This is a genomic window from Mesorhizobium sp. BR1-1-15, from assembly GCF_020165475.1.
In the GTDB taxonomy this organism is placed as follows: Bacteria; Pseudomonadota; Alphaproteobacteria; order Rhizobiales; family Rhizobiaceae; genus Mesorhizobium.
The window spans coordinates 1-57,127 of sequence record NZ_JAIUIF010000003.1 but is presented as its reverse complement, the minus strand read 5'-3'; the positions used below and the strand labels follow the sequence as shown (position 1 = coordinate 57,127).

General features: G+C 64.3%; 49 protein-coding genes, 1 pseudogene and 1 riboswitch (1 of these 51 cut by a window edge). Of the genes and pseudogenes, 29 read left to right on the top strand and 21 right to left on the bottom strand.

The genetic code is table 11. The annotated features are described in order from the left end of the window. From ybgF to ftsH, 3 genes are all read left to right on the top strand, one after another. Positions 1 to 749: the 3' portion of a tol-pal system protein YbgF gene (gene ybgF, locus LB541_RS06395; RefSeq protein ID WP_140525051.1), read on the top strand. 373 nt of this gene lie to the left of the window's left edge; only the last 749 of its 1,122 coding nucleotides appear in the window; its start codon lies off the left edge, out of view; its stop codon occupies positions 747 to 749. Positions 750 to 807: 58 nt separating this feature from the next. After that, positions 808 to 2,166 (top strand): tRNA lysidine(34) synthetase TilS, encoded by a 1,359-nt coding sequence (tilS, locus tag LB541_RS06390; RefSeq protein ID WP_140560821.1) that lies wholly within the window; start codon positions 808 to 810, stop codon positions 2,164 to 2,166. 133 nt (positions 2,167 to 2,299) lie between these two features. Then, positions 2,300 to 4,225: an ATP-dependent zinc metalloprotease FtsH gene (ftsH, locus tag LB541_RS06385; RefSeq protein WP_140493260.1), complete on the top strand. Its 1,926-nt coding sequence runs from the start codon at positions 2,300 to 2,302 to the stop codon at positions 4,223 to 4,225. A 484-nt stretch (positions 4,226 to 4,709) separates the two neighbouring features. On the opposite strand, the gene LB541_RS06380 is transcribed toward ftsH, so the two are convergent. After that, positions 4,710 to 5,576, bottom strand: a complete 867-nt coding sequence (locus tag LB541_RS06380; protein ID WP_140493263.1) for a hypothetical protein — start codon at positions 5,574 to 5,576, stop codon at positions 4,710 to 4,712. 368 nt (positions 5,577 to 5,944) lie between these two features. Between LB541_RS06380 and glmM the strand changes: the two genes are divergently transcribed. From glmM to LB541_RS06350, 6 genes are all read left to right on the top strand, one after another. Then, positions 5,945 to 7,297 carry a phosphoglucosamine mutase gene (gene glmM / locus LB541_RS06375; RefSeq protein WP_140493266.1) on the top strand — a complete coding sequence of 451 codons (1,353 nt, stop codon included), beginning with the start codon at positions 5,945 to 5,947 and terminating at the stop codon, positions 7,295 to 7,297. Positions 7,298 to 7,544: 247 nt separating this feature from the next. Then, complete coding sequence (locus LB541_RS06370) at positions 7,545 to 8,378, top strand: outer membrane protein (RefSeq protein WP_140493269.1); 834 nt, start codon at positions 7,545 to 7,547, stop codon at positions 8,376 to 8,378. A 183-nt stretch (positions 8,379 to 8,561) separates the two neighbouring features. Further along, the gene (locus LB541_RS06365; RefSeq protein WP_140493272.1) at positions 8,562 to 9,326 is read left to right on the top strand and encodes an outer membrane protein; all 765 of its coding nucleotides are present in this window, start codon (positions 8,562 to 8,564) and stop codon (positions 9,324 to 9,326) included. 202 nt (positions 9,327 to 9,528) lie between these two features. Then, entirely contained in the window at positions 9,529 to 10,704 is a 1,176-nt protein-coding gene (locus LB541_RS06360; protein WP_140493276.1) for a phosphoserine transaminase, read from the top strand. Between the two features lie 156 nt (positions 10,705 to 10,860). After that, on the top strand, positions 10,861 to 12,459 hold the full coding sequence (serA, locus tag LB541_RS06355; RefSeq protein ID WP_140560797.1) for a phosphoglycerate dehydrogenase: 1,599 nt from the start codon (positions 10,861 to 10,863) through the stop codon (positions 12,457 to 12,459). Between the two features lie 182 nt (positions 12,460 to 12,641). Further along, on the top strand, positions 12,642 to 13,007 hold the full coding sequence (locus LB541_RS06350) for a c-type cytochrome (RefSeq protein WP_224618070.1): 366 nt from the start codon (positions 12,642 to 12,644) through the stop codon (positions 13,005 to 13,007). A 64-nt stretch (positions 13,008 to 13,071) separates the two neighbouring features. On the opposite strand, the gene LB541_RS06345 is transcribed toward LB541_RS06350, so the two are convergent. Continuing rightward, positions 13,072 to 13,974 (bottom strand): DMT family transporter, encoded by a 903-nt coding sequence (locus LB541_RS06345; protein ID WP_140554926.1) that lies wholly within the window; start codon positions 13,972 to 13,974, stop codon positions 13,072 to 13,074. A gap of 214 nt (positions 13,975 to 14,188) precedes the next feature. Here LB541_RS06345 and LB541_RS06340 point away from each other — a divergent pair, with 214 nt between their 5' ends. After that, positions 14,189 to 15,487, top strand: coding sequence for an adenylosuccinate synthase (locus LB541_RS06340; protein ID WP_140493285.1), 1,299 nt, complete (start codon positions 14,189 to 14,191; stop codon positions 15,485 to 15,487). Positions 15,488 to 15,561: 74 nt separating this feature from the next. Further along, positions 15,562 to 17,247: a hypothetical protein gene (locus tag LB541_RS06335; RefSeq protein ID WP_140554927.1), complete on the top strand. Its 1,686-nt coding sequence runs from the start codon at positions 15,562 to 15,564 to the stop codon at positions 17,245 to 17,247. A 106-nt stretch (positions 17,248 to 17,353) separates the two neighbouring features. Here LB541_RS06335 and LB541_RS28610 read toward each other — a convergent pair. The 4 genes and pseudogenes from LB541_RS28610 to LB541_RS06315 form a co-directional block, all read right to left on the bottom strand. Beyond that, positions 17,354 to 17,449: pseudogene (locus LB541_RS28610) on the bottom strand (hypothetical protein); the annotation flags it as partial. A 66-nt stretch (positions 17,450 to 17,515) separates the two neighbouring features. Further along, a complete protein-coding gene (locus LB541_RS06325) occupies positions 17,516 to 17,758 on the bottom strand; it encodes a type II toxin-antitoxin system CcdA family antitoxin (protein ID WP_140560798.1) in 243 nt (80 codons plus the stop codon). 44 nt (positions 17,759 to 17,802) lie between these two features. Next, a complete protein-coding gene (locus tag LB541_RS06320) occupies positions 17,803 to 19,620 on the bottom strand; it encodes an ABC-F family ATP-binding cassette domain-containing protein (protein ID WP_140560799.1) in 1,818 nt (605 codons plus the stop codon). Position 19,621: 1 nt separating this feature from the next. Further along, positions 19,622 to 20,266, bottom strand: coding sequence for a thiamine diphosphokinase (locus LB541_RS06315; protein ID WP_140525059.1), 645 nt, complete (start codon positions 20,264 to 20,266; stop codon positions 19,622 to 19,624). Positions 20,267 to 20,354: 88 nt separating this feature from the next. Beyond that, positions 20,355 to 20,469, top strand: a riboswitch (TPP riboswitch). 42 nt (positions 20,470 to 20,511) lie between these two features. On the opposite strand from LB541_RS06315, the gene thiB reads away from it, so the two are divergent. From thiB to LB541_RS06295, 4 genes are all read left to right on the top strand, one after another. Then, complete coding sequence (thiB, locus tag LB541_RS06310) at positions 20,512 to 21,510, top strand: thiamine ABC transporter substrate binding subunit (protein WP_140525060.1); 999 nt, start codon at positions 20,512 to 20,514, stop codon at positions 21,508 to 21,510. Positions 21,511 to 21,747: 237 nt separating this feature from the next. Beyond that, the gene (gene thiP, locus LB541_RS06305; RefSeq protein ID WP_140525062.1) at positions 21,748 to 23,361 is read left to right on the top strand and encodes a thiamine/thiamine pyrophosphate ABC transporter permease; all 1,614 of its coding nucleotides are present in this window, start codon (positions 21,748 to 21,750) and stop codon (positions 23,359 to 23,361) included. After that, entirely contained in the window at positions 23,361 to 24,143 is a 783-nt protein-coding gene (gene thiQ / locus LB541_RS06300; protein WP_140525063.1) for a thiamine ABC transporter ATP-binding protein, read from the top strand. Before thiP ends, thiQ begins: the two co-directional genes overlap by 1 nt. Positions 24,144 to 24,400: 257 nt before the next feature. Then, complete coding sequence (locus tag LB541_RS06295) at positions 24,401 to 25,864, top strand: M48 family metalloprotease (RefSeq protein WP_140493312.1); 1,464 nt, start codon at positions 24,401 to 24,403, stop codon at positions 25,862 to 25,864. 70 nt (positions 25,865 to 25,934) lie between these two features. Here the strand turns inward: LB541_RS06295 and LB541_RS06290 are convergent, their stop codons facing one another. After that, the gene (locus LB541_RS06290; protein WP_140493315.1) at positions 25,935 to 26,801 is read right to left on the bottom strand and encodes an RNA polymerase factor sigma-32; all 867 of its coding nucleotides are present in this window, start codon (positions 26,799 to 26,801) and stop codon (positions 25,935 to 25,937) included. 322 nt (positions 26,802 to 27,123) lie between these two features. Here LB541_RS06290 and LB541_RS06285 point away from each other — a divergent pair, with 322 nt between their 5' ends. From LB541_RS06285 to LB541_RS06270, 4 genes are all read left to right on the top strand, one after another. After that, positions 27,124 to 27,897, top strand: a complete 774-nt coding sequence (locus LB541_RS06285) for an amino acid ABC transporter substrate-binding protein (protein WP_140493318.1) — start codon at positions 27,124 to 27,126, stop codon at positions 27,895 to 27,897. Positions 27,898 to 28,005: 108 nt separating this feature from the next. Then, positions 28,006 to 28,686 (top strand): ABC transporter permease subunit, encoded by a 681-nt coding sequence (locus LB541_RS06280; protein ID WP_224618069.1) that lies wholly within the window; start codon positions 28,006 to 28,008, stop codon positions 28,684 to 28,686. After that, on the top strand, positions 28,683 to 29,474 hold the full coding sequence (locus LB541_RS06275) for an amino acid ABC transporter ATP-binding protein (RefSeq protein WP_140654769.1): 792 nt from the start codon (positions 28,683 to 28,685) through the stop codon (positions 29,472 to 29,474). Before LB541_RS06280 ends, LB541_RS06275 begins: the two co-directional genes overlap by 4 nt. A gap of 110 nt (positions 29,475 to 29,584) precedes the next feature. Then, positions 29,585 to 30,493: a patatin-like phospholipase family protein gene (locus tag LB541_RS06270; protein ID WP_224618068.1), complete on the top strand. Its 909-nt coding sequence runs from the start codon at positions 29,585 to 29,587 to the stop codon at positions 30,491 to 30,493. Between the two features lie 101 nt (positions 30,494 to 30,594). Here LB541_RS06270 and LB541_RS06265 read toward each other — a convergent pair whose 3' ends face one another. The 6 genes from LB541_RS06265 to LB541_RS06240 form a co-directional block, all read right to left on the bottom strand. Then, on the bottom strand, positions 30,595 to 31,176 hold the full coding sequence (locus LB541_RS06265) for a CarD family transcriptional regulator (RefSeq protein WP_006327799.1): 582 nt from the start codon (positions 31,174 to 31,176) through the stop codon (positions 30,595 to 30,597). Positions 31,177 to 31,543: 367 nt separating this feature from the next. Beyond that, complete coding sequence (gene fdxA / locus LB541_RS06260) at positions 31,544 to 31,882, bottom strand: ferredoxin FdxA (protein ID WP_140493333.1); 339 nt, start codon at positions 31,880 to 31,882, stop codon at positions 31,544 to 31,546. Between the two features lie 207 nt (positions 31,883 to 32,089). After that, positions 32,090 to 32,473 carry an RNA-binding S4 domain-containing protein gene (locus LB541_RS06255; protein WP_140517614.1) on the bottom strand — a complete coding sequence of 128 codons (384 nt, stop codon included), beginning with the start codon at positions 32,471 to 32,473 and terminating at the stop codon, positions 32,090 to 32,092. Between the two features lie 26 nt (positions 32,474 to 32,499). After that, the gene (locus LB541_RS06250) at positions 32,500 to 35,814 is read right to left on the bottom strand and encodes a helicase-related protein (protein WP_224618067.1); all 3,315 of its coding nucleotides are present in this window, start codon (positions 35,812 to 35,814) and stop codon (positions 32,500 to 32,502) included. Between the two features lie 718 nt (positions 35,815 to 36,532). Continuing rightward, the gene (gene phbB / locus LB541_RS06245) at positions 36,533 to 37,258 is read right to left on the bottom strand and encodes an acetoacetyl-CoA reductase (protein WP_140493339.1); all 726 of its coding nucleotides are present in this window, start codon (positions 37,256 to 37,258) and stop codon (positions 36,533 to 36,535) included. Positions 37,259 to 37,377: 119 nt separating this feature from the next. Then, complete coding sequence (locus LB541_RS06240; RefSeq protein WP_140493342.1) at positions 37,378 to 38,562, bottom strand: acetyl-CoA C-acetyltransferase; 1,185 nt, start codon at positions 38,560 to 38,562, stop codon at positions 37,378 to 37,380. On the opposite strand from LB541_RS06240, the gene LB541_RS06235 reads away from it, so the two are divergent. Both LB541_RS06235 and phaR read left to right on the top strand, forming a co-directional pair. Continuing rightward, positions 38,543 to 38,740 (top strand): hypothetical protein, encoded by a 198-nt coding sequence (locus LB541_RS06235; RefSeq protein WP_140493345.1) that lies wholly within the window; start codon positions 38,543 to 38,545, stop codon positions 38,738 to 38,740. The genes LB541_RS06240 and LB541_RS06235 overlap by 20 nt on opposite strands. Before the next feature lie 117 nt (positions 38,741 to 38,857). After that, on the top strand, positions 38,858 to 39,466 hold the full coding sequence (phaR, locus tag LB541_RS06230; RefSeq protein WP_140493348.1) for a polyhydroxyalkanoate synthesis repressor PhaR: 609 nt from the start codon (positions 38,858 to 38,860) through the stop codon (positions 39,464 to 39,466). A gap of 24 nt (positions 39,467 to 39,490) precedes the next feature. Here the strand turns inward: phaR and LB541_RS06225 are convergent, their stop codons facing one another. Further along, positions 39,491 to 40,633: a citrate/2-methylcitrate synthase gene (locus LB541_RS06225; RefSeq protein ID WP_140627978.1), complete on the bottom strand. Its 1,143-nt coding sequence runs from the start codon at positions 40,631 to 40,633 to the stop codon at positions 39,491 to 39,493. 91 nt (positions 40,634 to 40,724) lie between these two features. Between LB541_RS06225 and LB541_RS06220 the strand changes: the two genes are divergently transcribed. The 5 genes from LB541_RS06220 (at position 40,725) to LB541_RS06200 (ending at position 48,611) form a co-directional block, all read left to right on the top strand. Further along, on the top strand, positions 40,725 to 41,813 hold the full coding sequence (locus LB541_RS06220; protein WP_224618066.1) for a citrate synthase/methylcitrate synthase: 1,089 nt from the start codon (positions 40,725 to 40,727) through the stop codon (positions 41,811 to 41,813). Positions 41,814 to 42,027: 214 nt separating this feature from the next. Continuing rightward, a complete protein-coding gene (locus LB541_RS06215; protein ID WP_224618065.1) occupies positions 42,028 to 43,158 on the top strand; it encodes a patatin-like phospholipase family protein in 1,131 nt (376 codons plus the stop codon). Positions 43,159 to 43,931: 773 nt separating this feature from the next. Continuing rightward, positions 43,932 to 45,107 (top strand): efflux RND transporter periplasmic adaptor subunit, encoded by a 1,176-nt coding sequence (locus tag LB541_RS06210; RefSeq protein ID WP_224618064.1) that lies wholly within the window; start codon positions 43,932 to 43,934, stop codon positions 45,105 to 45,107. Between the two features lie 75 nt (positions 45,108 to 45,182). Continuing rightward, the gene (locus LB541_RS06205) at positions 45,183 to 48,356 is read left to right on the top strand and encodes an efflux RND transporter permease subunit (RefSeq protein ID WP_140580075.1); all 3,174 of its coding nucleotides are present in this window, start codon (positions 45,183 to 45,185) and stop codon (positions 48,354 to 48,356) included. Between the two features lie 96 nt (positions 48,357 to 48,452). After that, a complete protein-coding gene (locus LB541_RS06200) occupies positions 48,453 to 48,611 on the top strand; it encodes a DUF3309 family protein (protein ID WP_140493366.1) in 159 nt (52 codons plus the stop codon). A 56-nt stretch (positions 48,612 to 48,667) separates the two neighbouring features. On the opposite strand, the gene LB541_RS06195 is transcribed toward LB541_RS06200, so the two are convergent. Both LB541_RS06195 and LB541_RS06190 read right to left on the bottom strand, forming a co-directional pair. After that, positions 48,668 to 49,627 (bottom strand): SDR family oxidoreductase, encoded by a 960-nt coding sequence (locus LB541_RS06195; protein WP_140580074.1) that lies wholly within the window; start codon positions 49,625 to 49,627, stop codon positions 48,668 to 48,670. Between the two features lie 68 nt (positions 49,628 to 49,695). Further along, the gene (locus tag LB541_RS06190; RefSeq protein WP_140566908.1) at positions 49,696 to 49,905 is read right to left on the bottom strand and encodes a DUF680 domain-containing protein; all 210 of its coding nucleotides are present in this window, start codon (positions 49,903 to 49,905) and stop codon (positions 49,696 to 49,698) included. Between the two features lie 116 nt (positions 49,906 to 50,021). Here LB541_RS06190 and LB541_RS06185 point away from each other — a divergent pair, with 116 nt between their 5' ends. Next, positions 50,022 to 50,936, top strand: a complete 915-nt coding sequence (locus LB541_RS06185; protein WP_140662907.1) for a LysR family transcriptional regulator — start codon at positions 50,022 to 50,024, stop codon at positions 50,934 to 50,936. Here the strand turns inward: LB541_RS06185 and LB541_RS06180 are convergent. The 3 genes from LB541_RS06180 to LB541_RS06170 form a co-directional block, all read right to left on the bottom strand. Then, positions 50,894 to 52,075 carry an MFS transporter gene (locus LB541_RS06180; RefSeq protein ID WP_140625000.1) on the bottom strand — a complete coding sequence of 394 codons (1,182 nt, stop codon included), beginning with the start codon at positions 52,073 to 52,075 and terminating at the stop codon, positions 50,894 to 50,896. The genes LB541_RS06185 and LB541_RS06180 overlap by 43 nt on opposite strands. Before the next feature lie 128 nt (positions 52,076 to 52,203). Next, on the bottom strand, positions 52,204 to 52,512 hold the full coding sequence (locus tag LB541_RS06175) for a DUF1244 domain-containing protein (RefSeq protein ID WP_140493382.1): 309 nt from the start codon (positions 52,510 to 52,512) through the stop codon (positions 52,204 to 52,206). 10 nt (positions 52,513 to 52,522) lie between these two features. Continuing rightward, a complete protein-coding gene (locus LB541_RS06170) occupies positions 52,523 to 53,320 on the bottom strand; it encodes an N-formylglutamate amidohydrolase (protein WP_140493385.1) in 798 nt (265 codons plus the stop codon). Between the two features lie 270 nt (positions 53,321 to 53,590). Between LB541_RS06170 and LB541_RS06165 the strand changes: the two genes are divergently transcribed. Together LB541_RS06165 and pyk are read left to right on the top strand one after the other, a co-directional pair. Beyond that, positions 53,591 to 54,055, top strand: coding sequence for a DUF1036 domain-containing protein (locus LB541_RS06165; RefSeq protein ID WP_404928014.1), 465 nt, complete (start codon positions 53,591 to 53,593; stop codon positions 54,053 to 54,055). Further along, complete coding sequence (gene pyk, locus LB541_RS06160; RefSeq protein WP_140493391.1) at positions 54,052 to 55,485, top strand: pyruvate kinase; 1,434 nt, start codon at positions 54,052 to 54,054, stop codon at positions 55,483 to 55,485. The genes LB541_RS06165 and pyk overlap by 4 nt, the downstream gene beginning before the upstream one ends. A gap of 15 nt (positions 55,486 to 55,500) precedes the next feature. Here the strand turns inward: pyk and LB541_RS06155 are convergent, their stop codons facing one another. Together LB541_RS06155 and LB541_RS06150 are read right to left on the bottom strand one after the other, a co-directional pair. Next, positions 55,501 to 55,965 carry a hypothetical protein gene (locus tag LB541_RS06155; RefSeq protein WP_140554972.1) on the bottom strand — a complete coding sequence of 155 codons (465 nt, stop codon included), beginning with the start codon at positions 55,963 to 55,965 and terminating at the stop codon, positions 55,501 to 55,503. Between the two features lie 52 nt (positions 55,966 to 56,017). Beyond that, positions 56,018 to 57,085, bottom strand: a complete 1,068-nt coding sequence (locus LB541_RS06150) for an alpha/beta fold hydrolase (RefSeq protein WP_224618181.1) — start codon at positions 57,083 to 57,085, stop codon at positions 56,018 to 56,020. Between the last annotated feature and the right edge of the window lie 42 nt (positions 57,086 to 57,127).

Below are 57,127 nucleotides of genomic sequence, written 5' to 3'. Positions count from 1 at the left end.
CCGGGCAGAAGAAGTCACAGGCCGCGCCCGCCGACAGCGATGACAGCGTGGCCGAGGCGCCGGCCACGCAACCGCCCGCGGAGGCCGACAATCGGGCAGCGGCCGGCCAGTCGGCTGGCGGCGGCCAGAGCGTCGAGGACGTCATCGTCGAATCCTCTGACGGTGATCCGGGCAAGGTGATCCCCGGAAGGGGAGCGCCCGAAAAGACCTTCGGCAGCATCACCGTCGACAAGAACGGCAATGTGGTCGATGCCGGCGGCAGCACGCAGGCGACCGCACCGGCGCAGGATGTCGCTCCAGCCACCGGCGCTCCGGCCAAGAGCGGCAAGTCCGACGGCACGGTGGTTGCGGCGCTGCCTTCCACGAACGATCCCGAGGAGCTCTACCGCAACTCCTACCAGTTCATCCTTTCGGGCGACTACGGCACCGCCGAACAGGGTTTTCGTGACCACATCGCGCGTTTTCCCCGTGACGCGAAAACGGCGGATGCGCACTATTGGCTGGGCGAATCGCTGCTTGGCCAGCAGAAATACCGCGATGCCGCGGAGGTCTTCCTCGCCGCCAGCAAGGACTATCCCAAGGCCAAGAAGGCCCCCGACATGCTGCTGAAGCTCGGCGTGTCGCTGGTCGGCCTGAAGCAGCACGACGTGGCCTGCGCCACCTTCAGCGAGGTCGGCAAGCGCTACCCCGACATTTCCAACACGCTCAAGGAGCGCGTGAAGCAGGAAAAGGCCCTGGCGGCGTGCTAGCCCTTCTCCTGCCTGCCGTTGCCTTGCCCTCGGAGCCGTGTTCGGGCGACATGCATTGATGCTCGACACCGAGCCTGATCTTTCGAAAGACCTTTTTTCGCACATCGACTTTACCAGCGGCGCCGTTGCGGCCGTATCCGGCGGCAGCGACTCGACCGCCCTACTTCTCCTTCTCAAACGACATCTCGACCGAACCGCGCCGTCCGCGAAGCTGCTGGCGGTGACGATCGACCACGGTTTGCGGCAGGGCGCGGCGGCCGAAGCGGAAGCGGTGGCCAGGCTTTGCGCCGCGCACGCCATCGCGCACCGCATCGTCGCCTGGTCCGGACGCAAGCCATCGACCGGGCTGCCGGCCGCCGCGCGGGAGGCGCGTTACCGGCTGCTGGCCGAGACGGCGCGGGCGGAAGGCCTCGGCCTGATCGTGACCGGTCATACAGCGGACGACCAGGCCGAGACGGTGCTGATGCGGCTAGTCCGAGGCAAGGGCGCCCGCGAGGAAGGGCGCGGCCTTGCCGGCATGGCGCCGGTCACCTTACACGACTGGCACGAATGGATCGTGCGGCCGCTCCTTGGCATTCGGCGCGCGGCTTTGCGCAACTTCCTGCGGCGCGAGCATGTCGGCTGGGCCGAGGATCCGACCAATGCCGACGCGGCCTTCGAGCGACCGCGCATGCGCGCGGCACTGGCCGGCGCTGACGGTGCGCAGCGCATCGATGACGCATTGACGCTGGCGGCGCGCGAGAGCGAGGCGCGCAGCCGGCTTGGCATCCGCGCCGCGGATTTAATCGCGCGCTTCGCCAGCCAGCCGGCGCCGGGTCTTGTCCGCCTCGATCCGACCCTGCTTTCGGCCGGCGACGATCCGGCGGCCGTCTATGCGCTGCGCATCCTCCTCGCCACAAGCGGGGGCGTTGCGTTTCTGCCGGACCAGGCGCGATGCGAGGCGCTGTTCGGTAGGCTGAAGGCTGGATTTCTTTGCGCCACATTGTCGCGGACGGTGGTCGATTCCAGGCGCGCCGGCATCTTTCTGCGCCGCGAGACGCGAGGCTTGCCGCCTGTGGTCGCGGCCACCGGCGGGCTGCTCTGGGACGGCCGCCGGAACATCACGTTGGACGACGGCGGCAGTGCATTGTTGATCGCGCCGTTCGGGGCAGCGGCGGCGAAGCGTCTGGCAATCGCGGAAGGCGAGACGCCGCGCAGCCTCGTGCGCGCCGCGCTGGCCTGCGAGCCGGCATCGCGGCAAGCCGTTGAAAACCCTGGCCTGCCTCAGGGTGGGCAGGCGTCGCCGGGGTTCACAGCACAGGCCGTCGTCGCCCCCTTTGTCCGTTTCCTGCCGTCCTTCGACCTGGCGCCGGCGCGGGTCGTCGCCGAATTGATCGGCGCACCGTTGCCTCCCGCCCTGCCTTTCAAGCGGCCATAGCGCCGGTCGGTCATGGGCGAAAGCTTAACCCACACGTGCTGTTCTGCTTGGCAAGGGGGGGCGCTCTCCCTATGTTAGGCTCAAGTTTCCTCTCACGACGCGTGTCCGCCCGCGGACACCAACGGGACAATTGATGAATCCGAACTATCGCAACCTCGCGCTCTGGGCGATCATAGCGGTCCTGCTCATCGCCCTCTTCAATCTGTTCCAGACGCCGCAGACGCGTGGGGCTTCGAGCGATGTACCTTATTCGCAGTTCCTGCAGGATGTCGCGGCGGGCCGGGTCAAGACGGTGACCATCGCCGGCGCCCGCATCTCCGGCACCTACACCGACAATTCGAGCGGCTTCCAGACCTATTCGCCCGGCGATCCGTCGCTGGTCTCGCGGCTGCAGGACAAGAACGTCACCATCAATGCGCGGCCGGAGACCGACGGTTCAAACTCGCTGTTCGGGTACCTGATCTCGTGGCTGCCGATGATCCTGATCCTCGGCGTATGGATATTCTTCATGCGCCAGATGCAGTCCGGCTCCGGTCGTGCCATGGGCTTCGGCAAGTCGAAGGCCAAGCTTCTGACCGAGGCGCATGGCCGCGTCACCTTCCAGGACGTCGCCGGCGTCGACGAGGCCAAGGAAGACCTGGAGGAGATCGTCGAGTTCCTGCGCGATCCGCAGAAATTCCAGCGGCTCGGCGGCAAGATCCCGCGCGGCGTGCTCTTGGTCGGCCCTCCGGGAACCGGCAAGACGCTGCTCGCCCGCTCGGTCGCCGGCGAGGCAAACGTGCCGTTCTTCACCATTTCGGGTTCGGACTTCGTCGAGATGTTCGTCGGCGTCGGCGCCAGCCGCGTGCGCGACATGTTCGACCAGGCCAAGAAGAACGCGCCCTGCATCATCTTCATCGACGAAATCGACGCGGTCGGCCGTCACCGCGGCGCGGGTCTCGGCGGCGGTAATGATGAGCGCGAGCAGACGCTGAATCAACTGCTGGTCGAGATGGACGGCTTCGAGTCCAACGAAAGCATCATCCTGATCGCCGCCACCAACCGGCCCGACGTGCTCGACCCGGCGCTGCTGAGGCCCGGCCGTTTCGACCGCCAGGTGGTGGTGCCGAACCCCGACATCGTCGGACGCGAGAAGATCCTGAAAGTGCATGTGCGCAACGTGCCGCTGGCGCCCAATGTCGACCTCAAGGTCGTCTCCCGCGGCACGCCGGGCTTCTCCGGCGCCGATCTGATGAACCTCGTCAACGAGGCCGCCCTGATGGCGGCGCGGCGTAACAAGCGCCTCGTGACCATGGCCGAGTTCGAGGACGCCAAGGACAAGATCATGATGGGCGCCGAGCGCCGCTCCTCGGCCATGACCCAGGCCGAGAAGGAGTTGACCGCCTATCACGAGGCCGGTCACGCCATACTGGCGCTCAATGTGCCGTCGGCCGATCCGCTGCACAAGGCGACAATCATTCCGCGCGGCCGCGCGCTCGGCATGGTCATGCAGTTGCCGGAAGGCGACCGCTATTCGATGAGCTACAAGTACATGATCTCACGGCTTGCCATCATGATGGGCGGCCGCGTCGCCGAGGAGTTCAAGTTCGGCAAGGAGAACATCACGTCGGGCGCTTCCTCCGATATCGAGCAGGCGACCAAGCTGGCGCGCGCCATGGTCACGCGCTGGGGCTTTTCCGACAAGCTCGGCCATGTAGCTTATGGCGACAACCAGGAGGAAGTGTTCCTCGGCCATTCGGTGGCGCGCACGCAGAACATCTCGGAAGAAACCGCGCAGATCATCGACGCCGAGGTGCGCCGCCTGATCGACGAGGCCTATTCGACCGCGAGGTCGGTGCTGACCAAGAAGAAGAAGGAATGGATCGCGCTGGCGCAGGGCCTGCTCGAATACGAGACGCTGTCGGGCGACGAGATCAAGCAGCTGATCGCCGGCGAGAAGCCCGCGCGCGATCTCGGCGACGACACGCCGCCGAGCCGTGGTTCGGCCGTGCCGAAGTCGGGCCGCCGCAAAAAGGGTCCCGAGCCCGAGGGCGGCATGGAACCGCAGCCGTCGAGCTGAACTCGGCCAAGAACAAATTGAGAAACGCCGCGGTTCGACCGCGGCGTTTTTGTTTTGGGGCAGGCTGCTGAGTTTCTCCGTGGCCTGCGCCTGCAAGGTTTGTTAGGCGATTGGCGGAAGCCGGCGTGGCAGCAGCCAATCTTCCCACTTTGTGGAAGATGCCGGGCAGCTCAGCGGGGGCAGCGTCCGCCGACAAATCGAGTTAGGCCTTCCGGGCTGCGGGGAAGGATCTCTCTTGCCGTTCGACGATTCCTCGAGCCACCCTCGCCCAGCTTTTCGTGAATGCGAGGCAACCTGGCCGGGAGCAGGCAACGATCCTTCGTGCCCCCCCTCTGGCCTGCCGGCCATCTCCCCCACGAGGGGAGTTTGCAGCGTCGCCGGCAACGCGCCTCTCGTCAGCGGGGATTCCTGCTGAAGCTGCGGGCAAAAAAGCCCGCGAACCCTGCGGCTCGCGGGCCTTACTTTCCTCAAATAGTGCTGTCGCTCAGCTCTTCAGCTTGGCATTGCACAGGCTGTAGAAGCCGCCGCCCTTCTGGATCCACTTCAAGCCGCCAAGCGTGTTGGCGTCCTTGTTGGCATAGTACTGCTGGAGGCAGGTATGCATGCGGGCCTTGGCCGGGGTTTCGGTGGCGAATTTCGGCGAGATTGCGGTCGGGAAACTCACGCCCTTCGGCGCAGCGACAGTCGGCTTTGCCGGCTCCTTGGTGTAGGTCGCCTCTGTTGGAGCCGGGACGGTGTCATCGTCCGAGGCGCTGGCGCCGCATTCGGCCTTCCGGAAGTCGTTCCACTTCATGCCGTTGAGCGTATTGGCGGTCTTGGCAGCCTGGTACTTGCTGCTGCAGTCGGCCATGCTCAGGCCCTTGCCCGAGCTGTCGGTCGCCGCAGCCGTGGTCGCCGCCTTGGTGGTCGCCGGTTTGGTGGCGGCGGCAGCGGATGCGCCGGCGGCAGCGGACGCGCCGGTGGCGCATTCGCTCTTGCGGAAGTCGTTCCACTTCATGCCGTTGAGCGTGCCGGCGGCCTTGGCCGCCTGGTACTTGGTGCTGCATTCCTTTGCGGTCAGGCCTTTGGCTCCGTCGTCGGCGGCGGCCGCAGCCTTGGTCGCCTTGGCCGGCTTCGTATCGGCCGCCTTGGTGTCCGCTGCCTTGGCGTCGGGCTTGGCTGTCGCGGCGGCATCAGTGCCGCACTGCGCCTTGCGGAACTGGTTCCAGGTCTGGCCGGCAAGTGTCCCCGCGTCCTTGGCCGCGTTATACTTCGTGCTGCACTCGGCCATCGTCAGCGCGTTGGCTGGCGCGGCCAGGAATAACGTCGCGACCGCAAGGCCGGTCAAAGTGGCAAGTCGGTGGATGAGCATAGCGTTTCTCCGTTGCAGCAGCCCATTATACGTCCCAGCAAATCAATAACGCTCAACGGTCGGTTGCGCCAGATGCTAAGTGGCGTATACATCGCCGAAACCCGGCTTCTGCCGGCAAGGTGATGAAATCGTTGCCTGTTGCCGGCTGGAAGACAAGAATTTGTGGGTAAATCCATGTCGAATGGTCCACAGGCATGGTATATTGTGGCGAGGCAGCGCCATCACGCTAGGTTGCGCCAGTCTGTGTGCAATGCACAACAAGGGTTTTCTAAAGGATTGGTAACAGATAATCACGAAATGTGATCGTAGTGCGCCGGCCAATTATGGCATGACGTACCGGGCAAGAACCACCGGGGACACTGACTAGCATGGCAGGAAATTATTTCGGCACGGACGGTATTCGCGGGCGCGCCAACAAGTTTCCAATGACGGCGGAAATCGCGATGAGGGTCGGCATGGCGGCCGGCCTGTCCTTCCAGCGCGGCAGCCATCGTCACCGTGTGGTGCTCGGCAAGGACACCAGACTTTCCGGCTACATGATCGAGAACGCCATGGTGGCGGGCCTCTGCGCCGCCGGCATGGACGTGTTCCTGCTCGGCCCCATCCCGACGCCGGCGGTCGCCATGTTGGTGCGTTCGCTGCGCGCCGATATCGGCGTCATGATCTCGGCCTCGCACAATCCTTATTACGACAATGGCATCAAGCTATTCGGTCCCGACGGCTACAAGCTCTCCGACGAGATCGAAGAGCGCATCGAGAGCATGCTGGACAAGGATATCGAACTGGCACTCGCCGATTCCGACGGACTTGGTCGCGCCAAGCGCGTCGATGGCGTGCATGACCGCTACATCGAGTTTGCAAAGCGCACCTTGCCGCGTTCGATGTCGCTTTCAGGTTTGAGGATCGTCGTCGATTGCGCCAATGGCGCCGCCTACAAGGTTGCCCCCGAGGCGCTTTGGGAGCTGGGCGCCGAAGTGGTGGCCATCAATGTCGAGCCCAACGGCTTCAACATCAACAAGGAATGCGGCTCGACCCATCCGGCAGGCCTGCAGAAGAAAGTGCACGAGGTGCGCGCCGACATCGGCATCGCGCTCGACGGCGATGCCGACCGTGTCGTCATCGTTGACGAGAACGGCGCGATCGTCGACGGCGACCAGATCATGGCAATGATCGCCGAGTCCTGGCACCAGAGCGGGCGGCTTGCCGGCGGTGGCGTCGTTTCGACGGTCATGTCCAATCTCGGCCTCGAACGCTTCCTCGGCGACATGAAGCTGCAATTGCACCGCACCAAGGTCGGCGACCGCTATGTCGTCGAGCATATGCGCGCGCACGGGCTCAATGTCGGCGGCGAGCAGTCGGGCCACATCGTGCTGTCGGACTTCTCGACCACGGGCGACGGCCTGGTTTCGGCGCTGCAGGTGCTGGCCTGCATCAAGCGGCAGGGCCGGCCGGTCAGCGAATTGTCGAAGAAGTTCGAGCCGGTGCCGCAACTCCTCAAGAACGTCCGCATCGCCGGCGGCAAGCCGCTCGAGGAAGCTCCGGTCAAGGCTGCGATCGAGGACGCCCGTCAACGCCTCGGCAAGGCGGGGCGGCTCGTCATCCGGCCGTCCGGCACCGAGCCGCTGATCCGTGTCATGGCCGAGGGCGACGACCCGCAGCTGGTCGAGGCCGTCGTCAACGACATCGTTGAGGTCATCTCGGAAACACGCAGCGCCGCCTGATCTCAGGTGCATTCGGAGGGCCGACGCCGCTCTGATTGCTTAGAAGCCCGCCCGTCCGGCGGGCTTTTGTTTGCCTGCGAAACTGGCTCGAGACACGTGGAACCATCCGAATTCCTCAAATGCTCGAGATTCGTGGTTAATAGACAGGGTTAAATGCCTTTTAACCTTTGCAATTCATTATCCACGCCTGAAAGCCAATCTCATTCGGACGCGACCGCTGTTCCGAGGGTTTCTAGGGGTGACAAGCATGTTCAATACAGCAAGAAAGGCCCTGTTCGCCGCGCTGTTCGCGGGCCTGGCATGGCCGGTGTTCGCGGCCGACCTTCCGGAGCCGGTGGTCGAAGAGGCGCCGCCGCCGGTATACGAGCAGCCAGTCGATGTCGGCGGCTGGTACATTCGCGGCGATCTCGACTACCACAAGTCGAAAGTGCGCGGCATCGATTACACGACCTACACCATCGATCCCTGTAATTGTAACGTCATTCCCGGCGACAGGAGCTTCGATTTCGGCAAGCTCAAGGGCGGCTTCTCGCTCGGCGCCGGCGTCGGCTACAAGATCAACGATCATTTTCGTACGGATTTGACCGCCGATTACTGGTTCAAGTCGAACTTCGACGGCGGAACCTCGGACGCTTTCTCGACGTCGACCGAAGTGTCGAAAATGAGCGCCTTGCTGCTGCTGGCCAACGCCTATGTCGATCTCGGCACCTATCACGGCATCACGCCCTATGTCGGCGCCGGCATCGGCGGCGCGCATGTCAGATGGGACGATGTCAGGGACCCGAACACCACCGAGTTCAACCCCGGTGCGAAAAGCTGGCGCTTTGCCTACGCGCTCATGGCCGGCGCTTCCTACTGCCTGACCGACAAGCTGATCCTGGACGCGGGCTATCGCTACAGCCACATCCAGGGCGGCCGCATGTTCGAGTGGGATATCAGCAGCGCCGGGCCGGGCTTCGACCGCGGCATCGACACGCATGAGGTGCGCGGCGGCCTGCGGTACCAGTTCGGCGGCAACAACGGTTGCGCCGCGCCGACGGTGGCCTATCAGCCCGAACCCGAGCCGATCTACACCAAGTAACATCCGACCATCCAACGGTCCGAAACCGCCCGGCATCAGCCGGGCGGTTTTCGCTTGTCTGGCTGCCCGAAATCATTCGCTAACGCTCTGTTAGCCTTAACCCCGACTTAACCACTATGGTTAACAATGCTTCCTGAAACGATGGCTGCCGTCTGGTGGCGCCGAAATCGGGAGCAGGGGATCATGAAACTCACATCGCGTATGGCGCCGGTGCTTGCCACATTCGCCATCATGCCGCTGACGCCTGCGCTGGCCGCCGACTATGATCCCCCGGTCTATGTCGACCAGGCGCCCGACTACGTGCCGGTCGAGGTCGGCTCGGGCTGGTATCTGCGCGGCGATGTCTCCTACCTGGTAGAGAAGAGCTTCAAGAATGAGGATTTCGCCTTCACGCCGGCGAGCTTCGACAACGAGGAAGACCCGGTCTTCGCCAGCATCGGCTTCGGCTACCACTTCAACGATTATCTGCGTGCCGATCTCAATCTGGGTTACCTGCCCGGCAACAAGATCGGCATTGGCTATGACGATTCAGCGACCGCGGCAGAGGCGACCCTAGCGTCGGCGTCCCTGAAGAACTATGCCTTTTCAGGCATGCTCAACGGCTATGTCGACCTTGGTACCTATGTCGGCATAACACCCTATCTCGGCGCCGGCATCGGCATCGTCAGGAGCACGCACAAGCTCTCGGCGAGCTATTTCACCGACAATGGCGATCCAACCGACGACTTCGGCCTGAGTGACGACAAGACCAAGTATTCCTTCGCTTACACGCTGAATGCCGGCCTTGCCTATCAGGTGTCGAAGAATGTTTCCGTCGATCTCGGCTATCAGTATTTCTCGGCGCCCGACGCTGAATATGTGACGGCCGAGAGCCTGACCTCGTTTCCGGTCCACAAGGGAATCAGCAATCATCAGGTTAAGCTCGGGCTACGCTACGATCTCTGGTAGTAGGCTGGCACACATGAACCCTGGCGGCGGATCTCTTCGGTCCGCCGTTTGCGTTTGAAGCTCACGAGATCCTGATCGCGGATCGCCAGTATCCTGCCCGCGACAAAAACTTTCCCCTTGACGCCCGAAGCCCGAGCGCATATCGCCGTCCGTGGGCCACCCCTCCCCAACGAGGGGCCACTATCTGGAAGGATAGACCACGATGACGACGCATACGAAGCCCGGACTCCGTCCGGCAAACCCCAATTTTTCCTCAGGTCCCTGCGCGAAACGTCCCGGCTGGTCGGTCGAGGCGCTGAAAGCTGCCGCGCTCGGCCGTTCCCATCGCGCCAAGATCGGCAAGACCAAGCTCGAACAGGCGATCGCGCTGACGCGCGAAATTCTCCAGGTTCCTGCCGACTACCGCATCGGCATCGTGCCGGCGTCCGACACAGGCGCCGTCGAGATGGCGCTTTGGTCGCTGCTGGGCGAGCGCGGCGTCGACATGGTCGCCTGGGAGAGTTTCGGCTCCGGCTGGATCACCGACGTGGTCAAGCAGTTGAAGCTTGCCGATGTGCGCAAGCTCGAGGCCGGTTACGGCGAACTGCCGGATCTCGGCAAGATCGATTTCGACCGCGACGTGGTCTTTACCTGGAACGGCACGACCTCGGGCGTGCGCGTGCAGAACGGCGATTTCATCCCGGCCGGCCGCAAGGGTCTGACCATCTGCGACGCGACGTCGGCCGCCTTCGCGCAGAAGCTCGATTTCGAGAAACTCGATGTCATGACCTTCTCCTGGCAGAAGGTGCTGGGCGGCGAAGGCGCGCATGGCATGCTGATCCTGTCGCCCCGCGCCGTCGAGCGGCTGGAGAGCTATAAGCCTGCATGGCCGCTGCCGAAGATCTTCCGCCTGACCTCGGGCGGCAAATTGATCGAAGGCATCTTCAAGGGCGAAACCATCAACACGCCGTCGATGCTGTGCGTCGAGGACTATCTCGACGCGCTCAGCTGGGCGAAATCGATCGGCGGCCTCGATGCGCTGGTCGCCAGGGCCGACGCCAACGCGGCCGTGCTCGACCGTTTCGTCGCGAAATCCTCCTGGCTTGGCCATCTCGCCGTAGAGCCGGCGACGCGGTCGAACACGTCCGTCTGCCTGTCCTTCACCGACGGACAAGTCGCTGCACTCGACGCCGACGCACAGGCGGCCTTCGCCAAGGGTCTGGTTTCAGCGCTCGACAAGGAAGGTGTCGCCTATGACATCGGTTCCTATCGCGACGCGCCGCCTGGCCTGCGCATCTGGTGCGGCGCAACGGTCGAGACCTCCGATCTCGAAGCTCTGCTGCCCTGGCTCGACTGGGCCTTCGCCGGCCAGAAGGCGTCGCTGAAAGCGGCGGCCTGAAACTCAACAGTTATTTTCTGGAACAGCCCTCATCCGGCCGCTTCGCGGCCACCTTCTCCCACAAGAGGAGAAAGATTGGCGCCCGACCTTCTCCCCCGTGGAGAAGGTGCCTGAGCGAAGCGAAGGCGGGTGGGGTAAGCAACAAGGACCAATCCCATGCCTCGCGTTCTCGTCTCGGATAAACTTTCCACCACCGCTGTTCAGATCTTTAGGGATCGCGGCGTCGAGGTCGACTATCTTCCAGATCTCGGCAAGGACAAGGAGAAGCTGCTTGAAGTGATTGACCAGTATGACGGCCTCGCCATCCGCTCGGCGACCAAGGTTACCGAGAAGCTGATCCATGCCGCCACCAGGCTCAAGGTCGTCGGCCGGGCCGGTATCGGCGTCGACAATGTCGACATACCGGCGGCCAGCCGCAAGGGCATTATCGTGATGAACACGCCGTTCGGCAATTCGATCACGACAGCCGAGCATGCGGTAGCGATGATCTTCGCGCTCGCCCGCCAGATCCCGGAAGCCAACGCCTCGACGCATGCAGGCAAATGGGAAAAGAACCGCTTCATGGGCGTCGAGATCACCGGCAAGACGCTCGGCGTCATCGGCTGCGGCAATATCGGCTCGATCGTCGCCACGCGCGGCGTCGGCCTGAAGATGCATGTCGTCGCCTTCGATCCGTTCCTGTCGGACAAACGCGCCGAGGAACTCGGCGTCGACAAGGTTGAACTGGACGAGCTCTTCGCCCGCGCGGACTTCATCACGCTGCACACGCCGTTGACCGACAAGACGCGCAACATCATCGATGCCGCCGCGATCGCCAAAATGAAGGACGGCGTGCGCATCATCAACTGCGCCCGTGGCGGGCTGGTCGTCGAAGCCGACCTGGTGGCGGCGCTGAAGAGCGGCAAAGTGGCCGGCGCCGGCATCGACGTGTTCGAGGCCGAGCCGGCCGAACAGAACGCATTGTTCGGCATGGAGAATGTGGTGGCCACCCCCCATCTCGGTGCCTCGACGGCGGAGGCGCAAGAGAACGTCGCGCTGCAGGTCGCCGAACAGATGGCCGACTACCTGATCAAGGGCGCCGTCTCCAACGCCATCAACATGCCGTCGATCACCGCGGAGGAAGCGCCGCGGCTCAAACCCTTCGTCAAGCTCGCCGAAGTGCTTGGCGCCTTTGTCGGCCAGGTCACCGAGGACCCGATCAAGGAGGTGGAAATCCTGTTCGACGGCTCGACCGCGACGATGAATACGCGCGCGCTGATCAGCGCGGCCCTTGCCGGGCTGATCAGGCCGCAGGTAGCCGACGTCAACATGGTGTCGGCGCCGATCATGGTGAAGGAGCGCGGCATCATCGTCGCCGAGGTCAAGCGCGACAAATCGGGCGTGTTCGACGGCTATATCAAGCTGACGGTCAAGACCGAGCATATGACGCGCTCGATCGCCGGCACCTGTTTTTCCGACGGCAAGCCGCGCTTCATCCAGATCAAGGGCATCAATCTCGATGCCGAGGTCGGCCAGCACATGCTCTATACGACCAATGCCGACGCGCCGGGCATTATCGGCCTGCTCGGCACGGTGTGCGGCGAGAACGGCGTCAACATCGCCAACTTCCAGCTCGGCCGCAACCGGCCAGGGGGCGATGCCATCGCGCTGCTCTATCTCGACGCACCGTTCCCGGAAAAAGTGCTGGAGCAGGTGCGGGCGCACAAATCGATCGATTCGGCCAAGCGGCTACAGTTCGACGTCGGCAGCGTGTAGGGCTCTTCCCGCACAGGCTGCAACTGCACGATCGCGATGCTCCGCGCATCGAGTGTTTTCCGGCAAGCCTAGATGGTCTTGATCGTCCGTCTGAGGATACTTGCCTTCGCGATAGCGGGGCGTCTGCTGCTGACCTTAGCTGCCCCGATGCCTGATCATTTTCGCAGCGTGCAAAGCAGCGCATGGTTTCCCAGGCGCCCAAGCCCGACGAAACCCGCATGGCCGCTGGCGAGGCGATCTACCATGACAATTGCTCGGCCTGCCATGGTGGAGACGGCGCCGGCGCCGGGGCTCTTTTCCCGCCGCTCGCCGGCAATTCGATCGTAGCACAGGCCAGCACCGAAACGCTTGCCCGGGCCGTTCTGGCGGGAAGCCAGGCCGTGCATACGGCCCGCGCGCCGACGACGCCGGCGATGCCCTCGCTGGCGGGGCGCCTGAAGGATCAGGAGATCGCCGACGTCTTCACTTACGTGCGCGGCAGCTGGGGCAACGCCGCCCCGGCAGTCTCGTCCGACGACGTGGCGGCGGTGCGCAAGGAATTGCAGTAGTCCTGCGAATTGCCGGGCGAGCCGACGCTCTCCTTGAAGCTGACGATCGGGGCGCGAAGCGAGTTTACTGGCGCCTCGGCATGGCTGCCTTGCGGCCGCTATATTCGGCAAGCGCGATGCCGCCCAGCACAAGGACGAGCGCCAACGCCTGGTAGAGCTGGAATGTCTCGCCGACGATCAGCACCGATAGCAGGGTGCCGAAGATCGGCACGAGGTTGATGAACAGGCCGGCCCGGTTGGCGCCGATCAGCTCATTGCCCCTGATGTAGAATATCTGCGAGACGACCGAGGCGCCGATCGCAGTATAGACGATCACCGCCCAGCCGCGTGCGTCGGGAACGATGACCTTGCCGGCCGCGATTTCCCATAGGAAGAACGGCAGCGAGGTGACGAGCGCGGCGAGCGACATGGCCAGCATCAGGCTCTGCCATTGCATGGCCGGCTTCAGCCGCAATCCGACCGAATAGCCGCTGTAGAGAATGACCGCGACCAGCATGATGGCGTCGCCGAAATTGAGCTCCAATGTCAGCAGCCGGCGCGGATCGCCGTGGCAGGCGGTCAGGATGACGCCGAAGATCGTCAGCACCACGCCGGCGATCTGCGCCCAGTTCACGCGCAGGCGGAAGAAGATGAAATTGGCTACGATGATCAGGATAGGCATTGCCGCCTGCTCGATCGAAACGTTGATCGCGGTCGTGTAATTGAGCGCCGTATAGAAGATCGTGTTGAACAAGGTGAAGCCGCTGGCGCCAAGTGCGGCGAGCACGAACCAGTGCCTGCGCACGACGGGCCAATCTCTTTTCAGCGCATTCCAGCCGATCGGCAGCAGGATCGCTACCGCCAGCACCCAGCGCAGGAAGACCAGCGTCATCGGTGAGACGTGATGGACCGCCAGCTTGCCGGCCACCGAGTTGCCGCCCCACAGCAAGGTGGTGAGCAGCAGGAACATGTAGGCGCTTCGGTGCATGGCGGGTCGCAGCGGGGAGGAGGTGAATGGGGCGTGCCTGCCGGCCTATTGCCCGCGCCTGGACAAGTAAATGATGTCAAAGCTGAAAATTGTTGTGCCTCAGCCCATTTTCGGCGGCAAAGAAAGGTCGCATCGGCCTGCTCTTGACGTTATAGAGGCCTGTCGTTTCGAACCGTATCCAAGCCGCGCGGCGGCGCCTCGAAGGAAAAGAAACATGGCCAATGTGGTGGTCGTCGGCTCGCAATGGGGTGACGAAGGCAAGGGCAAGATCGTCGACTGGCTATCGGAGCGCGCCGATGTCGTGGTGCGTTTCCAGGGCGGCCACAATGCCGGCCACACGCTGGTCGTCGACGGCAAGGTCTACAAGCTGTCGCTGTTGCCGTCGGGCGTCGTGCGGCAGGGCAAGCTGTCCATCATCGGCAATGGCGTCGTCTTCGATCCGCACGCATTCGTTGCCGAAGTGGCGAAGCTCAAGGGGCAAGGCGTCGAGGTAACGCCGGAGCGCCTGAAAATAGCCGAAAACACAGCGCTTATCCTGTCCCTGCACCGGGAACTGGACGGCTTCCGCGAGGACGCCGCCTCAAATTCCGGGACCAAGATTGGCACGACCCGCCGCGGTATCGGCCCCGCCTATGAGGACAAGGTGGGCCGGCGCGCGGTGCGGGTGATGGATCTGGCGGATTTGGAAACACTACCCTTGAAGGTCGACAGGCTGTTGACGCATCACAATGCACTGCGTCGCGGCCTTGGCCATGCCGAAGCCACGCATGACGCGGTCATGCAAGAGCTGACCTCGGTCGCCGGCGAAATCCTGCCCTACATGGACCGGGTCTGGAAGGTGCTCGACGACAAGCGCCGGGCCGGCGAGCGCATCCTGTTCGAGGGCGCGCAAGGCACGCTGCTCGACATCGATCATGGCACCTATCCGTTTGTCACCTCGTCCAACACCGTCGCCGGCCAGGCGGCAGCCGGTGCCGGCGTGGGCCCGGGCGCCATCGGCTATGTGCTTGGCATCACCAAGGCCTATACGACGCGCGTAGGCGAAGGTCCGTTCCCGACCGAGCAGCAGAACGAGATCGGTGAATTCCTCGGCACGCGCGGCCATGAATTCGGCGTCGTCACCGGCCGGAAGCGCCGCTGCGGCTGGTTCGACGCGGTGCTGGTGCGCCAGGCCGTCGCCGTCAACGGCATCAAGGGCATTGCCCTGACCAAGCTCGATGTGCTTGACGGGCTGGACGAGATCAAGGTCTGTACCGGCTACCGCCTCGACGGCGAGACGATCGACTATCTACCCGCCAGCCAAGGCGCGCAGGCCCGCGTCGAGCCAATCTACGAGACGCTGGAGGGGTGGAAAGGCACCACCGCCGGCGCGCGCAGCTGGAACGACCTTCCGGCCCAGGCCGTCAAATATGTCCGCCATATCGAGGAGTTGATCGGCGCGCCGGTCGCGCTCCTCTCCACCAGCCCGGAACGGGACGACACGATACTTGTGACCGATCCGTTTCAAGACTAGTTTCTCAAGCCTTTCCGGGCGTTGCGGCTGATTTGCGGAGGCCGGCCCGGAGCACAATACAGGTCGACTGACGCATGGCGAAAGATTTCGTTTCTGCTCTGAGGGATACGATAAACAATTTTGGCGATCCTACGCCGGAGCTGCGGGCCAAAGTCTACGACAAAGCGCGCTCGACGATTGCAAAGAAGATTGCCGAGCGCGAGCCGCCGCTTTCGCCGTCGGAAGCCGAAAGGCAGAAGCGCGGCCTGGAAGACGCCATATCGAGGCTCGAGCGCGAATATGCCAAAAGCGTGCCGGAGACCGATCCGCTTGCCGAACTGGAGCACATATTTTCCTCCATCGATCGCAACAAGAACCAGTCGAACCATACCAAACAGCCGGTAAAGGCGGAGCCGGCCTGGCCGGCAGCGCCTGCCTCGAAGGCTGAACCCTACAAGCCGCCGCCCCCCGCTCCGGAGCCCGACATCTCCAGGCCTGCATCGCCCGCCGCCGAGGTCGAGCCGAACTGGCAAAAGCCCGTACCGGTGCAGCCGGCCCCGGAGTTCGACGACAGGGCTCAGCCTGGCATGGATGTGGGTCAGGACGACGAGCATGCCGATGTCTTTGCGAGCGACGAAGAGGCTGCGGCCGCCGACACTTTCCAGCGCTTGCGTCCGGCTGAACGCAAGCGCAGCTATGGCGGGCTGATTGCCGCTGCCGTTGCGTTGCTGGTCATTGCCGGCGGCGGCTATGGCATCTGGCTGAACAAGGATGCCTTCGGCAAGATGCTGGGTCTGGGCGGCGGCAGCAAGGTCGCGACGACCGAGCCGGTCAAATCGACACCCGCCAAGCCGGCGAGCGATGCGGCGGCAACGCCCCCGGCACCTTCGGCTAGCGGTGCCGAGCCCGAAGGGACACCGAAGTTCACTCAAAGACTGACACCGCAAGGAAGCGAGGTCGATCCTGGCCCGGCCGGCGGACAGAGCGGCGTGGGCGAGGGCGAGTCCGTCGCGGCGCTGACGACGCCGCCTTCAGCCACGACCACCCCGGCCTTGTCGGCTCCGGCAGGAGGCACGCCGGCCGCAGGCGCGCCCGCCGGGACCACGCCCCCTGCACCGGGCGCTGCGCCGGCGGCGCCACCCGCCAATGGGACCGCACCCGCGGCGCCGGCTGACAACGCCGCCACGCCGCCCTCGCCTGCCGGTGCGCCGACGCAAACCTCTCTGCCGGTCGGCCAGAAGGCGATCTTCTATGAGGAGCGCACCAGCACCGCGCAGGGTTCGGCCGAGCCGGGCAACATCGTCTGGTCGCTGGTGCAGGAATCGCCCGGCGGCGACCTGCCGCCTGAGCCGGCGATCCGCGCCGAGGCGACCATTCCCGGCAAGGACATCCAGTTGCGCATGACCATCCGCCGCAACACTGACCAGACGCTGCCGGCCAGCCACATCATCGAGATGATCTTCCTGACACCCGACGGTTTCGAAGGCGGCGGCGTCGACAACATCCTGCGCGTGGCCATGAAGAGTTCCGAGCAGGATGCCGGCAGCCCGCTGATCGGCATTCCGGCCAAGATCGCCGACGGCTTCTTCCTCGTCGCGCTCAACGATACCAAGGCCGACGAGGACGCCAATCTGACCTTGCTTCGGGGACAGGACTGGATCGACGTGCCGGTCGTCTACAAGACCGGACGACGAGCGTTGCTGACGATGGAAAAAGGCATTCCCGGCGAGAAGGTGTTCGACGAGGCGATCAAGGCTTGGCAGGCGAAGACGGCGGGCTGAGCCGACGGCAACGGTCGGCTCCGGTCAGAAGCCTTGGAACAGCATGTCGAGCGCGGCGACGATGTCGTCGTGGTGCTTGGAGAGATTTCCCTCGGCATCCGGCAATTCAGTGGCCATCAAGGCAGAGCCGGCGGCCAGGAACGGGGGCTGTGTCGGGCGGCATCAACGGAATGACGACTCTCGTGTTCAGCCTCTCAAGAAGGTCGGACTGAACATCGACAAGGTAACCACTGCCTCCGGCATTCCGATAGAGATCGTAACGGGCCCATCAAAACAGCGGGCGTGTGGCCAATGGCAACCCGTTCCGCTCGACATAGGCGTTGGAGCTCACAATCGCCTCAAAGTTCTCCTCTTGCCACCGACGCGTTTTTTCCGACGCGATGGCCTTCGCAATACCCGCCTCGGCGGCGCGCGAGAGATTGATACCCGACGCTTTGGCGTCTTTGATCAGCTGAGCGTCAATGGATGTATTGACAGACTTTCGCTGAGGTTTTGTCCTCGATTGAAGCACGGAGACAGCCCTCTTTTAAGCGCATAACGTAGCGCATACCATCTTCACCCCTCCATCTCCTCGCGCAACATCTCCAGTTCGAGCCACTCTTCCTCCAGTGCCGCCAGCGTCGCGCGCTCCTTGTCGAGGGCGGCGATGGTCTTCTGGAACGAGGCCGGATCGCGCTCGTAATAGGCCGGATCGGCGATGTTGTTCTCCAGCCGCGAGATCGAGGCTGTCACCGCCTCGATCTTCTTGGGCAGCGATTCCAGCGCGAATTTCTGCTTGAACGAGAGTTTTTTTGCCGGGGCTTTGGCGGTGGGGCTGTCCGCCTTCGCCGTCGGCGCCTCGCTTGCATCCGCCTTCGCCCGCGCCTTGCGGTCGTCGAGCCTGGTGCCGCCGCGCTGCGCCAGCATGTCGGAATAGCCGCCGGCATATTCGACCCAGCGGCCGCCGCCGTCCGGCGCGATCACGCTGGTCACGGTGCGGTCGAGGAAATCGCGGTCGTGGCTGACCAGGATGACCGTACCGGCAAAGCCGGCGACCAGTTCCTGCAGCAACTCCAGCGTTTCCATGTCGAGATCGTTGGTCGGCTCATCGAGCACCAGCAAGTTCGCCGGCCGGGCCAGCACGCGCGCAAGGATCAGCCGTGCCCGCTCGCCGCCCGACAGCTCGCGCACCGGCGTGCGTGCCTGCTCCGGCTTGAACAGGAAGTCCTTCATGTAGGAGACGACGTGGCGCTGCTCGCCATTGATGACAAGGTTCTCGCCGCGCCCGTCGGTGAGATATTGCGCCAGCGTTTCCTGCGGATCGACCGCCTCGCGCTTCTGGTCGAGCGTGGCGATCTCCAGATTGGTGCCGAGCCGCACCGAACCGGCATCCGGCTGCAATTCTCCGGTCAGCATCTTCAGAAGCGTCGTCTTGCCGGCGCCGTTCGGCCCGACGAGGCCGATGCGGTCGCCGCGCTGGATGCGGGTCGAGAACCCCTTGACCACGGTGAGGTCGCCAAAGCTCTTCTCGATGTTCCTGGCCTCGATCACCAGCTTGCCGGATTCGGCGGCGTCGCTGGCCACCATGGTCGCGGTGCCTTCGGCGCCGCGATGGCCGCGAAAACGCTGGCGCATGGTCTGCAATTCGCCCAGGCGGCGCATGTTGCGCTTGCGCCGCGCCGTCACGCCATAACGCAGCCAGTGTTCCTCGCGCACGATCTGGCGGCCGAGCTTGTGCTGTTCGCGCTCTTCTTCCTCAAGCACCTGGTCGCGCCATTCCTCGAAATGGCCGAAGCCCTTATCCAGCCGGCGCGTCTGGCCCCGGTCGAGCCACACGGTGGCGCGCGAGACGCGCTCAAGGAAACGGCGGTCGTGCGAGATGACGATGAGGGCCGAGGAGGTGCGGACGAGTTCCTCTTCCAGCCATTCGATCACCGAGAGATCGAGGTGGTTGGTCGGCTCATCGAGCAGCAGGATATCAGGCTCGGGCGCCATGACGCGGGCAAGGGCGGCGCGCCTGGCCTCGCCGCCGGAGAGGTCGCCCGGCTGCTCCTCGCCCGAGAGGCCGAGGTGCTCCATCAGGTAGCTGGCGCGATAAGGATCGTCGGCGGGACCGAGCCCGGCCTCGACATAGGCGCGCACGGTTGCGAAGCCGTCCATGTCGGGCATTTGCGGCAGATAGCGGACGGTCGCCGATGGCTGGCGGAACACCTCGCCGTCCTGCGGCTCGATCAGGCCGGCGGCGATCTTGAGCAGCGTCGACTTGCCGGACCCGTTGCGGCCGACCAGCGCGATCTTGTCGCCTGCCGACGCAGCCAAGTCGGCGCCGTCGAGCAGGGGCGTGCCGCCGAACGTCAGTTTTATTCCGTCGAGATTGAGAAGAGGCGGCGCCATGTCAGCTTTCTGGCAAGGGATAGGGATGGGCGAGCAGCAGCGCGCGCCCCGCTCCCAGCGCGATCTCGAGCCTGCCCTTGACCTCATTAGAGATGGTCAGCGATGAGCCGAACGCGACCTTGACGCGGTCAAGCGGCCATTTCGCGCCGGCGACGGTCAGCCCGGCAAGCTCGGAAAAACCCAGGATCGAGAACAGGGTGCCGTCTGTATAGTCGAAGTGGACCGTGCCGTGCGCCAGGGGCACGCCTTCCTGCGCGCCGCTGGTCAACAGCACCTTTGTCCCGGCCCCGGCCAGCCGCAGGGCGAGCGCCATGTGCAGGAAGGCATGGTCGGCGCGTTTGCCGCCGAAGGCGCCGGCAAGCACGAGGCTGGTCGCGCCGCGCTCCAGGGCGGCCGATATCGCGAGTTCGCCATCGGTGGCGTCCTTCTCTGCCGGGAAGGTTCGGCGCGGCACGGCGGCCAACTCATCCGGCAGGCCGGCGGGCACGGAATCGAAATCGCCGACCCACAGTTCCGGCACAAGGCCGAGCGTCCTCGCATGGCCGATGCCGGCATCGGCGGCGATGACGCGGGTCCCCTCGACCTGACGGTCGAGCCGTGGCGTGCGGATGAGGTCGCCGCCAAGCAGGATGGTGAATGTGCTCATATCGTGTGGCCCTTACCAGCCCGACAGCGGAAACGGAAGGCCGGCAAACAGCCACTTGCGCGGTTCACCGGCCGGGCCTATGTGTCGAGGCGCTCTAACGGGGTGCCGGACGCGATATTCGCGGACCGGCTGAGAGGCAGTCTCGCCAACCCGCTGAACCTGATCCGGTTTGTACCGGCGGAGGGATTAGACGTTTCGGACAGTCCGACGCCTCAATTCCTTTAACCCGAACGAAGGAGGCGCCGATGCGCACGCTTTTATACGCCCTTGTCTCTGCAATGGTCGTGGTTCTGTCCGGGCCGGCCTTAGCCAAGGACAAGCTCACCGTCTACACTTATGAGAGCTTTACCGCCGACTGGGGCCCCGGCCCGGTGGTGAAGAAGGAATTCGAGGCCGAATGCGGCTGCGATGTCGACTTCGTCTCGGTTGCCGACGGCGTCGCGCTGCTCAACCGCGTCAAGCTGGAAGGGGCCGCGACTAAGGCCGACATCGTGCTTGGCCTCGACACCAATCTCACCGCCGATGCCAAGGCCACTGGCCTGTTTGCGCCGCATGGCGCCGTGACCGGGCTCAATGTGCCGGGCGGCTGGAACGACGACATCTTTGTCCCGTACGACTATGGCTATTTCGCCGTCGTCTATGACACGCAGAAGCTGAAGACGCCGCCCAAGAGCCTGAAGGAATTGGTCGAGGGCAGTGCCGACGACAAGATCGTCATCCAGGATCCGCGCACATCGACGCCGGGCCTCGGCCTGCTGTTGTGGGTGAAGTCGGTCTATGGCGACAAGGCGCCGGAGGCCTGGGCCAAGCTCAAGGCAAAGGTCTTGACCGTGACGCCGGGCTGGAGCGAGGCCTACGGCCTGTTCACCAAGGGCGAGGTGCCGATGGTGTTGTCCTACACGACCTCGCCCGCCTACCACATGGTTGCCGAGAACACCGAGCGCTACCAGGCCGCTTCCTTCGAGGAGGGCGAATATCTGCAGATCGAGGTCGCCGGCATCACCACGACGGGAGCCAAAAATCCGCTGGCGGAAAAGTTCATTGCCTTCATGACGGGGCCGAAATTCCAGGATGCCATCCCCGAGACCAACTGGATGTTCCCGGCCGGCAAGACGGACAAGCCGCTCAATCCCGCCTTCGACAGACTGGTCAAACCGACCAAGACCTTGCTGTTCAGCCCCGAGGAGGTCGCGGCCAACCGCAAGGCATGGGTGGATGAATGGCTGGCGGTGATGAGCAAGTAGTTTGGTCGTATGATCGAATGATGAGTGCTCTACGGCGCCCCCCTCTGTCCTGCCGGACATCTCCCCCACAAGGGGGGAGATTGGCCGTCACGACGGCTTTCGCCAATTGGCGACGTCACAGGAGAGGGTGGAGCGCTGAAGCAGCCAATCTCCCCCCAAGTGGGGGAGATGTCCGGCAGGACAGAGGGGGGCGCGAAGGAACGCGACGCTCGCTAAAGGTCCTTTGGGTGGCGCAGCGTGCAGCGCGCGTCTGACCCCCGCATCTCCGCCGGCATCCTCGCGCTTGCGGCGATCGCGCTGCTGATCGGCGGCGCGTTTGCGGGTCTTCTTTTCGAAGGCGCGAACGATTTCTCCGGAGCCTGGGCAGCCTTCGATGCTTATCTCCTGCGCGTCGTGCGCTTTACGTTGTGGCAGGCGGCGCTTTCGACGCTGCTGTCGGTGGCGCCGGCCCTGTTCGTGGCTCGCGCGCTGTCGCGGCATCCGCACTTTCCCGGCCGCGGCTTCATCCTCCAGCTCTTCGCCCTGCCGTTGGCGCTGCCGGCGATCGTGGCGGCGCTCGGCATCCTGGCGCTCTATGGCCGCGCCGGCTATTTCGCCGGCTTTCTTGGTGCCGTCGGCGGTTACAATTGGCCGGGCATCTATGGCCTCTCCGGCATCCTCGTTGCTCATGTCTTCTTCAACCTGCCGCTGGCCACGCGGCTGTTCCTCGAAGCGCTGCAAACCATCCAAGCCGACCAATGGCGGCTGGCGAGCCAGCTCGGCATGGGTGCCGCACCGGCTTTCCGGCTGATCGAGTGGCCGACACTGCGCGCCGCTCTGCCGGGCGTCGCCGGCCTGGTGTTCATGCTCTGCATCACATCCTTCACGATCGTGTTGACGCTGGGCGGTGGCCCCGGCGCGACGACGCTGGAGGTCGGCATCTACCAGGCGCTGCGTTTCGATTTCGATCCCGCGCGGGCGGTGGCGCTGACGCTGCTGCAGATCGCGCTGACCTTTGTCGTGGTGCTGGCGTTGACGCGGCTCGGCGCCAACACCACCGGTGACGCCAATCTGCCGGTGGCGCCGCGCCGCTACGTCTCGGCCGGCAGGACCGAGACCGCGCTGAATGCCGCGCTCGTCGTGCTGGCCCTTTTGTTCGTCGCCGGGCCGATGACGGCGACGGTGATGTCAGGCCTCGGCGCCGACCTCGGTCGTCTCGCCGGCGAAGCGGCGGTGCGGCAGGCGACGCTGACCAGCGCCGTGCTGGCTTTCCTGTCGGCGCTGCTGTCGGTTGCGCTGTCGCTTTCGCTCACCATGGCGCGCCGCGTGCTGGCCCTGAAGCGCCGCTCCGGTCCGCGGACCGTGCTCGAACACGCCACCGACACCGGTGCCGGCTTCGTCCTGGTCGTGCCGCCCATCGTCATCGGCGCCGGCTGGTTCCTTCTGCTGCGCCATGTCGGCGATGTCTTTGCCATAGCCCCGGTCATGGTCGTCACTGTCAATGCAGTCATGGCGATGCCTTTCGCCATCCGTGCCATCCGCCCCGCCTATGATGCGGCGAGCGAGCGCCATGAGCGGCTCTGCGCGCTTCTGGGAATAGCGGGCTGGGCCCGGTTGCGGCTGGTCGACTGGCCCTCGCTGCGACGGCCGCTGGCCACCGCCTTCGCGTTTGCCATGGCGCTGTCGCTTGGCGATCTCGGCGTCATCGCATTGTTCGGCAGTGATTCCGTGCAGACCTTGCCCTACCTTCTCCTGGCGCGCATGGGCAGCTACCGTACCGAGGACGCCGCCGGCCTGGCGCTGCTGCTCGGTCTGGTCTGCCTTGCGCTTGTGGTGGCGGCGAGCGGGCTGGGAAGGGGAGAACGAGACTGATGGCTGCGGGCGCCACCAATGGTGCGACAAGGGGAGCCGAGGTGCGGCTGGACACGGTCTCGTTCAGCTACGGCGACGCGCCGCTCGTTTTCGATGTCGATTTCGCCGCGTCGAAAATTACCGCCATCATGGGGCCGAGCGGCTCGGGCAAGTCGACGCTGCTCAATCTGGTGGCGGGCTTCGAGACGCCGCAGGCTGGCCGCGTGCTGATCGGCGGCGCCGATGTCGGCGCGGCGCCGCCTTCGGCGCGGCCCGTGTCGATGGTGTTCCAGGAAAACAATCTTTTTGCCCATCTTTCGGTCGAAGAGAATGTCGGGCTCGGCCGCTCGCCCTCGCTGCGGCTGACCGAGGCCGACGGCGCTGACATCGCGGAGGCGATCGCGCGCACCGGCCTCGCGGGCAAGGAAAGACGCCTGCCGCGCGAACTTTCGGGAGGCGAACGCCAGCGTGTCGCATTGGCGCGCGTGCTGGTTCGCAACCGCCCGGTGCTTCTTCTGGACGAGCCTTTCGCTTCACTCGGACCGGCCTTGCGCGACGACATGCTCGATCTTGTCGCCGACGTGCATGCCGAGCGGGGCATGACGCTGCTGTTCGTTACGCACCAGCCACAGGACGCACGCCGTATTTGTGAGGAGGTGGTGTTCCTCGACAACGGCATGGTTGCCGCCAAGGGCAAGGCGGATGATTTCTTTGCCGGGGCTGGTCCTGAAGTTTTCCGGCGCTATGTTGGCACAAGCGCCTGGGAGGCTGGATCACGAGATATTGCCCGGAAGCGGACATAATTTACGCTCAAACCGGCTCCTGGCGACGGGGCGATTGCTTGCCTTGACAGAGGTAGTGTGGCTAGGTCCGCCCTGTACCGGTCCGGTGCAGGCCGTGATTTGCCTGCGGCATCCGCCGCGCGTTGGTATGGCGTGGATGCTGTAATGCTTTGATTTGCGCATGAGCCCTTGCGAGGATCGCCCCGATTTTCGCGGGCATGCGCCAGACCCGAAAGGAAGCCGTTCTGCCGACCGGCACGGAAAGACCAAGAGGGAAAATGCTGGCGCGCTTTCTGGCGCTGGCCGGCTTTGTCGTGGCCCTGGCAAGCTGCCAGATGTTCACACCTCCGGAAGTCCAGGAATCCGGCTTCCAGCCTTCCGACAAACCGATCACGGTCGACAATGTCGCGGCCAATAACAAATTGGCCGAACTGGCCAAGGCGCAGCATCCACGCATCCTGGCGACCTATGGCGGCGAATACTCCGATCCCAAGCTCGAGCGCATGGTCGCCAAGGTCGTAGGCAGCCTGACGGTGGTGTCGGCCAACCCGACCCAGACCTATCGTATCACCATCCTCAATTCGCCCAACGTCAATGCCTTCGCACTGCCGGGCGGCTACCTCTACGTCACGCGCGGCCTGCTGGCCCTGGCCAATGATTCGGCCGAGCTCGCCGCCGTCATCGCGCATGAGATGGGCCACGTCACCGCCAACCACGGCCTGCAGCGCCAGCAGCTCGAGGCCGAGGAGGGGCTCGCCACCAAGGTTGTTTCCGACGTGCTCGGCGACAGCCCGACCGCCAAGGCGGCGCTGATCCGCGGCAAGCTGAGACTGGCGCAGTTTTCGCGCAACCAGGAACTGGAAGCCGACGCGATCGGCATCAAGTCGATCGGCGAAGCCGGCTACGATCCTTACGCCGCCGGCCGCTTCTTGCAGTCCATGTCGGCCTACACCGATTTCCGCTCGATCAGCGGCGCCACCGACGCCAGCCTCGATTTCCTGGCAACGCATCCCAATACGCCGCAGCGTATCGACCTTGCGCAACGCCATGCCCGCCAGTTCGGCCCGCCGGGCGTCGGCACCCGCGATCGCGACGCCTTCCTCGCCGGGATAGACGGCCTGCTCTACGGCGACACGCCGGAAGAAGGGTATGTGCGCGGCGAGACCTTTCTGCATCCGGGCCTGGGCGTGTCCTTCTCGGTGCCGGAGGGCTTCATCATCGACAATTCGGCCGCCGCCGTGACGGCGACCGGGCCGGGCGACATTGCGATCCGCTTCGACGGCGTGTCGATCGACAAGAACCGTGCGCTGACCGATTATATCAGGAGCGGCTGGGTGGCCGGTCTCGACGACGCGAGCGTCAGGCAGGAAACGATCAACGGCAACGAGGCGGCGACGGCGCATGCAGGCGCCGAAGGCTGGCAGTTCGATATCGCGGTAATCCGCGCCGGCGGCCAGGTCTACCGGCTGCTGACGGCGGCACCATCCGCCAGCACGTCGCTCGACACCGTGGCGCGTTCCGTCAGCGGCTCGTTCCGCATTCTGAGTGCCGCCGAAAAGGCGGCGCTGAAGCCGCTGCATATCCGCGTGGTCACCGTCCAGCCGGGGCAGACGATGGGTTCGCTTTCGGCGCAGATGGTCGGCGTCGACCGCAAACTCGACCTGTTCCGGGTGCTCAACGCGCTGTCGCCGGGGGCTGCGGTTTCGGCCGGCGACAAGGTCAAGATCGTCACCGACAAATAGCTATTGTCGGCGCTAACTCGCTCTCCCGTTTTCGCAATTCCCGGACGGGAACCGTTACACACTTTCCCACTTAGGCGGCGGTGGCGAGGAATTCCGGGTTCTGCTTCACCAGCGCCACTTTCAGCTTTTCCATGGCGCGGGCCTCGATCTGGCGCACGCGTTCCTTGGAAATGCCAAGCGTCTCGCCGAGCGCTTCGAGCGTCGCGCCCTCGTCGCTCAGCCGACGCTCCTCGATGATGCGCAGCTCACGCGCGTTGAGTGCGGCAAGCGCCGCCTTCAGCCATATCGAGCGGCGTTCGATATCGATGGTGTCGCTGACGACCTCGTCGGGCAAGGGATCGTCCGACACGAGGAAGTCCATCCGCTCGGTCGCGCCCCCATCGTCGGCAAGCGGGACATTGAGGGAGGAGTCGGGCGCCGAGAGCCGCGAATCCATCAGCGCGACATCGGCTTCGGAGACGCCGAGGGCCGCTGAAACCTCGCGGTACAGCGTCCTGTTCGACAGCGGCTCCGCGGCGCCGTTCGCCAGCCGGGCGCGCAGGCGCCGCAGGTTGAAGAACAGAGCCTTTTGCGCCGAGCTGGTGCCGCCGCGCACGATCGACCAGTTGCGCAGGATGTAGTCCTGCATCGAGGCCCGGATCCACCAGGTCGCATAGGTCGAAAACCGCACTTCGCGCTCCGGCTCGAAACGGGCCGCGGCCTCGAGCAGGCCGACATGGCCCTCCTGGACCAGATCGCCAAGCGGCAGGCCGTAATGACGGAATTTGGAGGCCATGGAAATGACCAGGCGCATATGCGCCACGGTGATGCTGTGCAGCGCGTTCTGGTCGTTGTCCTTTTTCCAGCGCAGCGCCAGCCGCAACTCCTCGTCGCGTTCGAGATAGGGAGCCCTCATTGCCGCGCGGACCATGATCCGTCCTGCCGTGTCTTCCATCATGAGGCACTCCCTGGCTCTGGCGATACGGATGTCATTTCGAAACCCGGCAGCCGCTCGACTTGAAATGACGGCGTCCTGCCCTACAACGAACGCAAAACGTGCCATGCGCGGGAAAGGTTCCGCCGCCGGCGGCGCGGCGTGGAGGCTGCGCGAAAAAACTCCGGGCGGGTTCGAGGCACCGCCAGAAACGTCAGTGGTAGAATCCGATTCCGAATAATGGATGTTTTTGAAATCTCATTCCTTATTTTTTCAACTCACATCTGTCAATTTCCAGCGCTCACACACCATGCCGGATATCAGGCCAGGACGGGATCACAGAAAAATGAAATGGCTCAAGTCGCTCATCGTCGCCGGAACTTTGCAGGTTCTGGCTGTTACCGCAGGCTATGCCGGCGCCAATCTCGACCAGATCAAGCAGGCCGGCGTCATCAAGGTCGGCACGGAGGGCACCTACGCACCCTTTACCTATCATGATGCCGGCGGAGCGCTGGTCGGCTTCGATGTCGAAATCGCCAAGGCGATCGGCGACAAGCTCGGCGTGAAGGTAGAGTTCCTCGAGGGCAAATGGGACGGGCTGATCGCGGGCCTCGATGCCAACCGCTATGACGCGGTCATCAACGAAGTCGGCATCACCGACGCCCGCAAGGCGAAATACGATTTTTCCGACCCCTACATCGCCTCCAAGGCAGTGCTGATCGTGCGCGGCGACAATACCGACATCAAGAGTTTCGCCGATCTCAAGGGCAAGAAGTCGGCGCAGTCGCTGACTTCGAATTTCGGCAAACTGGCCGAGGCCAACGGCGCCGAACTGGTCGGCACCGACGGGTTCGACCAGTCGATCCAGCTGCTTCTGACCGGCCGCGCCGACGCAACCATCAATGACAGCCTGTCCTTCCTCGACTTCAAGAAGCACAAGCCGGATGCCAATGTGAAGATCGCGGCCCAGGAAGAGAACGCCGACTATTCCGGCGTCATCGTTCGCAAGGGCGACCCGGAACTGGTTGCCGCGATCAACAAGGCGCTGGCCGACATCAAGGCAGACGGCACCTATCAGAAGATCGCAGACAAGTATTTCGGCCAGGACGTTTCGAAGTAATTTACGGCCGGGCCGTTGGCGGCCCGCGCGACATCGCCCGGCGGCGGACCGTTTTGACGGCCCGCCGCCTTTCGCGTGATATACGGCAGTCGCAAGAAGGAGCCTTTCGTGCCGCACTGGCTGCAACTCATGCTGGAATCGCTGCCTTCGCTGCTATGGGCCGCGTTGATCTTCACCATACCGCTGACGCTCCTGTCCTTTGTGCTTGGCTTGAGCGTCGGTCTCGGAACCGCGCTGATCCGGCTCTTCGGGCCAATGCCCCTGGTCGCGGTGGCGCGCTTCTACGTGTGGATATTCCGCGGCACGCCGCTCTTGGTGCAGCTGTTCCTGATCTTCTACGGCCTGCCCTCGGTCGGCATCCTGCTTGACGCGTTCCCCGCGGCGTTGATCGGCTTCACGCTCAATATCGGCGCCTATTCGTCGGAAATCATTCGCGCGGCGATAGGCGCGGTGCCAAAGGGGCAATGGGAGGCGGCCTATTCGATCGGCATGACCTGGAGCCAGGCGATGCGCCGCACCATCTTGCCGCAGGCTGGGCGCGTGGCGGTGCCGCCGCTCTCCAACACCTTCATCTCGCTGGTCAAGGACACGTCGCTGGCCGCCGCCATCACCGTGCCGGAAATGTTCCAGGCCGCGCAGCGCATCGTCGCCACCACCTATGAGCCGCTGATCCTCTATGTCGAGGCGGCGATCCTCTATCTGGCGATGAGTTCGGTGCTGTCGGCCTTGCAGACGCGGCTGGAGGCGCGGCTCAATCGCTATGGCGGGTTCCTGGAGGCGCGCTCGTGATCGACCTTGCCAACATCGAAAAGCGCTTCGGCGACAATCTCGTGCTGAAGGGCGTGACGGTTGCCATTGCCGAAGGCAGCGTCACCGCGCTGGTCGGTCCTTCGGGTGGTGGCAAAAGTACGCTGCTGCGCTGCATCAACCTGCTTGAGATCCCAACTTCGGGCACAGTGCGTATCGGCGATCAGGCGCTGGAGTTCCATCCGGGAGCGAAGGTGGCGGCCCGGGACATTCAGCGGCTGCGGCTGCAGACCGGCATGGTGTTCCAGAACTTCCAACTGTTCCCGCATCGCACCGCGATCGAGAACGTCATGGAAGGGCTGGTGACGGTGCTGAAGTGGCCCCAGGCACGGGCGCGCGAACGGGCGCTCGCGCTGCTGGAAAAGGTCGGCATGGCGCACAAGGTCGATGCCTGGCCGGCAACGCTGTCGGGCGGCCAGCAGCAGCGGGTAGCGATCGCCCGGGCGCTGGCGCCGTCGCCAAAGGTGCTTTTGTGCGACGAGCCGACCTCCGCGCTCGACCCGGAACTGGCGCAGGAAGTCGTCGACGTGCTCGGCCGGCTCGCCAGCGAGGGGACGACGATGGTGATGGCCACGCACGATCTGCGGCTTGCTTCAAAGATCGCTCGCGAGGTGGTGTTCCTCGACGCCGGCATTGTCGTCGAAAAGGGCCCCGCAGCGGTGCTGTTCGGCAATCCGGAGCGCGAACGGACAAGGCGATTCATCGCGACGCTAAAGCAGGAAATGGCGGAGAAGGAGGGTGGGGGAGAAGGCGGTAATTTCTCGTCCTAGGCCTGCGCTACCCTTGCCCCCTGCCGGGCATTTCCTCGTGAGCCGGCCGTCAGGCACGGTGTTTCTATTTCGATGGACGGGCGTGTCCATGCGCTGCAATAGTCGGGCTGATGGTTCGCAACGTTGCTCTTGTTCTCGGTGGTGGCGGGGCCGCCGGAAATGCCTGGCTGATCGGCATCATCGCGGGCCTCGCCGAAGCTGGTGTCGATCTGACGGAGGCCGCCGATCTGGTGATCGGAACCTCGGCAGGCGCCAATGCGGTAGTGCAGGTGCGCAGCGGCATACCGCCGGGCGAACTGTTGGCCGCGGTGCTGTCCCCGCTGCCGGTTCAACCGGCCGGACCGAGCCGTCAACCGCCGTTGCCGCCGATGGATAGTGTATTCGAGCGGATGCGTTCCATTTCCGCCGCCGCTACCTCGGCAGCCGATCTGCAACGGGCGATGGGCGCATTCGGATTGGAGAGCGATGTCAAATTCGGACCGGAAGTGGCCAAACAGCGGCGCGCGCTGGTCGCCGCCAGATTGCCTCGCCATGAATGGCCGGAAAGGCCGATGATCTTGGTGGCCGTCGACGCGCTTACCGGTGAACTGGCCGCGTTCGACCGCGATTCCGGCGTCGATCTGGTTGACGCGGCCACCGCGAGCACCGCGCTGCCCGGTGCGGGGCCCACGCACAGCATCAATGGCGTCCGCTACATCTCCGGTGGCGTGCGCTCCGCCGATAATGCCGACCTTGCCTCGGGCTATGCGAACGTGATCGTGCTCTCGCCGTTCAGCGGACGGAGCGGGCCGCTACCGGAAGGCCAGTTCGAGGGCCTGCGCAGACCGCCGGGCGCGGACCTTGCAAGCGAGGTCGAAGCCCTGCGCCAGCAGGGCAGCCGGGTGGTGGTGATCACGCCTGACGTCGATTCCCGCGCCGCAATGGGCACCAACCAGATGGATCTGGCGACCCGCATCCCCGCGGCCCGTGCCGGTTTCGCCCAAGGCAAGAAGGAAGCGACCCGCGTAACGTTCCTGTGACGATTGCACGCCGAGGGCGTGCACCAACTTTCCAAATATTGCCTGCAACAAAAAACCCGGCGCAAGACCGGGTTTTTCAAAAACTCAAAAGGCGCAAGGCCTCAAGCAGCTTCTTCCTGCTCGGCTTCCTCATTGTCGGCCTTGGCGCCGCGCTTAGGGCCCTTGTTGAGATTGACCTCGATCAAACGCACGGCTTCGGTTTCCGACATGCGGTTGACAGCGGCGATCTCGCGGGCCATGCGGTCGAGCGCGGCTTCGTAGAGCTGGCGTTCGGAATAGGACTGCTCCGGCTGGTTGTCGGCGCGGTAGAGGTCGCGAACAACTTCCGAGATCGAGATCAGGTCGCCGGAATTGATCTTGGCATCATATTCCTGCGCGCGACGCGACCACATGGTGCGCTTGACGCGGGCGCGGCCTTGCACGACCTTCAGTGCGCGTTCGACATAATCCTCTTCCGACAGCTTGCGCATGCCGATCGAGGTTGCCTTGGCGACCGGCACCTTGAGGCGCATCTTGTCCTTCTGGAAATCGATGACGAACAGTTCCAGCTTGTGCCCGGCCACTTCCTGCTCGTCGATCGAGACGATCTGGCCGACACCATGCGCCGGATAGACGATGTACTCGCCGGTCTTGAAACCGTGACGTGCAGCGGTGGACTTCTTCTGCGGGGTGATCGTTGCCATTACGCCCTGAACTCCTTGTTGTGGGCCGGCGGCGGTGCCGGCTGAACTCGCGCGATCGGGTTACCGATCATTAGCCGCACAACAGATGAACCCACCGGAAAAGCCGGGACCGGCAAACCGCACGATTGCGATCGCCTGGCCCAGATCGCTCTGGTCCGATGTGGGATTTTCACCTTTCAGTGATTTGGGGCGTTAGCGCCATAAATCGACGTTGTGTCACCGGCATGTTTCGCCCATGTAACACAAAAAGTCGGAAGAATCAAGGTTTTGCTGCATAAGCGAAGGCCACAGGTTCACGCCGCCTGTCAAGGCGGTTAATAGGCCGTACCTCTTACGCCGCGTCATGCCGGTTGAAACGGCAGCGCTGTCAGTCGCCTTCTCCGGGTTCAGCCGAGAAATATTTCTCGAACTTGCCGGCCTCGCCATCGAAGGCCTTGGCGTCGGCCGGCGGCTCCTTCTTGGCGGTGATATTAGGCCATTTCTCAGCGTATTCGGTGTTTATCTGCAGCCATTTGTCGAGGCCCGACTCAGTATCGGGCTTGATCGCGTCGGCGGGGCATTCCGGTTCGCAGACACCGCAGTCAATGCACTCGTCGGGATGGATGACGAGCATGTTCTCGCCCTCGTAGAAACAGTCGACCGGACAGACCTCGATGCAGTCCATATATTTGCATTTGATGCAATTGTCGGTCACGACATAGGTCATCGATCTGCTCCGGGACGTCCCGTTTTTGTTGGCTTTTTCCGTGAGGTAACGCCTTTGGCGCCCGCTTGCAAGGGCGGCCATTCCGGCCATGCCGGCATTGCCGGAATGGAATTCCAACGGGTCGGCAATGGCGGGCATCGGTCATGTGCTCGGACCGTTGTGTCGGCGGCGTGCAGGAACATACATGCTCCCTCCGTGCACCGGCGGTCAGTCGTCGCCAAGCAAGCGGTCGGTCTCGCGGCGCTCCTTCTTCGTCGGGCGGCCGCTTCCGGCCTCGCGCAGCCCTGGGATCGCGTCGGGAGGCGCCTCGCCCGTCGGTGCGGCAGGCGGCGACATGTCTTCGTAGAGCGTGCGTGCCTCCACGGCGGGGCCGCGCCGGCTTCCCGCATCGAGCACCTTCCAGATGAAGATGCGCCGCTCCAGCGTGATGGTCAGGACGTCGCCAGGCTTGACCAGGTCGGAGGCCTGCGCTGCTTTGTCGCGATTGATGCGCACCCGGCCGGCCACGACCAGTTTGGCGGCCAGCGAGCGCGATTTCACCGCGCGCGAGAAGAACAGCCATTTGTCGATACGCTGGCGGTCGGTGGCCATCGGGGCGACCATCGGATCCTGTGCGGCTATTTCTTCAGCTGGTCGCGCAAAGCGGCGAGCTTGGCGAAGGGAGAGTCGGGATCGAAGCGCACCGGGCGCTCCTCGCGCGGTTTTGCCTGAAACGAGGGTTTGCCGCCTTGCGGGCCGCCCTTGCCTTCCGGCCTGCCGCCCGGCCGGCCCTCACGGCGGTCAGAACGCTCGCCCTGCGGCTTTCCCTCCCGCCGTTCCCCGCCTTCGCCTTGCGGCCTGGGCTTGAACTTCGAGCGATCGAAACGCGGCTTGCCGGCGCCATCGCGGCGCCCTTCATGGGCGGGCCGGGTGCCGGGCTGGCCGACAGCGGCATCCGCCGGGGCATCGGAGCGCGCCGCCTGGCCGTTGCGCGGCCGGGCGCGGTTCTCGTGGTGACGGTGACGAGGCCGCTGGTCGAAGCGGCCCTGCCGCCACAACAGGATCGGCTTAGGCTCTTCGGCTTCCGCAGCGGGTCCCTGTTGGGGAGCGTCGGCGCTGTCCCCCTCCTCGCTTCGCTCCGCGATCTCCCCCGTCGAGGGGGAAGTGAGAGCGTCGGCGCTTTCGGCGGCAGAAGTCTCAGGCACGGCTTCTGCTACAGGCGCAACCTCTTGCGTCGCTTCGGCTGGAACTTCGGGTTGTTCTTCCGCAACAGTTTCGGCCGCTTCCGCAATGGGTTCAGCAGGAATTTCGACGGCGGTCTGGGCAGTCGCAGTTTCCGGATCTTCCGCTGATGTCTCCGCAGGCCTGTCCGTCGCAGCCGCCTCCGCCGCCTTGGCCTGCTCGGCGCGCGCGGCCTCTTCCGCTGCCAGCTTGGCCGCCACGGCTTCCCGGGCGGCATTGTCCTGCGCTTCCAGCCGTGCCTTGACTTCGGCCGCCGGCTTCGGCTCGGCACGGTAGCCAAGACCTTTCAGAATTTCTTCCATGTCATCGGCCGTGGCGCCGAGAATCGACATCATCGGCGGCGTCACCATGAAAGACTGGCCGTCATAGGCGCCATCCGGACGCTGGCCGAGGCCGGGCTTCCAGTTGGTCGCCGGGCGGATCAGGTCGGCCAGCCGTTCCAGAATGTCGATGCGCACGGCGCGGCGGCCGAGATTGCGGTAGCCGGCAAGCTTGTAGAAGGCCTTGTCGAAAGCCGGATCGATGACCACCGAGGTGCGGCCCGATGCCAGCGCATGGACGACGTCGCCGAAGCCGGGCTTGTCCTTGCCGTCGTTTTTCAGCGCCCACAGCAACGTCACCAATCCCGCGGGCGCCGGCTTGATCAGCGCCGGCACGAAGACATGATAGGCGCCGAAGCGCACGCCCAGCCGGCGCAATGCCGCGCGGCCTTCCTGGTCGAGCGACTTCATCTCCTCGGCGATGTCGCGGCGATTGATAAGGCCGAAATTCTCGACCAGCTGGAAGGCGATGCCGCGGCCGATACCCGATATCTGCTCGGCACTCTTCAAATCGACCAGCGGCTTCAGCAGGGATTCGATCTGGAAATTGACGAAGCGCTCGGCACGCGCCGCGACCTTGTCACGCGCTGGGCCGGTCAGCTGTTCATCGGCCAAAAGCACCAGGCGCGGCTTCAGCGCGTCCTCGCCGGCAACAAGCGTGCCGATCGGCGCGCCGATCCAGCGCAGCGTGCCGTCGGAACCCAGCGCGATGTCGCCATTGGCGCAGGCGCCGAAGCGTTCGGCGCGTGCCTCGAACTCCGCCGCCAGCGCCTTCTGGGCGGCCGCGCGCACGGCCTTGGCGTCTTCGCCGCCAGCGCTCTGATCGGCGGTGAAACGGAACCCCTGCAACTCGCCGACATGGTGGCCTTCGACGAGGACGGTTCCGGTTGGGCTTATTTCGGCTTCAGGCATGGTATTTTCTCTAAGGCGCCGCATGAGGACGGAAGTCCTGCGGTCTACGAAGCGTTTCGTCAACCGCTCATGCAGCGCATCCGACAATCTGTCTTCGATTTCGCGCGTCTTTTCCTGCCAGTGTGCCTGATCGGCCAGCCAGCCGGGCCGGTTCGACACGAATGTCCAGGTGCGGATCTGGGCGATGCGATGCGACAGCGTATCGATGTCGCCCTCGGTGGTGTCGGCGCGGCGCACCTGCTCGGCCATGTAATTCTCGTCGACATGGCCATGCCTGGCGAGGTCCATGTAGATCGACGCAATGAGGTCGGCGTGCTGGGCCGGCGCTATCTTGCGGTAGTCGGGGAGCGCGCAGGCCTCCCACAGCAGCGCGACGCGCCTTGCGTCGGTGGCGAGCGCCCTGATGTCCTCGTCACGCGACAGGTGCTCAAGCGCCTGCGCATCGACTGCCGGCAGCGCACGGGTCAGGCCCTCCACCGGGGCATTGGTCTCAATCGAGCGCTTCAGCGCGTCGAGGCTGGCGAAATTGAAACGCGCTGTGCGCCATTGCAGAACTTTCACCGGGTCGAAGTCGTGGCTTTCGATCTTCTTGACCAATTCCTCGTCCAGTGGGTCGACCTGGCCGGTGACGCCAAAGGTGCCGTCGCGCAGGTGCCGGCCGGCGCGCCCGGCGATCTGGCCAAGTTCGGCCGCCGTCAGGTTGCGATACTGATAGCCGTCGAACTTGCGGTTCTGGGCGAAGGCGACATGGTCGAGATCGAGGTTAAGGCCCATGCCGATGGCATCGGTGGCGACGAGATAGTCGACGTCGCCCGACTGAAACAGCGCCACCTGGGCGTTGCGGGTGCGGGGCGAGAGCGCGCCAAGCACGACGGCCGCACCGCCCTGCTGGCGGCGGATCAGTTCGGCGATGGCATAGACCTCGTCGGCGGAGAAGGCGACGATCGCTGTGCGCCGGGGCAAGCGGGTCAGCTTCTTCGAACCGGCATAGGCCAGATGTGACAGCCGCGGTCGTGTCACCACCGAGACGCCTTTCAACAGGCGCTGCAAGATGCCGTGCATGGTGGCGGCGCCGAGCAGCAGCGTCTCCTGGCGGCCGCGCAGATGCAGGATGCGGTCGGTGAAGATGTGGCCGCGCTCGAGGTCCCCGGCAAGCTGCACCTCGTCGATGGCGACGAAGGCGGCATCGGTCTCGCGCGGCATGGCTTCGACGGTACAGACCGAATATCTGGCGCCTGGCGGCTGGATCTTCTCCTCGCCGGTGATGAGCGCCACCTTGTGGGCACCGACCTTTTCGCAGACGCGGGTGTAGACCTCTCGCGCCAAGAGCCTGAGCGGCAGGCCGATGATGCCGCTTTCATGCGCCACCATGCGCTCGATGGCGAGATGGGTCTTGCCTGTGTTGGTCGGCCCAAGCACGGCAGTCACGTCGCGACCCGATAGGATCAGCGGCTCGGTGGGTTTCGGATGGATGTTCATCGGCTCGGAAATAAGGCTTTCTGGCCTCTCATTGTCGGGAGCACGCCTCGGGTGGCGCGTATGACAGGCGACACATAGGGATTTCAGGCGCGAAGCGAAAGCGGAATGTTCCGCTGGCGGTTCGAAGTCACCTCCGTCGAGCTTCGGTTCGGCTGCTGATTGAGGGTTGGAACGAGTCTGGAACGAATCGGCGACGAATCGCTGACTCGCCCGGATTCAGGTTTTGTTCACGGCTAGATCTGGAGTTTTGGCTGATGATCCTTACCACATGCTGAATCACGGAATTGGCCCGTTTCATGCTAGGCGAGAGCCGCCGTTAACTTTCGCTGGCAAAGCCGTGTGGCAGCCCGCCTTGCTTCATCCAAGCTTATGAAATTGTTGAACTTTCTTAATAGAAATTAACAGTTTGATAGGCGATTGCAACTGCTCTCGTTAACATTGCGGCCAAACATGGAACGAAAGGGCGACGAATCGGCGATGTCGGGATTTTCCCTGTTTGTTCACGACAAGATGTAGTGTTGCGCACAGGTTTTCCACCGACAATGCACAGCTTATCCAGGCAGTTTTGCACAATACCCGCTGCCGCCATTAACCTTTGCGTGCCGGATTGGAACAGCAGGCCGACAGCCGTCATCGGACGGCGTCACGGACATCCGAAGCGGATGGCGAACGAGCCCTCCTTCAATCGGCACCGGGAAGCCGGCAGCCCGGCGAGACCTCAGGCGAAGTACTGGCCGCCATTGGCGGTGATGGTCGATCCCGTGATGAAGCCGGCGTCCTCGGAGGCGAGGAAGACGACGCAGCGCGCGATCTCCTCCGGCTCGCCGAGGCGCCCGACCGGGATTAGCGGGATGATGCGTTCGTTGAGCACCTTCTCATCGATCGCCCGGACCATTTCGGTGGCGATATAGCCTGGGCAGATGATGTTGACGGTGATGCCCGCGCGGGCTCCTTCCTGGGCCAGAGCCTTCGAGAAACCGATGTCGCCGGCCTTGGCCGCGGAGTAGTTGACCTGCCCGGCCTGGCCCTTCTGGCCATTGATGGAGGAGATGGTGATGACGCGGCCGAACTTGCGGTCGCGCATGCCGCTCCACAGCGGATGCGTCATGTTGAAAACGCCGGAGAGATTGGTGTCGATGACCTCCTTCCACTGCTCACGCGTCAGCTTGTGGAACATGGCGTCGCGCGTGATGCCGGCATTGTTGACCAGCACCGCGACCGGGCCCAGATCGGCCTCGACCTGCTTGATGCCGGCGGCGCAGGCGTCGTAGTCGGCGACCGACCATTTGTAGGTCTTGATGCCGGTTGTGGCCGTGAACTTGCTCGCCGCCTCATCATTGCCGGCGTAGTTGGCGGCAACCGAATAGCCGGCTTCCTTCAGCGCCATCGATATTGCCGCGCCGATGCCGCGCGATCCGCCCGTGACGATTGCAACCTTGGTCATGCGCTCCCTCCCTTTGGTTGGGAGAGTGAACAGGGAGTAGCGAATGACGAGCAGGGATCAGATATCCCATTGCGCCGACGCCGTTCTTCCCTATTCGCTACTCCCCATTCACTTCTCTTTTAGAGCGCTTCGACGCACATGGCGACGCCCATGCCGCCGCCGATGCACAGGGTGGAGAGACCCTTCTTGGCACCTCTTCGGCGCATCTCGTGGACCAGCGTGTTGAAAATGCGCGCGCCAGAGGCGCCGATCGGATGACCGATGGCGATGGCGCCACCATTGACGTTGACGATCGAGGGATCCCAGCCCATGTCCTTGTTGACCGCGCAGGCCTGCGCGGCGAAAGCCTCGTTGGCCTCGATCAGGTCGAGATCGCCGACCGACCAGCCGGCCTTTTCCAGCGCTTTTCGCGAGGCGGGAATCGGACCGGTGCCCATGATCGCCGGGTCAACGCCCGCGGTCGCCCAGGAGACGATGCGCGCCAGCGGGGTGATGCCCCGCCTGGCAGCTTCCGCTTCGCTCATCAAAAGCGCGCCGGCGGCGCCGTCGTTGATGCCGGAGGCATTGGCGGCGGTCACAGTGCCGTCCTTGTCGAAGGCCGGCTTCAGTTTGGTCATGGCATCCAGCGTCGCGCCATGGCGGATGTATTCGTCCTGGTCGACAATTGTATCGCCCTTCTTGCCCTTGATGGTGAAGGCGACGATCTCGTCCTTGAACCGGCCGGCCTTCTGCGCGGCCTCGGCCTTGTTCTGCGAGGCCAGCGCGAACTGGTCCTGGTCCTCGCGGGTGATCTGGAACTGGCGGGCGACGTTCTCGGCCGTGTTGCCCATGTGATAGCCATTAAAGGCATCCCACAGTCCATCCTTGATCATGGTGTCGATCATCTTGTAGTCGCCCATCTTGACGCCAGCGCGCAGATGCTGGGCGTGCGGCGACATCGACATCGATTCCTGGCCGCCGGCGACAACCACCTTGGCATCGCCGGTGGCGATCTGCTGCATGCCGAGCGCGATGGCGCGCAGGCCCGAGCCGCACACCTGGTTGAGGCCCCAGGCGGTGGTCTCCCTGGGCAGCCCGGCGAGGATTGAAGCTTGGCGGGCGGGGTTCTGCCCTTGGGCCGCGGTCAGCACCTGGCCAAGAATGACCTCGTCGACTTCGGCCGCCTCGACGCCGGCGCGCGACAACAATTCCCTTACGACGACGGCGCCAAGCTCGTGAGCCGGGGTGGCGGCGAAAGCGCCGTTGAAGGAACCGACCGGTGTGCGCGCCGCGCTGGCGACGACGATGGCATTGGAAGCGGGCATTCTGTTCTCCAAACTTCAAGCTGATGTTCTGTCATTGAAGACTTTTCTTGCCCTTTCCCAACCCCGAGTCAAACCGGAAATCGGCAGGGCACCCATGCGTCGCAAGCAAGCTGCGCATGGCCGCGACATCAAGCTGTCCGCTGCTGCGCAGCATATTTCACCGGCCATGCAGCGATAATTAATCCCGCACTGCACAAACTGCTTGGAATTGTGACGCTTTTGCGCATATCCTTTGAACGGGCGCAATCGTTACCGGCGGCTTACTCAGGCGCGCCGGTGTCCGGGGAGGATGCAGATGGCTGCGAAAGACGATCCGATCGTCATCAAGAAATATGCCAATCGCCGGCTCTACAACACCGGCACCAGCACCTATGTGACGCTCGAGGACCTGGCCGAAATGGTCAAGAAGGGCGAAGAGTTCACGGTGCAGGACGCCAAGACCGGCGACGACATCACGCATCCGGTTCTGACCCAGATCATCTTCGAATTGGAGAACAAGGACGGGCAGAACATGCTGCCGATCCCGTTCCTGCGCCAGTTGATCGCCTTCTACGGCGACCAGATGCAGATGATCGTGCCGAGCTTCCTCGAACAGTCGATGATCGCCTTCTCCAAGGAACAGGAGCGCTTCCGCGAGCAGATGAAGGGCGCCATCGGCAAGTCACCACTCGACATGATGAAGATGGCCACGCCGATCAAGGCGCTGGAGGAGCAGACGCGCCGCAACATGGAAATGTTCCAGAATGCCATGCGGCTGTTCACGCCTTTCCCGCCGGCAGGCTCGGCACCTGCGGCGGCCCCCGCCGAACCGGCCAGGAAGGAAACGCCGGAAAAACCCGACGATCTGCAGCAGTTGAAGGACCAGATCGCGGCCATGCAGCGCAAGCTCGACACCATGTCGTGAGCGCGCAGCGCTTTTCTTCCGATCCTACGGCAATAATCCCTCATAGCGACCGCGCGGCCTGATGCTGCCGCCGCTCATTGCCTGTTCGACCATGTGGGCGGCCCAGCCAACGCTGCGCCCAAGCGCGAACAGCTGGAACGGCGCATCGCGCGGCAGGTCGAGGCTGCGCGTCAGAACGGCCAGGGCAAAGTCGACGTTCGGGCGGGCGCCGGTCGCGGCAATGGCGGCGATTTCCAGCGATCGCAATGTTCTGTCGGTGTTGTCGATGGCCGCCAAAAGCGCCGTGGCGCGGGGATCGCCTTCGGGATAGAGCGGATGGCCGAACGCTGGCAAAGGCCTGTCATGGCCGAGCCAGCGCCGGATCGCCGCATCGGCGCCGTGCCGCGCCGCATCGTCCGCGAGTTGCATCACCGCCTCGCCGGCGCCACCGTGCCGCGGACCGGAAAGTGTCGCCAGACCCGCGAGCAGGCAGGCGGCGGGCGAGGCTCCGGTCGAGGCCGCGACGCGCGCCGCGAAGGTCGATGCGTTGAGTTCGTGATCGGCAAGCAGCACAAGGGCGCGCCGGATAGCCTGCGCCCCGCCTTCATCCACCGACCAGCCTCGCGCCAACCGCATGTGCACCGGATCTGATCCCGCCGAGGCGCCAAGAGCGCCGGCCAGCACGCCGATCGCGCGCGCGGCGTCGGCGCACAGCGAGGCGGCGCCGCGCCCTAGTGAAGGCCGCGCCTGGCCGGCGAGCATGGCAAGTTGCATGAAGGCTGGGGCTCGGCCGAGTTGTTGGGATTGATCCGAGGCCGGAGCCTCGAAACTCACCGGCTCAGGCAGGGCCCACAGCACGGCGGCGGTCTCTTCGAGCGTGGCATGTTCGGACAGCGCAACGGCGTCGCGGCCCCGATAGACAAGGTGGCCGTGCGAAACGGTCGAGATCGAGGTGACGAGCGAGGGTTCGCCCCAGGCGATGGCGCTTTCGGCGATGGCCGATGGGCTGCGTCCGCGCTCTCTTCGCATCATCAGGGCCGCGATATCGTCGGCGCGATATTGGCTGCGGCGTGGATCGGCAATGTCCCGGCGCATGCCGATGCGCCCGCGACTGACATAGGCGTAGAGCGTCTGCGGCCGCACCTTGAGCCGTTCCAGTGCCTCGTCCCGCGACAGCCATTCGGACATGTCGGTCCCATATTGATTATGTTGATCAAGATTGATGCGCGTGTTGCCCATCCTTATCCTTAGTGTCGGAAAAGCTCAAGGAGACAAAGCCATGGCGAACGGGCTCGATGATGTGGTGGCGGCGGAAACGGTGCTGTCCGACGTGGATGGGCTGGGCGGCCGCTTGACGATCCGGGGGTACTCCCTGCCGGAACTGGCCGGGCGATGGAACTATCCGCAGGTCGTTCGCCTGCTTCTCGACGGCTTCTTCTACGACCTTCCCGGAGACGCGGAACTGGCCGCGAGACTGGGCCAGGCGCGCGTCGAGGTGTTCGACCGGCTCTTGTCTTGCCTGCCCCTGCTGGCGCCGCTCGACGTCTATAGCGCCATGCGCGCCGGCATGGCGCTGCTGCCGGACGGCGAGACGCTGACGGACGCGCTTCGGCTGATCGCGGCGCCCGCCGTGCTGACGCCGGCGCTCTTGCGCCTGCGGCGCGGCGAGCAGCCGGTCGCGCCGGATGGGAAGGCCGATCATGCCGCCGATATGCTGAGGATGCTCGACGGTTCCGTGCCGACGCCGGTTCTGGCAAAGGCACTCGACACTTACCTCGTGACCGTCTGCGACCACGGCCTCAATGCCTCGACCTTCGCCACGCGCATCGTCGCTTCGACGCAGGGCGGGCTGACATCGTCGGTGCTGGCTGGCCTCGGGGCGCTCAAGGGGCCGCTGCATGGCGGCGCGCCCGGCCCTGTCATCGAGATGCTCGACGCCATCCAGGCGCATGGCGACGCCGCCGGCTGGCTGCGCGGCGAGATCGCGCGTGGTGAACGCATCATGGGCTTCGGCCACCGCATCTACCGCGTGCGCGATCCGCGCGCCGATGTGCTGAAGGCGGTGGTGCGGCAGCTCGGCGGCGAGGGCGAGACCGGTCGCCGGCTGGCCTTCGCCGAGACAGTCGAACAGACGGCGCTCCATGTGCTTCGGATTGCCAAGCCGCAGCGCTCGCTGCAGACCAATGTCGAGTTCTACACCGCGCTGGTGCTGGAAGCGGCGGGTTTTCCCAGCCAAGCCTTCAGCAATGTCTTCGCGGCCGGGCGCGTCGCCGGTTGGGTCGCGCATGCGCGCGAGCAGCAGACGACGGGACGGCTGATCCGGCCGCTGTCGCGCTATGTCGGACCGATGCCGGACCTCGTCGCCTGAGCATCAAATCTGTTTGGAAGATACACCGCGCCCTCCGCCACAAGGCGGAGGGTGTTTCCGCATGATCGAAATTTCATGCGATCACGCGACCGTGCTCGTGTTCTTGCCTTGGTGTGTCCTTATATGCTGCACTGCAACATAGGTCTGCCGTGACGGTGACGCCCCGATTCCCGGGCGCGCGCAATAAGTCAGGCACCGGATCGACAGGAACGCCATGACGAAGAACGGCGAGGCGGAGGAAAAGAAGAAGATCAACATCGCGCTTCAGGGCGGCGGTTCCCACGGGGCTTTTTCCTGGGGCGTGCTCGACCGGCTTCTGGAGGATGGCCGGCTGGCGATCGCAGCGGTGTCCGGCACAAGCGCGGGCGCGATGAACGCGGTGGCGCTGGCCGACGGCTTCGTTCGCGGCGGCGTCGAAGGCGCGCGCAAGAAGCTCGACGACTTCTGGCATGCGGTGGCGGCGAAGGGCCGGTTCAGCCCGGTGCAGCGCATGCCGTGGGACGTCGCCTGGGGCAATTGGTCGATCGAGAACACGCCGGGTTATGTCTTCTTCGACACCATGTCGCGCGTGTTCTCGCCCTATGTCGCCAACCCGCTCGGCTTCAATCCGCTGCGCGACGTGGTCGCGCAGGGGATCGATTTCGACAATGTACGCGCCTGCAAGTCGATGGAACTGTTCATCTCGGCCACCAATGTCGAGACAGGGCAGTTGCGGGTGTTTTCCGATGGCGAGATCGACCTCGACACAGTGATGGCCTCGGCCTGCCTGCCGCAACTGTTCCGCGCCGTCGAGATCAAGGGCGTGCCCTATTGGGATGGCGGTTATGGCGGCAATCCGGCGCTCTATCCGTTCTTCAAGACGGCTGCCACCGAGGACGTGCTTTTGGTGCAGATCAATCCGGTCGTGCGCGAGGGAACGCCCAAAAGCGCCAATGAGATCCAGAACCGCATCGACGAGATCACCTTCAACGCCGGGCTGCTGCGCGAATTCCGTTCGATCGCCTTCGTCAAGGAACTGATCGCCGCCGGCCGCCTGCCGCGGGGCGAGTACCGGGACATCCGCATGCACCGCATCGACGCCGATGAGGCCTTCAAGGACCTGTCGGCATCATCGAAGGTCAATGCCGAATGGGCATTCCTGGCCTATCTGCGCGATCTTGGCCGCACCGCCGCCAGCGACTGGCTGGAGGAGAACTACGATGCCGTCGGCAAGCGGCCGACGCTCGACCTCTCCGGCGAGCTCGACGACGGCTTCAAGCCGGTGCGGGGTCCGGCACCTGGCCGACGGGTGAAGGAATTCCTGGCCGCGCGCAAGAACCCCGAAGCGGAGCGTCGCCGGGCCTGAACCCGCATCCGTCACACGGGCGTGATCTGCCGCGCGGTGCCAGCAAGTTCCTTCCGGCGCCAGCAACAACCATCGCGTGTGAGGCGCGCATCATCATGCTGACGCCTGCTGCCAGTGTCGTGCGGGCGCCGCTGTTGGGCGCCATCGCTCGACCGTATCCGGAACGGTGACTGGCGGGCGAGGAATACTGCCACGAACAGCACCAGCAGGCGTTTTGTTCGAGGCTATATCATGTCTCAAGCCTAGACGGCGGAACGCGATGGAGCAGACGCATCGAGGCGACCCGTCCTCGCTCCTGGAGCATCCGGCTTGACCAGGGAACGACGCTCTGGATCAGAGTTGAACGGTCCGTTCTTCAAGCAATTCCAGTGTGTTGCGTGAAATGTCGCACGCCGGGATGGTCCGTCAGGCCGAGGTTATCATCGTGCTCGAAACCCGCGTGGGGTTGAAAATCGCCTCGCGCCGGCGTCGTGCCTCCGAGAGCAGACGCAGGCCCGGCGGCACCGGGCCTTCAACGGCCGATCATCGGTCGCCAACGAGCCCCGCTAAAGCCGCACCCTAGTTGGGCAAAAAAATGCTTCGCGACGGCTATACTCTGTCCAGCTTCGCAATGCTGCTGCAACTTTCCGACTATATTGCGTTGCAAACTTGATGTAGAAGCGCGCTTCGCCGATCACGGCAATTTGAACACGGCCTGGCGCGCACCCATATCGGCGACGCGCTCCTCGAGGAGGACGTAGTCCCGGCCAAACCCCGCAGTGGAAAAAACGACGATGCCGAAAATCAGGTTTCACAAGCTTGCTGCCATTGTTGTGCTCATCGGTTTCGCCGCCTGGATGGCGACGGGCGAGTTTTCATCCGTTGGCAGTGCCGCCGCCGACGCCCAGAGGGCGGCAGAGGCCGAAAAGGCCAAGACGCCGGAGGCCGGCAAGCCGAACACGGCGCAAGCCGAGCCGAAAGCCGCGCCGCGCACCGTCGCGGTGGTGACGCCGCCGCGCAAGACCTATGCGCGCGCTATCCGCATTTCGGGGTTGACCGAGGCCGACAAGCGGGCGGTGCTAGCAACGCGCGTCGCCGGTGTCATCGACAAACTGCCGGTCAGCCAAGGCCAGCACGTCAAGACGGGCGATCTGGTTCTGATGCTGGCGGCCGAAGAGAAAATCTCGAATGTCGACAACGCCAAGCAGTTGCTGGCGCAACGCAAGGCCGAGCTCGACGCCGCCGAACGGCTGGCCAAGACCGGCAATCTGCCGAAGCTGCAGCTCGACACGGCGCGCTCGAATTTGACCTCGGCGCAATCGATGCTGGAGACCGCGCAGGCTGAGCTCGACCGCAACGAGGTCAAGGCGCCGTTCGACGGCGTCATCGACAGGGTGCCGGTGGAACTCGGCAGCTCGGTCATGCAAGGCGGCGAGGTGGCGACCATCCTCAAGCTCGATCCGGTGATCGCCCGCGGCGAAATCAGCGAACGCGACCTGCGCTATATCAAGATCGGCGAAGAGGCCAATGTGCGCCTGGTCAACGACCAGAAGGTCACCGGCACCGTGCGGTATATCAGCCGCGACGCCTCCTCCCAGACCCGCACCTTCCGTGTCGAAGTGGCGATCCCAAATGCGGATGGCAGCATCCCCGCCGGCATGACGGCCGAGATCACGCTCAGCGCCGAGCCGACCGACGCGGTTCTGCTGCCGCGTTCGGTGGTGACGCTGGGTGACAAGGGTGATCTCGGCATCCGCGCCGTCGGCAGCGACGACAAGGTGGCCTTCTACCCGATCGACCTGGTGGACGACACGCCGAACGGTCTCGTGCTCGGCGGAATTCCGAAAGATGCGCGCATCATTGTCGCCGGCCAGGAACTGGTGAAGGAAGGCGATATCGTCAAGCTCGTCGAGGCCGACCAGGCGACCATCAACAAGCTGATCGGCGAAGCCACCGCCGGTACGCAGTAGCGCAAAGCCCGGCGTCGGGATCTCCGGCGCCTCCCGCCAGTTCGCCGCTTCCGAAGAAACAGCAGGCATCAAGTCATGGATATCGTCAGACTCGCAATCCACAACGCCCGCCTCACAATATCCGCCCTGCTGTTCCTGCTGGCGGCGGGCTGGGTCGCCTATCAGTCGACGCCCAAGGAAGCGGAACCCGACGTTCCGATCCCGATGATGTATATCAGCCTGATCTACCAGGGCATTTCGCCGGAGGATTCGGAACGCCTTCTCCTGCGGCCGATGGAAAGCAAGCTGAAGAGCCTGAAGGGCCTCAAGGAGATGCGCTCGGCCGCCTTCCAGGGCGGCGGCTACGTGCTTGTCGAGTTCCAGCCGCAAACCAATCTGGCCACGGCGCTCCAGGACACGCGCAGCAAGGTGCAGGACGCCAAGGCCGACCTGCCGCAGGCGGCCGAGGAGCCGACGGTCAACGAGGTCAACGTTTCCGAGTTTCCGGTCCTCGTCGTCACTCTGTCGGGCGACGTGCCGGAGCGCGTGCTGACGGCGGCTGCGCGCGAACTGCGCGACCGTATCGAAGAGGTACCGGGCGTGCTGGAAGGCTCGCTGCAGGGCGCGCGCGACGATCTGGTCGAAGTGGTCATCGATCCGGTGAAGCTGTCCTCCTACGGGCTGCAGCTCGACCAGCTGATGCAAGGCGTCGGCGCCTCCAACAGCCTGGTCGCCGCCGGCAATCTCGAAGGCTCGGAAGGCAAATACGCGGTCAAGGTGCCGTCGCTGATCGAGACGCCCGAGGACGTGGCCAACCTGCCGGTCGTCGCCACACCCAACGCCGTGGTGCAGGCCAAGGACATCGCCACCATACGCTCGACCTTCAAGGACGCCGAGACGGTCACTCGCCTCGACGGCAAGCCGGCCATCGCCATCGAGGTGAAGAAGCGCATCGGCGCCAACCTGATCGACACGCTGAACCATGTCAGGGAGGTGTCCGACACCTTCATCAAGACGATGCCCGAAGGCATGCATGTCACCTACACGCAGGACAAGTCGGTCTTCGTCAACCAGCTCTTGGGTGACCTCCAGAACCACGTCATGATCGCCGTGATCCTGGTGTTCATCGTCATTCTCTACGCGCTGTCGGGCCGCGCCTCGCTGCTCATCGGGCTGGCCATACCATCGTCCTTCCTGATCGGCATATTGCTGCTTGCCATGATGGGCTACACGATCAACATGATCGTGCTGTTCAGCCTCATCCTGGCTGTCGGCATGCTGGTCGACGACGCCATCATCGTCACCGAGTTCGCCGAGCGGCGCATGAGCGAAGGCATGCCGAAGGCGGATGCCTTCGCGCTCGCCGCCAAGCGCATGGCCGGCCCGGTCATCGCGGCGACGATGACGCGCATCGCCGCGTTCTCGCCGCTGCTGTTCTGGCCCGGCATCATCGGCGACTTCATGAAATACATGCCGATCACGCTGATCGTCACGCTGTCGGCCTCGATGCTCTATGCGCTGGTGTTCGCGCCGACGCTGGGCGCGATCTTCGCCAAGGCGCCGAAGCATCACGAGGACGACAACCGCGACGGCTGGTACATGGCCATCGTCAAGCAGGCGGTGCGCTTCCCGATCACCGTCCTGGTGCTCACCGTGGCGCTGCTGTTCGGCGTCGGCTACGCCTATTCGAAATACGGCGCCGGCGTCGAGTTCTTCCCCAGCGTCGAGCCGGACTACGGCCTGCTCTACGTGCATGCGCGCGGCAATCTTTCGCTGGCCGAGATGGATGCCGCCACCAGGACGGCGGAGAACAGGCTGCTCGGCTGGCCGGGCGTGAAATCGGTCTATACACGCGCCGGCAAGACTCAGGGCGGCGGCCAGGACATTCCCGAGGACGTCGTCGGCGTGATCCAGTACGAATTCGTCGACTGGCGCGAGCGCAAGTCCGCCAACCAGATCCTCAGCGACCTGCGCGGCGTCATGGCCGGCATTCCCGGCGTCGATGTCGAGGTGCGCGTGCCGGAGGCAGGTCCGCCGACCGGCAAGCCGATCCAGATCAGGCTTTCGGCCGCCGATCCCAAGGGGCTCGACGACAAGGCGCGCGCGGTGGCGGCGCGGATCGCCAAGGTGCCCAACGTCATCGACATTTCGGACGGCCTGCCGCCGCCCGGCGTCGACTGGGCGCTCGAGGTCGACCGCGCCAAGGCCGCCCAATACGGCATCAGCCCGACCTCGGTCGGCACCGTGGTGCAGCTGGTGACCAACGGCTTGAAGCTGTCGGAATACCGGCCGGCGGGCGCCGACGATGCCGTCGACATCCGCCTGCGCCTGCCGGAAGACCGGCGCACGCTGTCGACGCTCGACGAACTCAGGGTGCAGACGTCGCAAGGGTCGGTGCCGATCTCGAACTTCGTCGTGCGCAAGCCCGAGCCGACGGTCGGCATTCTCAACCGCATCGACGGCGCGCGCACCGTCGTCGTGCAGGCCAATGTCGCCGCCGGAGCGCAGGTCGCAGCTGTACAGGAGCAGGTGACCAAGGCGGTCTCGGACATGGATCTCGGCAGCGGCATCCGCTGGAAGCTCGCCGGTTCCAACGAGGACAGTGCGGAAGCGAGCGCCTTCCTCAGCAAGGCCTTCGGCGCGGCGATCTTCCTGATCTTCCTGGTGCTGCTGGCGCAGTTCAACAAGTTCACCAGCGTCTGGCTGGTGCTGTCCTGCGTGGTCATGGCGACGATCGGCGTGTTCCTGGGCCTGCTTCTGACAGGCGAAGCGTTCGGCATCGTCATGTCGGGCATCGGCGTCATCGCGCTGGCCGGCGTGGTGGTCAACAACAATATCGTGCTGATCGACACCTATGACCGGCTGCGCGAGGAGGGCTGGGACAAGATGGAAGCGGTGCTGCAGACCTGCCGTGAGCGTGCCCGCCCGGTGGTGCTGACGGCGGTTTCGGCTATCTTGGGCGTGCTGCCGATCGCCTTCGGTCTCGGCCTTGAAATCTTCCATCATGAGACGACGATCAACGCGCCGTCGACGCAATGGTGGATTTCGCTGTCCTCGGCGATCGTGTTCGGCCTGTCCTTCGCCACGGTGCTGACGCTGGTTGTGACGCCGTCGATGCTGATGGTGTTCACCCGCGCCAAGGTCAAGCCCGGCGCGCGGCGAGGGTGGTTCAGCCGGCTGTTGCGACGCGGCAAGGGAGAGATCTCGCAGGAGCCAGCAGCCGATGGCGACGCCGAGCCGGCAATCGCCTTCCCGAAGGCCGCCGAATAGAGCGGTTTCGCAAGCCCGACCAAAAGGCCGCCCGGGAACTACCGGGCGCCTTTTGCATTGTTCCCTCGGATTCAACCAGACGGCGAGGGCTCTAAAATGACGATCAGCACGATTCTCATCATCATCCTGATCCTAATCCTGATCGGCGCGGTGCCGGCATGGCCGCATTCGCGCTCCTGGGGTTACGGGCCGTCGGGCATCGTCGGCGTCGTCCTCGTCGTGGTGCTTATCCTGCTTCTGATGGGCCGGATCTGACCGGCAACGATTTGCGGCCGGGCCCGCCGTTCCCGTCTTTTCGGCACGCTCGGCAATCACGCTGCTTGGTGCCAGGCCGGCGCGACGGCGATACCGATATCCTGCAAGGCTTCGTGCACCGCCTGGTCCAGAGGGGTGTGCGGGATTTCACCGATGATCTCGTTCAGTCGCGCCGAGGCCAGCCGGTGCGCCTCGAAACGCAGATAGGACATCGAGACGATCTCGCGCCACATCGCCACGAACGGGCTGCCGGCGCGCAGCACCCACCAGGGCATGAAGCTTAGTTTAAGCTTGCGTCCGAGCGCCTTTTCGGCGGCCGTCTTGATCTCGATGTCGGTGACGGCATGGCCCGGAAAATTCAGCGCCTCGTAAGAGCCGAGCTTGTCGAGATTGCGCGCCAGTGCGACGAAACCGACAGCGAAATCCGGCAGATAGGCCCATTCATGCACCAGATCGGCCGGGCCGGGCGCAGTGTAGATGCCCTTGCTCATCTTGGCGGCGACGACGAGGTCGAACCAGGAGCCGTTGCCGGTGCCGCCGAAGAAATCGCCGGCGCGCAGAATGATCGTGCGCACCCGACCCGCCTCAGCTTCACGGCGGAACAGCTCCTCCATGGCGCAGCGGATCCGCCCTTTCTCGGTCGTCGGATGGAACGGCGTGTCTTCCGTGATCACCGCCGGCATCGGCGAGCCATAATTGTAGACGGTGCCGGGGAAGAGATGCAGCGTGCCGTTGGCTCGGCAGGCGGTCATGACATTCTCGGCCATCGGCAGGCACTTGCCCCAGTCGGTGTAGATCGGGTTCAGGCCGTTGAAAATGATGTCGACGCGCTGCGTCGCGCGGATCAGAGACTCGCGGTCCAGCGCATCGCCGGCGACGGCCGTCGCGCCTGCAAGCTCAGCCGGCACCTTGCCGGTGCGGGTGATGGCGCGGACATCATAGCCCGCGTCGATGAAGGCCTTGGCGACCACGCGGCCGAGCCGGCCATTGGCGCCGAGGATTGCAATCTTGGTCATTCTTCGTCTCCTGTTTGCTGTGAAGCGACGGGACAAGCCCACCGCCTTGGGGATATCTCGGCGTCTGTTCAGCGGTTGCCGAAGAGGTCGCGGTTGCTGCCCTGGACGACCGGCTTCCGGATGATTGCATTCGACTTCTCGATCGATGTGGTGATCGTCTTGTCTTTGCTGGCGACAGGCGTCTGGCTGGCATTGTTCGAGCCGAACTTGTCGCTGCTTGCAAAAGCGGCGTTGGCGGCGATGAGGAGGGCAGCGGCGGTGAGTGCAATCCTGGTCATTTGGGTTACTCCTGATTGGCTTGTTGCAGGGCGTATCGATGTTTGCAGGCCGAATATGATTGCCTCACCAATGAATTGAAATTGACCATGTGTGCAGTTCTGATATTCAGTTGTGAATGGCTGATATCGACTGGAACCTGATCAAGAGCTTCGTCACGGTCGCTGAGACCGGCAGCCTGTCGGCCGCGGCGAGAAAGCTATCGGCAAGCCAGCCGACGCTTGGCCGCCACATCTCGGAACTAGAACAAGCGCTCGGCGTCATCCTGTTCCGGCGCGGGCGAAGCGGCTACGCGCTGACCGAAGCCGGGGCCACTCTCTTCGAGCGCGGCAAGGCGGTGAGCGAGCAGGCGAGCGCTTTTTCACGGCTGGCGCTGGGTTCGGTCGAAGCGATCGAAGGGACGGTGCGCATCGCCGCCAGCGAGGTGGTGGCGGCCTATGTGCTGCCCGACATGATGGCGCGGCTCGGCATCGAGGAGCCCGGCATCGAGGTCGAGATCGTCGCTTCCAACCAGCTCGAGAACCTGCTGCGCCGGGATGCCGACATCGCCATCCGCATGGTCAAGCCGACACAGAACGAGTTGGTGGCGCGCAAGGTCTGCGATATCGCGCTCTGCGCCTGTGCTTCCCTAGCCTATCTCGACCGGTGCGGCCGCCCGCGCGAGCCGGCCGACCTGCTCGACCACGCGCTGATCGGCTTCGACCGGAGCGACGAGATGATCCGAGGCTTTACGCATTTCGGCATATCGGTCACGCGGAACAGTTTTCGCTTCCGGGCCGACAACCAGATCGTGCTTTGGGAGGCGGTGCGGGCGGGAAACGGCATCGGCCTCGGCCAGGAGCCGCTGGCCGAGCGGGACCCCCTGGTGGAGAAGATGCTGCCGGGCCTGCCGCTGCCCAGCTTGCCGGTGTGGCTGGCCATGCATCGCGACGTGCGCACCAGCGTGCGCATCCGACGCGTGGCGGATTTCCTTCACGAGGAACTGAAACGCTATTCGGCCGGCGCCGCGTCGGGAGCGAATTCGGCGCGATGAGCTAATCCGGCCATCAGCAGGACGACGATCAGCAGACCCGACATGGCGATGAAGATCGGGCCGAAGCTGGAATGCTCGGCGACGAAGCCGATCGCCGAGGGCGCCACGAGGATGCCGGAATAGCCCATGGTGGTGACGACGCTCATGCCGGTGCCCGATGACATGCCTTCCTGGTTGCCGCCGGCCGAAAAGATGATCGGCACCATATTGGCGATGCCGAAGCCGCACAGAGCGAAGGCGGAGATGGCAAGCCAGGGTGAGGGCGACAGGCCTGCGATCAGCATGCCGGCGGCAGCGATGATCGCCGAACCGCGCAACGTCGTCACGGCCCCGAAACGATTGCGCACGCCGTCGCCGAAGAAACGCATGATCGCCATGACACCGGAAAAGGCGGCGTAGGCGAGACCGGCAATGGCGAGATCGGCGCCGAGTTCCTGCCTGAGATAAAGCGCTGCCCAGTCGAGTACGGCGCCTTCGGAGACCATCGTCAGCAGCGCCATCAGGCCGACGAAGTAGACCAGCGGGTTTCCCGGCAAGGTGAATTTATGATGCTCCGCAGCCTGCGGCCTGCCCTCGGCGACGATATAGGGCACCGCCGCCGCGATCGCCGCTAAGGCAAGCGCCGTCACCACCGCGGCGTGGGCGAGGTGGCCGTAATTCTGGATGGCAAAGCCGCCAAGGGCACCGCCGGCGAAACCGCCGAGGCTCCAGAAGCCATGCGAGGAGGACATGATCGCGCGCGACAGCCGCCGCTCGACCACCACCGCATTGGCGTTCATGGCGACATCCATGCCGCCGATGGAGCCGCCAAAGATGAACATGGCGACGGCAGCCAGCGGCACGTTGGGCGCCAGCGCCACGACCAGCAGACCGAGGCTGCCGCAGAGGCCAAACCAGCGCAGCACGGTGCGCGAGCCGTGTTTCGAAATCAGGTGACCGCACCAGGTCATGGCGGTGACGGCGCCGGCGCCGAACAGCAGGATCAAAAGCCCCAGAGTGAACTTGGAAATGTCCAGGCGGGTCAGGAACACCGGGATCTGCGGCGCCCAGCTGCCGGTCAGGAAGCCGTTGGCGAGGAAGATGGCCGCCACGGCCCAGCGGCCGCGAATGGCGGTCTGCATTGCATTCGACGCGTTCATAGGCGAATCCGGTCAGAAAGTGGCTTTGCGCGGCAAATTAGATCGATTCAATTTTCAGTCAAGCGCTGCGCTCGGGAAGCATTTGGGCCAAACGAACGCCTAGGGTAATCGAGGACGTGAGAGACCACCTAGTGGTCTCTGGGTCGCCTGGCCTCGAATTCGGCCTTCTTGGCGTCGGAGGTTTCGGTCTGGTGCAGCGCCTGCCATTGCGCGTAAGGCATGCCGTAGACGATCTCGCGCGACTGGTCCTTGCTGAGATCGACGCCTTCGGCTTCCGCGGCCTCGCGATACCAGTTCGACAGGCAGTTGCGGCAGAAGCCGGCGAGGTTCATCAAATCGATGTTCTGCACGTCGCCACGCTCACGCAGATGCGCCACCAGCCGGCGAAAGGCGGCGGCCTCGAAGTCGCGTTTCTGTTCGTCGCTGAGTTCGGTCATCGAAACCTCCTCATAACGGCCCGGTGCGCGAGCCGAACATCTTCACTTGGTGTATATCGGGACGGCGATCGATCGCGTCAACGATCGGCGCCAGACGCTCAGCCCACGAAAGCGCATCCCCGCCGGTCGCGATCAGGTCCTGGCGGATTTCGATCAGCGCGTGGGCATAGCCGTTGACGATGGCGTGCCTGAACATGGTGTCGCCCCGCAGCGCGCCGTCATAGGGCTCGTTGTCGCCGACAACGAGGTTTTTGTCAGCGGCCAACATGTCGATCAGCGGCCGCGCCACGCGGTCGTCGCGGTCCCACAGCACGCCGACATGCCACGGCCGCTGCCTGCCCTGCATGACCGGCGTGAAGGAATGCACGGAGAAGATGAAGGGTGCCTTGCCGGAAGCCTGCGCGACCGAGGCGATCATGGCGCCGACGGCGTCGTGATAGGGCCGGTAGAAGCGGTCAAGCCGCCTTTCGCGCTCCTCCGGGGCGAGGGGATAGTTTCCCGTCACGACCGTGCCGTCATAGAGCTGACGGATCAGCGTCGGATCATCCTCGCCGCGATTGGGATCGATCAGCAGCCGCGAAAAATTGGCGAGCACCGCTGGCACATCGAGCAACGCAGCGAGTTCGCGCGTCACCGCCTCGACGCCGATGTCATAGGCGATGTGGCGGTCGAACGCCGCCGCCGGCAGGCCAAGGCTGCCATAGTCTTCAGGCAGGTCGCGGCGGGCATGGTCGGCCAACAGCACCATGCCCCGCTTGCGGTCGCCCTCGACGACATCGAAAGGCGCGAAAACTGTGGATCGGGTCATTGGCGGGAAATGGTCTGTTCGCTGGCTTCCGGGGAGGATGCTATCGTCTTTCCACGAAGACGACGCGGGCGCAATGCCGTTGTTTGGCCAAGGTTTCCGCTGAAATCTGGCAAGGGGCGACGGATCGCGCGCCGGGAGCCTTCTTAAATCGATTGGAATTGGACAAAACGGCGCGTTGACATGCGCCCGGACTTTTCCGAAAAGGGGCGCAGAGAGATGCTGATGTGGTTCTTGAGGGGTTTCAGGATGAGTTCCGCCGGCGGGCGGCGCGTGCGCTTCGCCTTCGCCATGCCGCTCCTGACGCTCGCCGTGGGTTTGTCCGCGATGGTTGCGGCCTCGCCCGCCCGCGCTGATTTCCGCGTCTGCAACGCGACGCAAAACCTGGTCGGCGTCGGCATCGGCTATCGTGCCAAGGCCGGCTGGATCACCGAGGGCTGGTGGCACATCGAAGGATCGAGTTGCAAGACGCTGATCGAAGGGCCGCTGTCATCAAGGTTTTACTATCTTTATGCAGAAGACGCCGAACGCGGCGGACGCTGGGACGGCCCGATCAACATGTGCGTGGCTGAAAAAGAGTTCAAGATCGCCGGCGTCACCGATTGCGTCGCCCGGGGCTTCCAGCGCGCCGGATTCCAGGAATACGACACGGGCGAGCAGGCAAGCTGGATGGTCCAGCTAACCGACGACCCCGCAACGGGAGGCGCGCCAGCCGCCCCGGGAACAAACAGTCAATGAGACGCAGCCGCAAGGTCAAGATCCTAGCCACCATCGGTCCGGCCTCCTCTTCCGAGGAAATGCTGAAGAAGCTGTTCGAAGCGGGCGCCGATGTGTTCCGCATCAACATGAGCCATACCGATCACGAGTTGATGCGCACGCTGGTCGGACGCATCCGCGCCGTCGAGGAGACGGTCGGAAGGCCGATCGGCATCCTTGCCGACCTGCAAGGACCCAAGCTGCGCGTCGGCAAGTTCGCCAACGGCAAGGAGGTGCTGACCGTCGGCCAGACCTTCACGCTCGACGACAATCCCGAGCCCGGCACCGCGGCCAGGGTCTATCTGCCGCATCCCGAAATCCTGAGTTCGGTCGAGGCCGGCCACCGGCTGCTGATCGACGACGGAAAGCTGGAGCTGAAAGCGGTGAAGGCCAATGGCAAGGCGATCGTCTGCACCGTCGTTGCCGGCACCACGATTTCCGACAGAAAGGGCGTCAGCCTGCCCGATACCGACCTGCCGGTCGGCGCGCTGACCGAGAAGGACCGCAGGGATCTCGACGCGGTGCTCGCCACCGGCGTCGACTGGATAGCGCTGTCCTTCGTGCAGCGGCCGGAGGACCTGGCCGAAGCGCGCAAGATCGCACGCGGCCGGGCGCTGATCATGGCCAAGATCGAGAAGCCGCAGGCGGTTGCCCGTCTGGCCGAAATCATTGAACTCTCAGACGCGCTGATGGTCGCGCGCGGCGATCTCGGCGTCGAGATGCCGCTGGAAGCCGTGCCCGGGATCCAGAAGCAGATCACGCGCGCAGCGCGCCGCGCCGGCAAGCCGGTGGTGGTCGCCACGCAGATGCTGGAATCGATGATCACCGCGCCCGTGCCGACCCGCGCGGAAGTCTCCGACGTTTCGATCGCCGTCTTCGAAGGCGCCGACGCCATCATGCTTTCGGCCGAATCGGCCGCGGGCGCCTATCCGGTGGAAGCGGTGGCGATGATGAACCGCATCGCCACCAAGGTGGAAACCGATCCGACCTATGCAGGCATCATCAACGCCCAGCGTTCCGAGCCTGAAGCAACCGGCGCCGATGCGATCTCGCTGGCGGCCCGCGAAATCGCCGAGACGCTGAAACTGTCGGCGATCATCACCTACACGGCTTCCGGCACCACGGGCCTGCGCGCCGCGCGCGAGCGCCCGCAGGTGCCGATCGTGGCCCTGTCGCCGATCGTCAACACGGCGCGGCGGCTGTCGCTGCTGTGGGGCACGCACTGCGTCGTCTCCCCCGATGCCACCGATCTCGACGACATGGTCGATCGCGCCTGCCGCATCGCGCTTGAAGAGGAATTCGGCAAGCCCGGCGACCGCGTCATCATCACCGCCGGCGTGCCGCTAAGGACGCCCGGTTCGACCAATATGCTGCGCATCGCCTATGTCGGTTCGGACTTGGGCACCCGATAAGCCCGCCCCAGGGCTTCACCGCGTTGCGATCTTGAGAGCTCTTGTTGCCGCTGCGGCGTGGTCAATGCGCTGAAGGAAGCGACGCGCGCGGGGTATGGGATCTTGCAGGTATTGATCCGGTCCCCGCATCTTTCGCCGATTAAGTTCGGCAGTGTCGAGCAGATCGAAATCGACCTTTTCCAGCGTGCAGTGCCAGTCGGCGCTGTGCGAAGCCCATCCTCGTTTGTGGTGTTCCAGAAGCCGTTCGCGGCTGGAATAGCCATGGTAGTCGAAGGCGATCACGCCGTTGGTCACATAGATATGGTTTCCGGAATCGTTCCCGCTTGGGATGATCCGCTCGCCGTAAAATCCGTCCAGGGGAGGATAGCTGAGAAAGGCGCCCGCAAGGATGGGGCAGGCGCCGTAACCGAAGAAGATGCGGTCCGGCAGCGCCCAGAATTTTTCGGGATTTTTCTTTATGCCGTGTTTGAGGACGTACATGCCGCTCTGGCCCCGATACCCTTTTTCGACGACCATTTTCGGAAGACGCACATCAGGTCGGCGCCAACTCCGCTTCGGGTTCCTTGAGGTCGGCGCATTTGCCGACGCCATAGGCATCGCCGGCGATCCGCGCTTCCACCGCCCTTGCCATCGCCTCCAGATCCACACTCCTGCCGGCGGCCTTCTCGATGGCGCCAACGACCAGATCAGACGCGATCCAGTCCGGCTTGTGGCCGAGATTGCGCACCCAGACCAGTTCGGCGCTGGCAATGTTGCGCTCGAGGCCGACCGAATGGATATGGGCATAGACGACCTTGTCTCGATCGCCCGAGATGACCACGGTCGGCGCCTTGATCTCGGCGTAGCGCGGCGCGGCCCCAAGCGCATAGCGGTAGAGGCCGGCGACATCGCTGGCATTTGCGCGGAAGGCCGACGGTCTCAGCACCAGCGGGATCGAGGCCTCGGCGACATAATTGTCCGGCACTTTGTTGGGCGAGAAGACGCAGGTCGTAGCGTCGGCGATCCGCAGCATTCCTGCCGGATAGCTCAGCGTTTCGGAGAACAGCCGGCCGATCACCGGAATGGTGGTCAGGTCGTAGTACCAGGCGGTTGCGCCGCCGGGCCACGGATGGGTTGCCGGTGCCAGGAATACCAGTCCGAGCGTCTTGTCGGCATGCTCGCGGCCGAAGGCGGTCGTCACCGCGCCACCGAAGGAATGGCCGACGATGATAGCCTGCTTCATGCCGAGATGGTCCATCAGCGCGGCGACGGTGTCGGCCTGCGACCACGGATCCTTGTTGTTGCCGGGCCCGCGTCCCGACCAACCGAATCCCGGCCGGTCGAAGAACAGCAATTCGGCGCGCCCTTCGAGCAACGGCCTGAGCGGCAGCATCTGATCCCTGAGATTGGCGCTGGCGCCGTGGATGAAGACAACAGGCGGCAGGTCGGCCTTGGCGTGGCCAGGAACGTGGACATAATGGATGCGCGCGCCATCGATGTCGATGAATTCGCCGACGGCCGGGTTGCGGCGCTCGATCAGCCAGGAGCCGACGCGGGTGATGCCGACAAGGCCAAAGACGAGCGCCAGAAGGAAGGCAAAGGCGGCATAGAGCAGGTTCATGTGGGATATACGAGAGGGAGTAGGGGAGTAGGGGAGTAGGGG

Excerpts from the sequence above, each read along its gene's own strand:
- glmM (WP_140493266.1), top strand. The coding sequence starts at position 5,945 with ATGGCAGGAAATTATTTCGGCACGGACGGTATTCGCGGGCGCGCCAAC.
- serA (WP_140560797.1), top strand. The coding sequence starts at position 10,861 with ATGCCTCGCGTTCTCGTCTCGGATAAACTTTCCACCACCGCTGTTCAG.
- LB541_RS06285 (WP_140493318.1), top strand. The coding sequence starts at position 27,124 with ATGAAATGGCTCAAGTCGCTCATCGTCGCCGGAACTTTGCAGGTTCTG.
- phbB (WP_140493339.1), bottom strand. The coding sequence starts at position 37,258 with ATGACCAAGGTTGCAATCGTCACGGGCGGATCGCGCGGCATCGGCGCG.
- LB541_RS06195 (WP_140580074.1), bottom strand. The coding sequence starts at position 49,627 with ATGACCAAGATTGCAATCCTCGGCGCCAATGGCCGGCTCGGCCGCGTG.
- LB541_RS06365 (WP_140493272.1), top strand. The coding sequence starts at position 8,562 with ATGAAACTCACATCGCGTATGGCGCCGGTGCTTGCCACATTCGCCATC.
- LB541_RS06190 (WP_140566908.1), bottom strand. The coding sequence starts at position 49,905 with ATGACCAGGATTGCACTCACCGCCGCTGCCCTCCTCATCGCCGCCAAC.
- LB541_RS06205 (WP_140580075.1), top strand. The coding sequence starts at position 45,183 with ATGGATATCGTCAGACTCGCAATCCACAACGCCCGCCTCACAATATCC.
- LB541_RS06155 (WP_140554972.1), bottom strand. The coding sequence starts at position 55,965 with ATGTACGTCCTCAAACACGGCATAAAGAAAAATCCCGAAAAATTCTGG.
- LB541_RS06340 (WP_140493285.1), top strand. The coding sequence starts at position 14,189 with ATGGCCAATGTGGTGGTCGTCGGCTCGCAATGGGGTGACGAAGGCAAG.
- thiQ (WP_140525063.1), top strand. The coding sequence starts at position 23,361 with ATGGCTGCGGGCGCCACCAATGGTGCGACAAGGGGAGCCGAGGTGCGG.
- LB541_RS06360 (WP_140493276.1), top strand. The coding sequence starts at position 9,529 with ATGACGACGCATACGAAGCCCGGACTCCGTCCGGCAAACCCCAATTTT.
- LB541_RS06185 (WP_140662907.1), top strand. The coding sequence starts at position 50,022 with ATGGCTGATATCGACTGGAACCTGATCAAGAGCTTCGTCACGGTCGCT.
- LB541_RS06250 (WP_224618067.1), bottom strand. The coding sequence starts at position 35,814 with ATGAACATCCATCCGAAACCCACCGAGCCGCTGATCCTATCGGGTCGC.
- LB541_RS06170 (WP_140493385.1), bottom strand. The coding sequence starts at position 53,320 with ATGACCCGATCCACAGTTTTCGCGCCTTTCGATGTCGTCGAGGGCGAC.
- ftsH (WP_140493260.1), top strand. The coding sequence starts at position 2,300 with ATGAATCCGAACTATCGCAACCTCGCGCTCTGGGCGATCATAGCGGTC.
- fdxA (WP_140493333.1), bottom strand. The coding sequence starts at position 31,882 with ATGACCTATGTCGTGACCGACAATTGCATCAAATGCAAATATATGGAC.
- LB541_RS06235 (WP_140493345.1), top strand. The coding sequence starts at position 38,543 with ATGGCATTGGAAGCGGGCATTCTGTTCTCCAAACTTCAAGCTGATGTT.
- LB541_RS06255 (WP_140517614.1), bottom strand. The coding sequence starts at position 32,473 with ATGGCCACCGACCGCCAGCGTATCGACAAATGGCTGTTCTTCTCGCGC.
- LB541_RS06200 (WP_140493366.1), top strand. The coding sequence starts at position 48,453 with ATGACGATCAGCACGATTCTCATCATCATCCTGATCCTAATCCTGATC.
- LB541_RS06315 (WP_140525059.1), bottom strand. The coding sequence starts at position 20,266 with ATGAGCACATTCACCATCCTGCTTGGCGGCGACCTCATCCGCACGCCA.
- LB541_RS06335 (WP_140554927.1), top strand. The coding sequence starts at position 15,562 with ATGGCGAAAGATTTCGTTTCTGCTCTGAGGGATACGATAAACAATTTT.
- LB541_RS06295 (WP_140493312.1), top strand. The coding sequence starts at position 24,401 with ATGCTGGCGCGCTTTCTGGCGCTGGCCGGCTTTGTCGTGGCCCTGGCA.
- LB541_RS06370 (WP_140493269.1), top strand. The coding sequence starts at position 7,545 with ATGTTCAATACAGCAAGAAAGGCCCTGTTCGCCGCGCTGTTCGCGGGC.
- LB541_RS06350 (WP_224618070.1), top strand. The coding sequence starts at position 12,642 with ATGGTTTCCCAGGCGCCCAAGCCCGACGAAACCCGCATGGCCGCTGGC.
- LB541_RS06345 (WP_140554926.1), bottom strand. The coding sequence starts at position 13,974 with ATGCACCGAAGCGCCTACATGTTCCTGCTGCTCACCACCTTGCTGTGG.
- LB541_RS06265 (WP_006327799.1), bottom strand. The coding sequence starts at position 31,176 with ATGGCAACGATCACCCCGCAGAAGAAGTCCACCGCTGCACGTCACGGT.
- LB541_RS06220 (WP_224618066.1), top strand. The coding sequence starts at position 40,725 with ATGGCGAACGGGCTCGATGATGTGGTGGCGGCGGAAACGGTGCTGTCC.
- LB541_RS06240 (WP_140493342.1), bottom strand. The coding sequence starts at position 38,562 with ATGCCCGCTTCCAATGCCATCGTCGTCGCCAGCGCGGCGCGCACACCG.
- phaR (WP_140493348.1), top strand. The coding sequence starts at position 38,858 with ATGGCTGCGAAAGACGATCCGATCGTCATCAAGAAATATGCCAATCGC.
- LB541_RS06150 (WP_224618181.1), bottom strand. The coding sequence starts at position 57,085 with ATGAACCTGCTCTATGCCGCCTTTGCCTTCCTTCTGGCGCTCGTCTTT.
- LB541_RS06180 (WP_140625000.1), bottom strand. The coding sequence starts at position 52,075 with ATGAACGCGTCGAATGCAATGCAGACCGCCATTCGCGGCCGCTGGGCC.
- LB541_RS06290 (WP_140493315.1), bottom strand. The coding sequence starts at position 26,801 with ATGATGGAAGACACGGCAGGACGGATCATGGTCCGCGCGGCAATGAGG.
- pyk (WP_140493391.1), top strand. The coding sequence starts at position 54,052 with ATGAGACGCAGCCGCAAGGTCAAGATCCTAGCCACCATCGGTCCGGCC.
- LB541_RS06320 (WP_140560799.1), bottom strand. The coding sequence starts at position 19,620 with ATGGCGCCGCCTCTTCTCAATCTCGACGGAATAAAACTGACGTTCGGC.
- LB541_RS06225 (WP_140627978.1), bottom strand. The coding sequence starts at position 40,633 with ATGTCCGAATGGCTGTCGCGGGACGAGGCACTGGAACGGCTCAAGGTG.
- LB541_RS06175 (WP_140493382.1), bottom strand. The coding sequence starts at position 52,512 with ATGACCGAACTCAGCGACGAACAGAAACGCGACTTCGAGGCCGCCGCC.
- LB541_RS06215 (WP_224618065.1), top strand. The coding sequence starts at position 42,028 with ATGACGAAGAACGGCGAGGCGGAGGAAAAGAAGAAGATCAACATCGCG.
- LB541_RS06210 (WP_224618064.1), top strand. The coding sequence starts at position 43,932 with ATGCCGAAAATCAGGTTTCACAAGCTTGCTGCCATTGTTGTGCTCATC.
- LB541_RS06270 (WP_224618068.1), top strand. The coding sequence starts at position 29,585 with ATGGTTCGCAACGTTGCTCTTGTTCTCGGTGGTGGCGGGGCCGCCGGA.
- tilS (WP_140560821.1), top strand. The coding sequence starts at position 808 with ATGCTCGACACCGAGCCTGATCTTTCGAAAGACCTTTTTTCGCACATC.
- thiB (WP_140525060.1), top strand. The coding sequence starts at position 20,512 with ATGCGCACGCTTTTATACGCCCTTGTCTCTGCAATGGTCGTGGTTCTG.
- LB541_RS06380 (WP_140493263.1), bottom strand. The coding sequence starts at position 5,576 with ATGCTCATCCACCGACTTGCCACTTTGACCGGCCTTGCGGTCGCGACG.